This window comes from Streptomyces sp. LN549, from assembly GCF_043203805.1.
Classification (GTDB): Bacteria; Actinomycetota; Actinomycetes; order Streptomycetales; family Streptomycetaceae; genus Streptomyces.
Map to the genome: position 1 here is coordinate 8,929,882 of NZ_JAZHRI010000002.1, position 57,671 is coordinate 8,987,552.

48 protein-coding genes and 8 pseudogenes (2 of these 56 only partly in view) are annotated in these 57,671 nt (G+C 68.2%); 31 read left to right on the plus strand and 25 right to left on the minus strand.

Annotation, left to right across the window (positions count from 1 at the left end; genetic code table 11):
* The 4 genes from SH922_RS39465 to SH922_RS39480 all read right to left on the minus strand — a co-directional run.
* On the minus strand, positions 1-1,260 hold the 5' portion of the coding sequence (locus SH922_RS39465; RefSeq protein ID WP_393063308.1) for an ABC transporter substrate-binding protein. Its footprint begins 72 nt before the window's first position; only the first 1,260 of its 1,332 coding nucleotides appear in the window; it begins with the start codon at positions 1,258-1,260; the stop codon falls past the left edge of the window.
* Between the two features lie 71 nt (positions 1,261-1,331).
* On the minus strand, positions 1,332-2,321 hold the full coding sequence (locus SH922_RS39470; protein ID WP_393063309.1) for a carbohydrate ABC transporter permease: 990 nt from the start codon (positions 2,319-2,321) through the stop codon (positions 1,332-1,334).
* 3 nt (positions 2,322-2,324) lie between these two features.
* Positions 2,325-3,251, minus strand: coding sequence for a carbohydrate ABC transporter permease (locus SH922_RS39475; protein ID WP_393063310.1), 927 nt, complete (start codon positions 3,249-3,251; stop codon positions 2,325-2,327).
* Positions 3,252-3,666: 415 nt separating this feature from the next.
* Positions 3,667-4,650: a LacI family DNA-binding transcriptional regulator gene (locus SH922_RS39480; RefSeq protein ID WP_393063311.1), complete on the minus strand. Its 984-nt coding sequence runs from the start codon at positions 4,648-4,650 to the stop codon at positions 3,667-3,669.
* A gap of 389 nt (positions 4,651-5,039) precedes the next feature.
* Between SH922_RS39480 and SH922_RS39485 the strand changes: the two genes are divergently transcribed.
* Both SH922_RS39485 and SH922_RS39490 read left to right on the plus strand, forming a co-directional pair.
* Positions 5,040-6,485, plus strand: a complete 1,446-nt coding sequence (locus SH922_RS39485; RefSeq protein ID WP_393063312.1) for an RICIN domain-containing protein — start codon at positions 5,040-5,042, stop codon at positions 6,483-6,485.
* 212 nt (positions 6,486-6,697) lie between these two features.
* Positions 6,698-9,145, plus strand: coding sequence for an RICIN domain-containing protein (locus SH922_RS39490; protein ID WP_393063313.1), 2,448 nt, complete (start codon positions 6,698-6,700; stop codon positions 9,143-9,145).
* 65 nt (positions 9,146-9,210) lie between these two features.
* On the opposite strand, the gene SH922_RS39495 is transcribed toward SH922_RS39490, so the two are convergent.
* The gene (locus SH922_RS39495; RefSeq protein ID WP_393063314.1) at positions 9,211-10,959 is read right to left on the minus strand and encodes a beta-galactosidase; all 1,749 of its coding nucleotides are present in this window, start codon (positions 10,957-10,959) and stop codon (positions 9,211-9,213) included.
* Positions 10,960-11,534: 575 nt separating this feature from the next.
* Here SH922_RS39495 and SH922_RS39500 point away from each other — a divergent pair.
* The 12 genes and pseudogenes from SH922_RS39500 (at position 11,535) to SH922_RS39555 (ending at position 23,872) form a co-directional block, all read left to right on the plus strand.
* On the plus strand, positions 11,535-12,377 hold the full coding sequence (locus tag SH922_RS39500; RefSeq protein ID WP_393063315.1) for a heparin lyase I family protein: 843 nt from the start codon (positions 11,535-11,537) through the stop codon (positions 12,375-12,377).
* Positions 12,378-12,421: 44 nt separating this feature from the next.
* Complete coding sequence (locus SH922_RS39505; protein WP_393063316.1) at positions 12,422-12,985, plus strand: hypothetical protein; 564 nt, start codon at positions 12,422-12,424, stop codon at positions 12,983-12,985.
* Positions 12,982-14,445, plus strand: coding sequence for a PQQ-binding-like beta-propeller repeat protein (locus SH922_RS39510; RefSeq protein WP_393063317.1), 1,464 nt, complete (start codon positions 12,982-12,984; stop codon positions 14,443-14,445). The genes SH922_RS39505 and SH922_RS39510 overlap by 4 nt, the downstream gene beginning before the upstream one ends.
* Positions 14,446-14,555: 110 nt before the next feature.
* Positions 14,556-15,650, plus strand: coding sequence for a LacI family DNA-binding transcriptional regulator (locus SH922_RS39515; protein WP_393063318.1), 1,095 nt, complete (start codon positions 14,556-14,558; stop codon positions 15,648-15,650).
* A gap of 113 nt (positions 15,651-15,763) precedes the next feature.
* A pseudogene (locus SH922_RS39520) lies at positions 15,764-16,105 on the plus strand (ABC transporter substrate-binding protein); the annotation flags it as partial.
* A gap of 90 nt (positions 16,106-16,195) precedes the next feature.
* Positions 16,196-17,127 (plus strand): annotated as a pseudogene (locus SH922_RS39525) (IS5 family transposase).
* A gap of 11 nt (positions 17,128-17,138) precedes the next feature.
* Complete coding sequence (locus SH922_RS39530; RefSeq protein ID WP_393063319.1) at positions 17,139-18,074, plus strand: ABC transporter substrate-binding protein; 936 nt, start codon at positions 17,139-17,141, stop codon at positions 18,072-18,074.
* Positions 18,075-18,170: 96 nt separating this feature from the next.
* Positions 18,171-19,067: a carbohydrate ABC transporter permease gene (locus SH922_RS39535; RefSeq protein ID WP_393063320.1), complete on the plus strand. Its 897-nt coding sequence runs from the start codon at positions 18,171-18,173 to the stop codon at positions 19,065-19,067.
* Between the two features lie 8 nt (positions 19,068-19,075).
* Positions 19,076-20,023, plus strand: a complete 948-nt coding sequence (locus tag SH922_RS39540; protein WP_393063819.1) for a carbohydrate ABC transporter permease — start codon at positions 19,076-19,078, stop codon at positions 20,021-20,023.
* 60 nt (positions 20,024-20,083) lie between these two features.
* Positions 20,084-21,055, plus strand: a complete 972-nt coding sequence (locus tag SH922_RS39545) for a hydroxyacid dehydrogenase (RefSeq protein WP_393063820.1) — start codon at positions 20,084-20,086, stop codon at positions 21,053-21,055.
* A gap of 86 nt (positions 21,056-21,141) precedes the next feature.
* Positions 21,142-21,813 (plus strand): ThuA domain-containing protein, encoded by a 672-nt coding sequence (locus SH922_RS39550; protein ID WP_393063321.1) that lies wholly within the window; start codon positions 21,142-21,144, stop codon positions 21,811-21,813.
* 70 nt (positions 21,814-21,883) lie between these two features.
* On the plus strand, positions 21,884-23,872 hold the full coding sequence (locus tag SH922_RS39555; RefSeq protein WP_393063322.1) for a hypothetical protein: 1,989 nt from the start codon (positions 21,884-21,886) through the stop codon (positions 23,870-23,872).
* Positions 23,873-24,283: 411 nt separating this feature from the next.
* Here the strand turns inward: SH922_RS39555 and SH922_RS39560 are convergent, their stop codons facing one another.
* Positions 24,284-24,955 (minus strand): IclR family transcriptional regulator, encoded by a 672-nt coding sequence (locus SH922_RS39560; protein ID WP_393063323.1) that lies wholly within the window; start codon positions 24,953-24,955, stop codon positions 24,284-24,286.
* A 97-nt stretch (positions 24,956-25,052) separates the two neighbouring features.
* Here SH922_RS39560 and SH922_RS39565 point away from each other — a divergent pair, with 97 nt between their 5' ends.
* Positions 25,053-25,703: a nitroreductase family protein gene (locus SH922_RS39565; RefSeq protein ID WP_393063324.1), complete on the plus strand. Its 651-nt coding sequence runs from the start codon at positions 25,053-25,055 to the stop codon at positions 25,701-25,703.
* A 200-nt stretch (positions 25,704-25,903) separates the two neighbouring features.
* Here the strand turns inward: SH922_RS39565 and SH922_RS39570 are convergent, their stop codons facing one another.
* Complete coding sequence (locus SH922_RS39570; RefSeq protein WP_393063325.1) at positions 25,904-27,223, minus strand: PP2C family protein-serine/threonine phosphatase; 1,320 nt, start codon at positions 27,221-27,223, stop codon at positions 25,904-25,906.
* Positions 27,224-27,715: 492 nt separating this feature from the next.
* Between SH922_RS39570 and SH922_RS39575 the strand changes: the two genes are divergently transcribed.
* Positions 27,716-28,276 carry an AAA family ATPase gene (locus SH922_RS39575; RefSeq protein ID WP_393063821.1) on the plus strand — a complete coding sequence of 187 codons (561 nt, stop codon included), beginning with the start codon at positions 27,716-27,718 and terminating at the stop codon, positions 28,274-28,276.
* A gap of 134 nt (positions 28,277-28,410) precedes the next feature.
* On the opposite strand, the gene SH922_RS39580 is transcribed toward SH922_RS39575, so the two are convergent.
* Entirely contained in the window at positions 28,411-28,866 is a 456-nt protein-coding gene (locus SH922_RS39580; RefSeq protein WP_393063326.1) for a hypothetical protein, read from the minus strand.
* Between the two features lie 456 nt (positions 28,867-29,322).
* On the opposite strand from SH922_RS39580, the gene SH922_RS39585 reads away from it, so the two are divergent.
* A complete protein-coding gene (locus SH922_RS39585; protein WP_393063327.1) occupies positions 29,323-30,063 on the plus strand; it encodes a class I SAM-dependent DNA methyltransferase in 741 nt (246 codons plus the stop codon).
* A 96-nt stretch (positions 30,064-30,159) separates the two neighbouring features.
* Here SH922_RS39585 and SH922_RS39590 read toward each other — a convergent pair.
* The 5 genes from SH922_RS39590 to SH922_RS39610 form a co-directional block, all read right to left on the minus strand.
* Positions 30,160-31,040, minus strand: a protein-coding gene (locus SH922_RS39590; RefSeq protein ID WP_393063328.1) for an IS5 family transposase whose coding sequence is annotated in 2 segments (ribosomal slippage) — positions 30,160-30,680 and positions 30,680-31,040 — 882 coding nt in all. Because the reading frame shifts where the segments join, the coding sequence is not laid out codon by codon here.
* Between the two features lie 359 nt (positions 31,041-31,399).
* Positions 31,400-31,576 (minus strand): transposase, encoded by a 177-nt coding sequence (locus tag SH922_RS39595; RefSeq protein ID WP_393063329.1) that lies wholly within the window; start codon positions 31,574-31,576, stop codon positions 31,400-31,402.
* 186 nt (positions 31,577-31,762) lie between these two features.
* A complete protein-coding gene (locus tag SH922_RS39600; RefSeq protein ID WP_326783535.1) occupies positions 31,763-32,263 on the minus strand; it encodes a hypothetical protein in 501 nt (166 codons plus the stop codon).
* Positions 32,260-33,513 (minus strand): IS256 family transposase, encoded by a 1,254-nt coding sequence (locus SH922_RS39605; RefSeq protein WP_393063330.1) that lies wholly within the window; start codon positions 33,511-33,513, stop codon positions 32,260-32,262. Before SH922_RS39605 ends, SH922_RS39600 begins: the two co-directional genes overlap by 4 nt.
* Before the next feature lie 260 nt (positions 33,514-33,773).
* The gene (locus tag SH922_RS39610) at positions 33,774-34,277 is read right to left on the minus strand and encodes an N-acetyltransferase (protein WP_393063331.1); all 504 of its coding nucleotides are present in this window, start codon (positions 34,275-34,277) and stop codon (positions 33,774-33,776) included.
* 282 nt (positions 34,278-34,559) lie between these two features.
* Here SH922_RS39610 and SH922_RS39615 point away from each other — a divergent pair, with 282 nt between their 5' ends.
* The 4 genes and pseudogenes from SH922_RS39615 to SH922_RS39630 form a co-directional block, all read left to right on the plus strand.
* Entirely contained in the window at positions 34,560-36,002 is a 1,443-nt protein-coding gene (locus SH922_RS39615; protein WP_393063332.1) for an NF041680 family putative transposase, read from the plus strand.
* Positions 36,003-36,052: 50 nt separating this feature from the next.
* Positions 36,053-36,870, plus strand: a protein-coding gene (locus SH922_RS39620; protein WP_393063333.1) for an IS5 family transposase whose coding sequence is annotated in 2 segments (ribosomal slippage) — positions 36,053-36,395 and positions 36,395-36,870 — 819 coding nt in all. Because the reading frame shifts where the segments join, the coding sequence is not laid out codon by codon here.
* Positions 36,871-37,211: 341 nt separating this feature from the next.
* Positions 37,212-37,691 (plus strand): hypothetical protein, encoded by a 480-nt coding sequence (locus SH922_RS39625; RefSeq protein WP_393063334.1) that lies wholly within the window; start codon positions 37,212-37,214, stop codon positions 37,689-37,691.
* Between the two features lie 110 nt (positions 37,692-37,801).
* Positions 37,802-38,414 (plus strand): annotated as a pseudogene (locus SH922_RS39630) (transposase family protein); the annotation flags it as partial.
* A 32-nt stretch (positions 38,415-38,446) separates the two neighbouring features.
* On the opposite strand, the gene SH922_RS39635 reads toward SH922_RS39630, so the two are convergent.
* Positions 38,447-41,587 (minus strand): tetratricopeptide repeat protein, encoded by a 3,141-nt coding sequence (locus SH922_RS39635; protein WP_393063335.1) that lies wholly within the window; start codon positions 41,585-41,587, stop codon positions 38,447-38,449.
* A 95-nt stretch (positions 41,588-41,682) separates the two neighbouring features.
* On the opposite strand from SH922_RS39635, the gene SH922_RS39640 reads away from it, so the two are divergent.
* Positions 41,683-42,588, plus strand: a complete 906-nt coding sequence (locus tag SH922_RS39640; RefSeq protein ID WP_393063336.1) for a hypothetical protein — start codon at positions 41,683-41,685, stop codon at positions 42,586-42,588.
* Between the two features lie 230 nt (positions 42,589-42,818).
* Positions 42,819-43,013, plus strand: a complete 195-nt coding sequence (locus tag SH922_RS39645) for a hypothetical protein (protein WP_393063337.1) — start codon at positions 42,819-42,821, stop codon at positions 43,011-43,013.
* Between the two features lie 535 nt (positions 43,014-43,548).
* Here SH922_RS39645 and SH922_RS39650 read toward each other — a convergent pair.
* From SH922_RS39650 to SH922_RS39660, 3 genes and pseudogenes are all read right to left on the minus strand, one after another.
* Positions 43,549-43,682, minus strand: a pseudogene (locus tag SH922_RS39650) (IS5/IS1182 family transposase); the annotation flags it as partial.
* Between the two features lie 52 nt (positions 43,683-43,734).
* Positions 43,735-44,205, minus strand: a complete 471-nt coding sequence (locus SH922_RS39655) for a hypothetical protein (RefSeq protein WP_393063338.1) — start codon at positions 44,203-44,205, stop codon at positions 43,735-43,737.
* A 203-nt stretch (positions 44,206-44,408) separates the two neighbouring features.
* Positions 44,409-44,632, minus strand: a pseudogene (locus SH922_RS39660) (VOC family protein); the annotation flags it as partial.
* Between the two features lie 138 nt (positions 44,633-44,770).
* On the opposite strand from SH922_RS39660, the gene SH922_RS39665 reads away from it, so the two are divergent.
* From SH922_RS39665 to SH922_RS39685, 5 genes and pseudogenes are all read left to right on the plus strand, one after another.
* A complete protein-coding gene (locus tag SH922_RS39665; protein WP_393063339.1) occupies positions 44,771-46,819 on the plus strand; it encodes a WD40 repeat domain-containing serine/threonine protein kinase in 2,049 nt (682 codons plus the stop codon).
* 101 nt (positions 46,820-46,920) lie between these two features.
* A pseudogene (locus tag SH922_RS39670) lies at positions 46,921-47,750 on the plus strand (IS5 family transposase).
* A gap of 271 nt (positions 47,751-48,021) precedes the next feature.
* Positions 48,022-48,168, plus strand: a complete 147-nt coding sequence (locus SH922_RS39675; protein ID WP_393063340.1) for a hypothetical protein — start codon at positions 48,022-48,024, stop codon at positions 48,166-48,168.
* A 243-nt stretch (positions 48,169-48,411) separates the two neighbouring features.
* Entirely contained in the window at positions 48,412-49,242 is an 831-nt protein-coding gene (locus tag SH922_RS39680) for an IS5 family transposase (RefSeq protein WP_393063341.1), read from the plus strand.
* A gap of 7 nt (positions 49,243-49,249) precedes the next feature.
* On the plus strand, positions 49,250-49,618 hold the full coding sequence (locus tag SH922_RS39685; RefSeq protein WP_393063342.1) for a hypothetical protein: 369 nt from the start codon (positions 49,250-49,252) through the stop codon (positions 49,616-49,618).
* A gap of 126 nt (positions 49,619-49,744) precedes the next feature.
* On the opposite strand, the gene SH922_RS39690 is transcribed toward SH922_RS39685, so the two are convergent.
* Both SH922_RS39690 and SH922_RS39695 read right to left on the minus strand, forming a co-directional pair.
* On the minus strand, positions 49,745-50,764 hold the full coding sequence (locus tag SH922_RS39690; RefSeq protein ID WP_393063343.1) for a protein kinase family protein: 1,020 nt from the start codon (positions 50,762-50,764) through the stop codon (positions 49,745-49,747).
* Between the two features lie 624 nt (positions 50,765-51,388).
* Positions 51,389-52,006, minus strand: a complete 618-nt coding sequence (locus SH922_RS39695; protein WP_393063344.1) for a hypothetical protein — start codon at positions 52,004-52,006, stop codon at positions 51,389-51,391.
* Positions 52,007-52,281: 275 nt separating this feature from the next.
* Here SH922_RS39695 and SH922_RS39700 point away from each other — a divergent pair.
* The 3 genes and pseudogenes from SH922_RS39700 to SH922_RS39710 all read left to right on the plus strand — a co-directional run.
* Positions 52,282-52,449 (plus strand): annotated as a pseudogene (locus SH922_RS39700) (LysR family transcriptional regulator); the annotation flags it as partial.
* 14 nt (positions 52,450-52,463) lie between these two features.
* Positions 52,464-52,682 carry a hypothetical protein gene (locus tag SH922_RS39705; RefSeq protein WP_393063345.1) on the plus strand — a complete coding sequence of 73 codons (219 nt, stop codon included), beginning with the start codon at positions 52,464-52,466 and terminating at the stop codon, positions 52,680-52,682.
* 62 nt (positions 52,683-52,744) lie between these two features.
* Entirely contained in the window at positions 52,745-54,043 is a 1,299-nt protein-coding gene (locus SH922_RS39710; protein ID WP_393063346.1) for a DUF4241 domain-containing protein, read from the plus strand.
* A 437-nt stretch (positions 54,044-54,480) separates the two neighbouring features.
* On the opposite strand, the gene SH922_RS39715 is transcribed toward SH922_RS39710, so the two are convergent.
* From SH922_RS39715 to SH922_RS39740, 6 genes and pseudogenes are all read right to left on the minus strand, one after another.
* Complete coding sequence (locus tag SH922_RS39715; protein WP_393063347.1) at positions 54,481-55,347, minus strand: GNAT family N-acetyltransferase; 867 nt, start codon at positions 55,345-55,347, stop codon at positions 54,481-54,483.
* 40 nt (positions 55,348-55,387) lie between these two features.
* A complete protein-coding gene (locus SH922_RS39720; RefSeq protein WP_393063348.1) occupies positions 55,388-55,612 on the minus strand; it encodes a hypothetical protein in 225 nt (74 codons plus the stop codon).
* 287 nt (positions 55,613-55,899) lie between these two features.
* The gene (locus tag SH922_RS39725; protein ID WP_393063349.1) at positions 55,900-56,259 is read right to left on the minus strand and encodes a DUF2716 domain-containing protein; all 360 of its coding nucleotides are present in this window, start codon (positions 56,257-56,259) and stop codon (positions 55,900-55,902) included.
* Positions 56,260-56,299: 40 nt separating this feature from the next.
* Positions 56,300-56,434 (minus strand): annotated as a pseudogene (locus tag SH922_RS39730) (hypothetical protein); the annotation flags it as partial.
* Positions 56,435-56,611: 177 nt separating this feature from the next.
* Positions 56,612-56,992 carry an FKBP-type peptidyl-prolyl cis-trans isomerase gene (locus SH922_RS39735; RefSeq protein ID WP_393063350.1) on the minus strand — a complete coding sequence of 127 codons (381 nt, stop codon included), beginning with the start codon at positions 56,990-56,992 and terminating at the stop codon, positions 56,612-56,614.
* 218 nt (positions 56,993-57,210) lie between these two features.
* Positions 57,211-57,671, minus strand: the 3' end of a protein-coding gene (locus SH922_RS39740; protein ID WP_393063351.1) for an MFS transporter. The gene runs 766 nt beyond the window's last position; the window shows 461 of its 1,227 coding nt (coding positions 767-1,227); the start codon falls outside the window, past its right edge; the stop codon is at positions 57,211-57,213.

The following is a 57,671-nucleotide window of genomic DNA, read 5'->3' on the forward strand; positions in this document are numbered from 1 at the left end:
GAGCGTGGTGGAGGAGACGTATGCCTTGCCCGCGGTGTCGTTGAAGATCGAGTTCGCGTAGACCTGGTAGGGCAGGTACGACCAGTCGGCGCCGACGTTACGGGCCGACTCGGCGAACACCTGGTTGGCCTTCTGGCCGCCGAAGTAGGGGAACGGGGCGTCGAGGAACGCCTTCGACTCCAGGTCGGCGCGGGTGGCCGGGAAGGCGCCTTCGGCGACACGGGTGCTCGCCCCGGCTCCCGTTGTCGCGAACTCCGTGAATGCGTAGGCGAGTTCCTTGTTCTTGGCGGCCTTCGGTACGGCCAGCGAGCTGCCGCCGTTCTCCGCGCTCGTCTTGTCGCCCTTCGTCCACTGCGGCAACGGTGCGACCCGCCAGTCGCCGGAGGCTGCCGGGACCCCGGAGGTGAGGTTGGCCGGCATCCAGGCGCCGATGGAGAGGGTGGCCAGGGACCCGTCCGCCAGGCCCTTGTACCAGGCGTCGCTCCACGAGCTGATGGGCGCGACCAGTTCCTCGTCGAGGAGCTTCTGCCAGGTCGCGGTGTACTTCTTGGTGCCCGCGTCGTCGAAGGCGACGCTCACGTTCGTGCCGTCGGCCTTGTAGGGGCGGCCGCCGGCCTGCCAGATGAGACTGGTGGTGGCCCCGGCGTCCCCGGTGTCGTTGGTGATGAAGATCTTCGGATCCGCCTTGTGGAGGGTGCGGGCCGCGTCCACGTACTCGTCCCAGGTGGTCGGCACCTTGATGCCGTGCTTGTCGAAGACCTTCTTGTTGTAGAAGAAGGCCATGGGACCGGAGTCCATGGGCAGTGCGTAGACCGCCTTGTCCTGCGTGACCGCGTTCCACGGTCCGGGGGTGAAGGTCTTGCCGTACTTCTGCGCGCCGTAGGGGGACAGGTCCTCGACGGACTTGCCGATGGCGAACTGGCTGAGGGCGTAGTACTCGACCTGTGCGACATCGGGGGCACCCGAACCGGCGGCGATCGCGTTCTGCAGTGCCGTGTACTGCTTGTCGCCGGTGCCCGCGTTGACCAGATCGACGTCGACGTTGGGGTACTTCTTCTCGAAGTCCGCCGCCACCTTCTTGAGTGTGGGCTCCCAGGCCCACACGGTCACCTTCCCACCCTTCTCGAGCGCTGTCTTGACGTCCTTGGGGGAGCTGTCGCCGGCGTCGGAGTCCGAGTCGCCGCAGGCCGTGGCCGTCAGCGCGAGGGCGGAGGCGACGGCGAGGGCGCCGAGGAGTCTGCGGGCGGAGTGCGTTCTCATGGGATGTGCTCCTGGTCGATGATGCGGCAGGGAGGAGGGGGAGGGTGAGGGAACAGGGAGGGGAGGCGGCGTCATTCCTTGACGCTGCCCGCGGCCAGGCCGGACTGCCAGTACCGCTGGAGCAGCAGGAAGGCCGCCACGATCGGCACGATCGTCAGCAGGGAGCCGGTGATGATGAGGTCGAAGACGGCTTCGCCGCCCGCTGTCTGGGCCTGGGCGTTCCAGGCGTTGAGGCCGAGGGTCAGCGGGTACCAGTCGGGGTCCTTGATCATGATCAGCGGCAGGAAGTAGTTGTTCCACGTCGCGACCATCGAGAACAGAAGGACGGTGACGGTCCCCGGCATCAGCAGGGGCAGCGCGATCGTGAAGAAGGTGCGCAACTCGCTGGACCCGTCGATCCGCGCGGCCTCCAGGAGCCCGGCGGGGACGGCCTCGGAGGCGAAGACCCACATGAGGTAGAGCCCGAAGGGCGAGATCAGGGACGGGATGATCACCGCCCAGGGCGTGTTCGTCAGCCCCATGTTGCTGAACATCAGGAAGGTGGGGACGGCGAGAGCGGTGCCGGGGACGGCGACCGCTCCGATGACCACGGCGAACACGGCGCGCCGGCCGGGGAATTCGTACTTCGCCAGGGCGTAGCCGCCGAGAACGGCCAGGACGGTGGCGCCCCCGGCCCCGAGCGTGACGTACAGCAGTGTGTTGAGGAACCAGCGGACGAACACGCCGTCGTCGTAGGTGAGGGTGCGGGTGACGTTGTCCCAGAGGTTGAAGTCGTCGGCGAACCACAGGCCGAAGGAGTCGAAGAGTCCCCTCTGGCTCTTCGTGGCGTTGACGACGAGCCACAGCAGCGGGGCGAGTGTGTAGAGGACGACGACGCCGGTGACAAGGGTCAGCGGGATGCTGGGGCGGGGGTTGAGCGGCGTGTGCGGAGGCCGCCGGGACTTCCGTGCCGAGACACCGGGGCGGCGGCGGGCGCTGGCTGACGGCGATGTACGGGAGGAGCTGGGCCCGGGTGAGGAAGGGGAGGACCCGGTTGCGCCGGTGGTGAAGGAGGTGGTCATGGGTCAGCCCTTCCGCATGCCGCGCAGCTGGACCGCGTAGGCGATGATCGCGGTGATCACGCCCATCACGATGGCCACGGTCGCGGCGTAGTTGTGCTGCTGTCCGGCGAAGGACAGCGAGTACGTGTAGAGGTTCGGGGTGAAGTCGTTGGTGATCGCGTTGGGCGCGAGCTTCTGCAGGATGCTGGGCTCGTTGAACAGTTGGAAGCTGCCGATGATGGAGAAGATCGTGGCGATGACCAGGGCGCTGCGGATCGCGGGGAGCTTGATCGAGGAGATGATCCGCCATTCGCCGGCTCCGTCGATGGCCGCTGCCTCGTAGAGCGAGCGAGGCACTACCTTGAGGGCCGAGTAGAAGATCAGCATGTTGTAGCCGACGAACTCCCAGGTCACGATGTTGCCGATCGAGGCCAGTACGAGCGAGGGGGAGAGTGGGTCGGGCAGTGACAGGCCGAAGGTGTCGTTGATGTTGCCAACCAGCCCGAACTGCGTGCCGTAGATGAAACCCCACATGAGGCTGGCGACGACGGCCGGAACTGCGTAGGGCAGGAAGACGGCCACGCGGAAGAACGACCTTCCGTACAGCCTGCCGCTGTCTATCGCCAGGGCGACCAGCAGGGCGATGCCCAGCATGATCGGCACCTGAACGGCCAGGAAGAGACCGACGCGCTCCAGCCCTTCCCAGAACTGGGGGTCGGTCAGCGCCTGTTGGTAGTTGTCCATGCCCACGAACGACCTGCCGCCGATCATCCGGTCCCGGAAGAGGCTCAGATAGGCGGCGTATCCGATCGGCGCGAGGAAGACGAGTCCGAAGACCGCGACGAACGGGCCGGCGAATCCCCAGCCGGTCAGGCCGTACCGCCCAAGAGGGCGGCGCCGCCCCGACCGGGGTGGTCGGACTGCCTGGGCGGACGTCGACAGGAGCGTCATGGTGGTTCCTTGCGTCGTTGAGCGACCGGTCGGGAACGGAGCGGGGGAGGGGAGACCTCAGGGCCGACGGGCCGGGAGAAGGCTGGGCCGATGAGTCATGTTTACGTAATCATCGATAGCTGATGGTGGCACCACCCCGAGACGGGCGTCAAGCACGGTGCGGTAGCGAACGATGGGGATCTGGGCGACGACCCAGGGTGTGGCGGTGTCGTGGAGCGTGCCGTGCGGTGGTCGAACGCCCGGGATGCCGGCCCTCGACGAGGGGGTGCAACGCCGCATGTGAGGGGGGTATCGCGCCGCGGGTCCCGCGGCCGCTCACGGCGGCGCCGTGAGCCGGGTCAGGGCTCGCAGGCGCGACGGGGTGCGGCCCCGCCCACGGATGCGCGGGCGGGGCCGTGGCGTGACCGTACGTCGGTCAGGCGGGCGGAGGCGCGGTGCTGGCCCGGACCACGAGAGTGGGTTCGACGGCGAGGCGGTGCGGGCTGTTGGCGCGGCGCTCGATCTGTTCCAGGAGCAGGGTCACGCAATGCCGCCCCACCACGTCGAAGTCCTGGTGGACCGTGGTCAGTGGCGGCTGGAAGAACCGGGCCTCGGGGATGTCGTCGAAGCCGGCCACGCTGACCTCGTCGGGTACCTTGCGCCCGGCCTCGTGCATGGCGCGCAGCACCCCGAGCGCCATCTGGTCGTTGGCCGCGAAAACGGCCGTGACGTCGGGGATCTTCGCCAGCGTCCGGCCGGCCAGGTAACCGGACTCGGCACTCCAGTCCCCGTGCAGGGCCGGGTGCAGGGGAGCTCCGGCCGCGACGACGGTGCGCTCCCAGGTCTCGGCGCGCCGCCGGGCGGCGAAGGAGTCCCGCGGGCCGCTGACGTGGTGCACCGTGCGATGCCCCATCTCCAGCAGGTGGGCGACCACGCTCTGCGTGCCGCGGGCCTGGTCGAAGTCGACGTTGGGATAGCGGTGCCCGGTGTCGCCGTCCGCGACGACGATCGGCATGGTCGGCGGAAGGCGCAGCGACGGTGTGTCGAGCATCTGCGACTCGATCAGCACGATGCCGTCGACGGACTGGAGCATGAGGTGCCGGAAGGCCTGCTGTACGGCGGCTTCGGTCTGCGCGCGGATGCCCATGAAATTGACGGAGAAGCCGGCCTCGCGTGCCGCGTCCGCGATGGCGGCGAGCGTCCGTGCGTTGCCGTGCGCGCCGACATCGAAGCTGACCACGCCCAGCGCCCCGAACTTGCCCGTGACCAGCGCACGGGCCGCCGCGTTGGGGCGGTATCCGAGCGCCTGCATGGCGTCCAGCACCTTGGTGCGCGTCGTGGCGTCCACGTTGTCGTGGTTGTTGGCCACACGCGAGACGGTCTGGGAGGACACACCCGCCTTCGCCGCGACCTCGGCCATGGAGGGCCACTTCCGGGGTGTGCGTGAGCGGGGTGCTCTCGTCGCCTTCTCCGCCACAGCAGACCGCCTTCTCTCGAGGCCCATCGCGAGTGCGCACGTGGTGTGCTCCCGCTCCGCAATGTTGACGCAAACACGCCGCCGGGTCAAAAACCTGGTCCGTCTCTGCCTGACTCCTTGACAGTGTCCCGCAGCCCTCACACACTTCCGGACACATCGTGTTTACGAAAACATTGCGTAGACCCGGTGATCGTTACGGTCCAGATCGGCCGGCCACATCTCCCCATCGGCCGGTCCTTCAGATGCCCCCACGCTCCGGACCCCACGCGGTCCGTGGTCCTGACTGCCCGCGCGGAGCGCCCGGTCCGACGAACACCACGAGGTATCGCGACATGCGACTCAAGATCTACGGAAGGGCGGCTCTGTTCTCCGCCCTCTCCGCCCTTCTCCTCTCCTTGCTCACCTCCGTGGGCACGGCCCACGCCGCCGCGGTGACCATCACCAACGGGACGCAGTTCACAGGATCCGACAACAGTCCCGTGCACGCCCACGGCGGTGGCGTGCTCAAGGTCGGCGCGTACTACTACTGGTTCGGCGAGAACCGCAATGCCGACAACACCTTCCGGTACGTCTCCGCCTACCGCTCCACCGACCTGAAGACCTGGGAGTTCCGCAACAACGTCCTGACCGAGGCGTCGGACCCGGAACTGGACTGGGCCAACATCGAGCGCCCCAAAGTCGTCTACAACAGCTCCACCCGCCAGTTCGTGATGTGGATGCACAAGGAGAACGGCTCCGACTACGGCGAGGCGCGAGCCGCGGTCGCCGTGTCCTCCACGGTGGACGGTGACTACACCTGGCGCGGCAGCTTCCGGCCGCTGGGCCACATGTCCCGGGACATCACGACCTTCGTCGACACCGACGGCACCGGCTACATGATCTCGGCAGCCAACGAGAACGCGGACCTGCACGTGTACCGGCTGACCGCGGACTACACGGCGGTCGACTCCCAGGTCCAGAAGCTCTGGTCGGGACAGTCGCGTGAGGCCCCCGCCATGTTCAAGCGCGACGGCGTCTACTTCCTCCTCACCTCCGGCGCCACCGGCTGGTCCCCGAACCAGCAGAAGTACGCCACCGCCACCAGCATCACCGGCTCGTGGAGCGACCTGAAGGACGTGGGCGACTCCACGGCCTTCCGGAGCCAGACCGCGTACGTCCTGCCCGTCCAGGGCACCAAGGGCACCGGGTACCTCTACATGGGGGACCGCTGGGGCAACTCCATGGGCGGCACGGTCTCCGACTCCCAGTACGTCTGGCTGCCGCTGACGTTCCCCAGCAGCACCAGCATGACCATGGACTACTCCCCGCAGGTCACCGTCGACACCGCCGCCGGGACCGTGGCCGGTATGAACGTCGCCTGGGAGACACTGACCGCCCACCAGAGCGGCAAGTGCGCCGACGTGTCGAACTACGACTCGGCGGACGGCGCCCAGCTGATTCAGTGGGGGTGCGGCGCAGGCGTCAACCAGGACTTCTGGATCAAGAACCTGGGAACCGGCTACGTCCAGATCATGGCCCGGCACAGCGGAAAGTGTCTCGACATCGCTGGTGCGTCGACCGCGGACGGGGCGTGGGCGGTGCAGAACACCTGCAACGGTTCCGCCTCCCAGCAGTGGAAGGCGCGGACGACGGACGTGGCAGGCTCCATCGAACTCGTCGCCCGGCACAGTGGAAAGTGCCTGGACGTCATGAACCAGTCCAGGTCCGACGGCACCGCGCTTGACCAGTGGACCTGCAACTCGGGCGACAACCAGAAGTGGGAGCGCGCGGCGGCCTGACCGCCCGTGCCCGCAGCGCCGCCGGCCGCAGCGCCGTCCGCCTGTGGGACCGGCGGTGAACGGCCACCGCACCGGACCGCCCGTGCCACACCCGGGCCTCCTGGCCACCGGCCGCCCGGAAGGTCCGGGAGGCCCGGGTGACACGCGCCGGGTCCCGGCGGCCCTGCCCCTTCCCCCCACCGCTCAGCCATCGAGCCCTCAAGGAGCACTTCGTGTTTCCCACCCGCACCCGGCCGGAGGCCTCAAGGCCTCGGTTCGGTTCCTCCCGCACGCCCGGAAGGGCTACCGCCGCTCTGGGCGCCGCCACGGCCCTCGCGGTGACCGCGCTCACGGCCGTCGGGCCCGTCCCCGCCCCGGCGATCGCAGCGGAGCCTCCGGCCGCGGCGCTCACGATCCGCCTCGACCCCAGCTACCAGCACCCGTCCTTCCAGGGCTGGGGCACCGCGCTGGCCTGGTTCGCCCATGTCACCGGCGGATGGCCCGACGCCCAGCGCAACCGCCTGGCGGACGATCTCTACGGCGCGGACGGTCTCGGCTTCACCATCGCCCGCTACAACATCGGTGGTGGCGACGGCCCCGAGACCACCCCCTACATGAGGCCCGGCGCAGACGTCCCCGGCTACTGGAACCGGCCCGGACCGGAGGCCCCCGACTGGTGGGACCCGGCCCGGCCCGACCACTGGAACGCCTCCGCCGACGCGAACCAGCAGTGGTGGCTCTCGGCCGCCAAAGCGCGCGGCGCCACCACCTTCGAGGCGTTCTCCAACTCCGCCCCGTACTTCATGACCAACAGCGGACTGACCTCGGGCGCGGCCAACGGCTTGGAGGACAACCTCCGCTCGGACCAGTACGACCGCTTCGCCGGCTACCTGACCGGCTCGCTCCAGCGGGCCCAGTCCGCCACCGGCGTCACCTTCGACTCCATCTCACCGGTCAACGAGCCCGACACCGACTACTGGCACGCCGGCGGCCGCCAGGAGGGTTCGCACTGGGACCCGGCCTCCCAGGCCCGCATGATCACCACCCTGCGCGCCGCGCTCGACGCCAAGGGAGTCACGACTCCGATCGCCTCCATGGACGAGACGAACCCGGAGAAGTTCCGGTCGGACTGGGAGGCGTACGCCCCCGCCGTCCGCGACACGGTGGACCGCCTCAACACGCACACGTACGGGACGAACGGCCGCACCGGGGCGCGGGACATCGCCAAAGGTGAGGCCACACCGCTGTGGATGTCCGAGGTGGACGTCGGCGGCAGTGTCCCGCAGAGCTTCACGTCCATGAGTCCCGCACTCGACCTCGCCCAGCGCATCAACGACGACGTGCGTGAGCTGGAGCCGCGCGCCTGGGTCCTGTGGCAGGCGGTCGAGGACTACGAGAACATGACGCCCGCCCACGAGAACTCCAACTGGGGACTGATCCAGACGGACTTCACCCCCGACGACGCGGCGACCGAGCCGCTGCGCAAGAACAAGAAGTACTGGGCCATGGCGAACTACAGCCGCTTCGTCCGCCCCGGCGCACGCATCATGAACACCGACGACCCGCAGACCCTGGCCGCCGTCCGGCCGGACGGCGGCGTGGTCGTCGTCCACACCAACAACACCGGCGAGGAGCGCGAAGTCACCCTCGACCTGGACGGCTTCAGGACCGCCGCCGACGGATCCGTCGAGCGCTGGACGACCGACGCCACGAAGAACCTGCAGCGCGACGCGGATGCGGCCGTGGCCGGCCGCACGCTCAAGGCCGTCGTCGGCCCCGGCTCCGTCACCACGTTCGTCCTCCCGACAGTCAGCGGCGTGAACACGGCGGCTACCACCGCCCCCACCGGCGCGCCGCGCCGGCTGCTCAACGACAACAGCGGCAAGGCCCTCGCCACCGTGGGCGGCGCGAGCACCGTCGTCCAGCGCACCTCCGCCCCGGCCGACAGCGCACAGCAGTGGACCTTCACCAAGCTGTCCGCCACCGACTGGGGCAACACCGCCGCCTACCGCCTCACCAACGTCGGGACGGGCAAGGCGCTCTCCGTGTCAGGTGGTGCCCTGACCGTCGCGTCGCCCGGCTCGTCCCCGGCGCAGCAATGGATCCGTTCCACCACGGGCGATGGCCACAGCACCCTGATCAACAGCGCCACCGGACAACTGCTGGACGTCACGAACGCCTCGACCACCGACGGGGCGCCCGTCGGCGTCCATCAGCCCACGACCGGCAGCAACCAGTCCTGGTCCCTGACCGGCGCGGCGCCGGACGTCTGGGGCCCGCTCTCCTTCCGGCACAGTTCCCAGTGTCTCGATGTGAGCGGCGCGGCGGCCGGCGACGGCGCGGCCGTCGTCCAGTACGGCTGCAACACCGGCACGAACCAGCAGTGGTCGCTGCGTTCCACCGGAGGCGGCTATGTGAACGTCGTCGTCCGCCACAGCGGCAAGTGCCTCGACGTGAGCGACCAGTCCACATCCGACGGCGCGGCCGTCGTCCAGTACGCCTGCAACGGCGGCCGGAACCAGGAGTGGGCGGTTCGCACGACGGGTGACGGGGACCTCACGCTCACGGCCAGGCACAGTGCCAAGTGCCTGGGCGTGAACGGAAGTTCAACGGCAGCCGGAGCTTCGGTCGTTCAGTGGACCTGCGACGGCGGAGCGAGCCAGCGGCTACGGCAGGGCTGACACGAGAGAGCCGGGCTCCGACCGAAGGGTCGGAGCCCGGCTCAGATCCGGTCCGATGCCGGTGGCTACTCATCGGTGGGGCCGAGGTCGGCGTTCTCCCGGAGTTCGACGGTCCGGGCGCGGTGGCAGGCGTGCAGTTCCAGCACGACGATCTCGTTGGTGCCGGCACGCAGGACCGGCGCCGGGACGTAGAGGGAGTTCTGCGGGCCGCGCGACCAGAAGCGCCCCAGGGCGAATCCGTTGACCCACACACTGCCCTTCGTCCAGCCGCCGAGGTGGAGGAAGGTGTCCGCGGGTGCGTCGACCTCGAAGGCGCCCCGGTGGAACGTGGGGCCGGCCGGCACCGACCCTGCCGTGAAAGGCAGTGCGGTCAGATCGGTCAGGGGCAGCGGTCGACTGGTCCACCCGGTGACGTCGTCGCCGTCCAGGAGGACCTTGCCCAGCAGGCCCTTGCGGTCGTGGACGCCCGGCCCGTAGTTGACCCGTCCCTGGTTCTCCACCAGCACGCTGAGGACGCTGCCCGCGCGGGGAGCGGTGACGGTCAGGGCATGCTCGTGGCTCTCACGTTCCAGCACGCCGGCCGGGACCCCGTTCACGAAGAACTGGGCGCGATCCCGGACCCGCTCCACCTCCAGCAGGGCCGGCCCCGCGGACACCAGGGCCGTCTCGTAGAGGACGAATCCGAAGTCCTGTCCCAACTGCTCCATGGTCAGCGGCCGCGGCGCGTCGACGGCTGCGCCGAGCCCCTCCGCGCACTCCAGCAGGCCGGCGCTCTCGGTGAGTGCGACGGTCGTCGGCGCCAGCTTGGGGCCACGCGGAGGGACGGGTCCGGCCGGCACCGGCGCGTACTTGGCGATCACGTCGCGGAAGGCGGTGAACTTCTCGGTCGGGTCGCCGGCCTCGTCGAGCGGGGCGTCGTAGTCGTACGACGTGACGGTGGGCCGGTAGGTGTGCTTGTCGTTGGCGCCGTTGGTGAAACCGAAGTTCGTGCCGCCGTGGAACATGTAGAAGTTGACGGAAGCGCCGGTGGCCAGCAGTTCGTCCAGTTCCCGGGCCGCGTTGCCGGCGTCCCGGATCACGTGGCGGGTTCCCCAGCGGTCGAACCAGCCGATCCAGAACTCGGTGCACATCAGCGGCCCCGTCGGCCGCTGGGTGCGCAACGCGGCCATGCTCTGCGCGGAGCGGCTGCCGAAGTTGGCCGTGGCCAGCACGCCGGGCAGGCTGCCACGCGCCAGGTCGTCGGGCTGGTCGCAGGTGAACAGTGGCACGTCCACCCCGCAGCGGCGGAGAGAGCCCGCGAGATGTTCCAGGTAGGCGGTGTCGTCACCGAACGCCCCGTACTCGTTCTCCACCTGGACGGCGAGCACCGGGCCTCCCTGGGTGGCCAGGTAGGGCCTCAACGGGGTCAGGAGCTGGTCGAAGTAGCTGTCGACAGCGGCGAGGAACCGCGGGTCGCGGGTCCGCAGCCGGATACCGGGGTCCGCGAGGAGCCAGGACGGCAGGCCACCCCCCTCCCATTCGGCGCAGATGTACGGGCCGGGCCGGAGCAGTACGTTCAGTCCCTCGGCGGCGGCGAGGTCGAGGAACCGGGCTATGTCCAGTCCGCCCTCCGTCCTGAAATCGCCGGGACGCGGCTGGTGGAGATTCCAGGGCACGTAGGTCTCGACGGTGTTGAGACCCATGAGCCGGGCCTTGCGCAGCCGGTCGGCCCACAGGCCGGGGTGCACGCGGAAGTAGTGCAGTCCGCCGGACAGGAGCCGGAACGGTTCGCCGTCGAGGGTGAAGCCGCCGTCGTCGATCTGAAGAAGGGGCATGTACGAGTGCTCCTGTGCTGAGGTGAGGTGCGCTGTCGCGTGGCCGGGGCGACCCCGTCGACAGATATGTTTACGTGAACACTCGCAGATGGCAAGCTTCCGGGGCTCGAATGACCGACGGGCCGGCGAGCAAGGGCGGGGATGGGCGTTCCCCGGCGTCGCGGGCTTCGTCACCGGTGCGACTGGGCCGTCGACGGATGCTGCCCGCCCGGTTCGCCTGAGGTGCGGAAGCGCCCAGTCACCCATCACATTTGCGCTACTCGACATCGATGTTCATCGAAGGTGAACGTCCCGCGGCAAGCGCAACCATCGGATCGATGACCAGTAAGCCACATCTACCTGCAAACACGCGGCCGGAACCTCCCCTCTCCTTGGCTTGAATCAAGTTTCGCCGCCGGTCTTTCGGTTTCATTCGAAACCATGTCAACATGCAGGCGGCTCGAAGCGCGCCAATGTCCGTCAAGCGATGTCACTTCATCGTTCAAGTTTTGACCACACGAAGTGACGGTGCTGGATGGGCAACGCCTGGCAGCCTTCGACCGGTTCTCGCAGCCCCACGATGTCGAGGAGTGAAAATGATCAAGGTTCTCAAGGTGTCGACCGCCCTGTGTGCAGGAGTACTGCTGGTCCCCGTTCTGGTGTCGTATTCGTCAGGAGCCGAACCGGATGGCGCCCCGCTCGCCGGCTCCGCGCCGGCGCAGTCCACCACGGAGAAGCTGAAGGTGGACTACGAGAACGGAGCACTGAACTCCGGAGTGGACGGCCTGACCACGACGCACGCGACGGCGTCGGATGCTTCCGGCGTCGTGCAGCCCGGACACGGTGGCTCGTACGCGGTTCAGCACAAGGTGACGCTCGGCGACGCGGGATACGAGTCCAACGGCGCGCCGCGGAGCGAGAGCGCGACGGATCTGCTTCCGTCCGGGCAATTCGACGTCGGTGACGTGCAGCGCTACGAGTTCAGCGTGCTGCTCAAGGACTGGAAGACCTACACGCCGGGTGACAGCGACTCGGGCGACATCGTCTTCCAGGGCAAGTACGCGGGCGGCAACGTCCCGGCGTTCTACCTCATGGCGAAGCGCAACGAGATCGCGTTCCGGTCCCCACATCTGAACCAGCAGACGGCGGTGGTGGCGGACCTCCGTCCGTACGTGAACCAGTGGATGAGCTTCCGCGTCGACGCACGCTGGACCACCGACGAGACGGGCTACTTCAAGGTCTCCGTGCGCCTTCCGGGAGAGTCCGGCTACAAGCCCGCCGCCTCGTACGAGAACGTGCGCACCTACCAGCCGGACAACCCGGCCGAGCACGGCTACATCAAGTGGGGGCTCTACCGGCCCTCGGAGTCGATCGAGAACGGTGACGTACCCACGCGGATCGCCCAGCACGACGACATCCGCATTCTCGACCTGTCCTGATGTGGACCCGTGGATCAGCAGACTCAACACCCCTTGGAGCAGAGATGACCCACTCTCGTTCCCTGAGCAGGCGCCGGCTGATCCGGACCGGTGGCGCGCTCGGGCTGACTACCGCCGCCGGAACGCTTCTCGCCCCGCAAGCCGGCGCGGCACCCGAGGCGGCGGCCACGACCAAAGTGACGGATCTGGGGCCGGGGCTGGTCCAGTTCTCGCTGATGAGCGGGTTGGTGGTCGGCGACACCGTCTACATCGGCTCGCGCAACCTGACCCCCTCCAGCGTCGTCGGCTTCCATCTGCCGAGCCGGAAGGTGGTGTCGTCCACCGACCTCGACGCGGGGCCTGAGCCTTCCATCCAGGCGCTGGCGGCGGATCCCACCGGCCGCTACCTCTACATCGGCGTCCTGGTCAAGTCCGACCAGGGCAAGCCGAATCTCTACCGGTGGGACCTGAGGACGCCCGACAAGCCCGCCGTGCCCATCGGCAGGACCGAGGATCGCGACATCCGTGATCTGGCCGTCGCCCCCGACGGCACGGTCTTCGCCGTGGGCGGCGTCCCGGACAAGCCGCCCGTCCTGTGGCAGTACGACCCCCCTCCACTGGTGCCGTGACCAGTCTGGGTGCCCCTGATCCGAAGGCGACGCTGGCCAGGGCGGTCGCGGCCACGGACACCACCGTCTTCTTCGGCGCGGGCAGCGTCCTTGCCGGCGGCGGCGGTGCGAGCAAGGCGTCCCTGTTCGCCTTCGACCGGAAGAGCCGCGAGTTCACCTCGATCGTGCCCAAGGAGATGGAAAAGGACCCCAGCCTGCGTGAACTCGCCGTCCATGACGGGAAGCTGATCGTCGGCACGTCGGGTGGGGTCGATCCCGCGAAGCTCGCCGTGATCGACCTGGCGGACTTCTCCTCCTGCACCGTGGTGAAGACCGAGGGCGCTGTCATCAAGACGTTCGCCTCCGACGCCGAGCGGATCTACTTCGCCTCCGAGTCGGGAGTGAACGCCTACTCGAAGGCCGACAGGACGATCTCCCACGTGGAGTTCACCGGGCCGGATCTCGGCGAGATCTGGGGGCTGGACCACGCCGAGGGAAGGCTCGCTGTCGTCTCGGGCTACGGTTTCGTCGCCGAGATCGATGTGTCGGCCAAGACCTCGGTGGTCACCGACCTGCACGAGGCGGGAGCCGAGGCCGGACCACAGGCAGGCATGGGGATCGCCGCCGGCAACGGGTACGTCTACCTCGGCGGCAACGGCGCCATCTCACGGCGCAACCTCAAGACCGGCGAGGTCGTCAACCTACAGGCACCGGGTGAGGCGAAGGACGCAGAAGTGATCGAAGGCGCCCTGTACACCGGCCAGTACAACGCGCAGGGCATCTGGCGGTACGACTCCTCCCGGCGGCGGCAGCCGCAGCAGGCGGCGAAGTTCCCCAGCGAGCAGAACCGTCCGCTGGACCTCTCGTGGGACTCGGACAACAAGCTGCTGCTCGTCGGTGTGCAGTCCGACACCGAGGGCGGCGGCGCCCTGTGGACGTACTCTCCCGGCACCGGGAAGTCGGCGGCCTACGTCAATCCGATCGACGACGTCCAACTTGTGAGGGCGGTGGCCAATCGGGACGGCGTCGCTTACCTGGGCGGTGACAATGCCGGCAAGGAGGGACCGCGCGCCACCGTCGTCGCCGTCGATCCGGCGATCGGCAAGGAGCTGTGGCGCGTCGACACGAAGCAGTCGGCGGGTGTGGCGGCTCTGGCGGTGCAGGGCCGGAACCTCTACGGCCTCACCACCAAGGGAGGCCTCTTCGTCATCGACGTCCGGGCCAGGAAGGTGGTGCACACCGCGGACGTCAGCAGTGTCAGCAAGGGCTTCGCCGCCATGGTCACCAACCGGGGCGCGGTCTACGGCGTCTCGGACACCACACTCTTCCGCCTCCATCCGAAGACGTTCGCCGTCACCACGATCGTCGCCGGCGTCAACGGGGCCTGGTACAGCGGCCCGCATGTCAACGCCCACGAGGGCCTCCTCTACACGCTCCGCGGTTGCAACCTCGTCGCTGTCGACGACAGGCCGTCGCACTGACCCCGCTACCGGATCCGCCGCTCCAGGCCATCGTTGACCTTTGATTGATATCTTTTCGATTGTCGAGTGAAGATCGATGACTCACTCGTTGTGTCGAGAGGGGACTGAAGGTGTTGGCTGACGAGCGGCGGGAAGCGATCCTGCGCGCGGTGGAGCGCCAGGGTTCGATCACCGTGAAGGCGCTGGCGGAGGAGATGGGCGTCTCCGCCGTGACCCTGCGCCAGGACGTACGGGAGCTGGCAGGCCAGGGACTGCTGAACCGTGTGCACGGCGGTGCCAGGGCCCTGGCCTCGGGCGCTCCCGCCCCCGTCGAGGCCCCGGCCCCCGGCCCGGCCCCCACCGGAGAGAAGTACGCCGTCGGGCTGGTCGTGCCGCCGGGCGGCTACTACTACGCCGAGGTGATCCGGGGTGTCCAGAACGCGGCCCGCGCGCGTGGCGTCCGCGTCGTGCTGGCCGTCTCCGGGGAGTCACTGTCGGAGAACCAGGAGCAGGTCCGCCAGCTCGTGGCCGGCGGGATCGACAGCTTGCTCCTGATGCTGCACCCGGGCCTGCGCCCTCTGGACGAGGCCGAGCAGTGGCTGAGCACCCTCGAGGTGCCGGCCGTGCTGGTGGAGCGCCGGGCCGGGATTCGGGCCGGCCGGCTGGAGCAGGTGGCCTCCGACCACGCCTACGGCGCGGCCCTCGCGGTGCGCCATCTCGCCGGGCTCGGGCATGACAAGGTGGCCCTCGTCGCCAGGATCGAGAGCCCCAACACGGCTCTTCTCAGCGTCGGTCATGCCGACGCAGTGAAGGCCATGGGGCTGACGCCCGGGCCGGAGTTCCTCATCAGCACCACCGGTGACGCGGCTCCGGCCGACGCGCGCTTCGAAGAAGTGGTCCGAGCCGTGGAATCCGGCGAGGTCCGGGCGGCACTGGTGCACAACGACATCGATGCCATCGCCCTCGTCGGCATCCTGCGTGCACGCGGTACGCGCGTGCCGGAGGATCTGGCACTGGTCACCTACGACGACGAGGTCGCCGAGCTGAGCGACGTCCCCCTCACCGCCGTCGCACCCCCCAAACAGGCGGTGGGGGCGTGGGCGCTCGACCTGGCGGTACGCCGACTGTCCGACCCGGCAACCCCCCTGGCCGAGATCCTGCTCCGCCCGGAACTGCGAGTCCGTGCATCCTGTGGCGCCAACCGCCGGGCCCGGACCGACGCGTAATCATGTGATGCCATATGGTTTCGTTATCAAAAAACGAAACCATATGCATTGACTCGCTGTCGTACGTAACGAATGATTGCGGTGACACCCAAGCAAACGATCGGTGGCACATCATGTTTCGTAGACGACTGACTGCGCTGGTCTGCTCCGTCGCGGCAATCGGCCTTCTCTCCACGGGATGCGGAGAATCGGACAGCGGGACTTCCACGGCGGAGAAGGGCACCGGAAAGGTCACCTTCTGGTCCTTCGTCAAGGGATCCGACGAAGTGGCGAAGGCCTTCAACCGGACCCACCCGGACATCAAGGTGACCTTCGAGGCGGTGCCCTCGGGCCAGGAGTACTACTCCAAACTCACGAACGCCGTGAGGGCCGGCACCGTTCCGGATGCCGCGGTCGTCGAGTACCCGCAGCTGCCGGAGTTCGCCACTCAGGGCAAGCTGGAGACGCTGAGCGATTCGCTCGGGCCTCTGGTGAAGGACCATTTCCCTAGGCACTGTTTCTCGGATCTCCTGACGTGCGTGGGGTGTTGGGGTCAGGCTGTTTGTATGGGCCGTGGTGATCTGACGAATGCGGAGTGGGACAGGCTGGAGTCGTTCTTGCCTCCTGGTGGGGCCCGCGGGGGCCGGTGGAGTGACCACCGTCGGGTGATCAACGGGGTGCTCTACCGGGTCCGGACGGGCGTGCAGTGGAGGGATCTACCGGAGCGGTTCGGGCCGTGGGAGACCGTCTACAAACGCCATCGCCGCTGGTCAGCGGATGGAACTTGGACGATGCTGCTGTCGCGGATCCAGGCGGCCGAGGACGCTGCGGGCCAGATCGACTGGGACGTCTCGGTGGACTCGACAGCTGTGCGGGCCCACCAGCACGCCGCGGGCGCGCGCAAGGCGACGGCGGTCGCGGCCCCTCAAAAGGGGATCGCTGGGGGGACGAACCAGGTCGATCCGGTGTTGAGGAAACTGACGGTCCGGCTGGAGGAAGTGGTCAGATCGGCGAGTGTCTGGGACGTTCCCGCGGCGGATTCACCACCAAGATCCACCTTGCCGCCGACGGGCGATGCCGGCCCCTCGCCCTCGTCCTGACACCCGGACACTACGGTGACGGCCCCCAGTTCGAGCGAGTGCTGGAGCAGGTCTCCGTGCCCCGCATCGGAGTCGGCCGACCCCGGACCCGGCCCGACCATGTCCTGGCGGACAAGGCCTACACCTCTCGGAAGAACCGTCATTACCTGCGGCGACGCGGCATCCGGCACACGATCCCCGAACGCCTCGACCAGCAGAGACACCGCAAGAATCGCGGTTCCCGAGGCGGCCGTCCCACCGGTTTCGACAGCGAGCGATACAAGAAGCGCAACACCGTCGAACGCGCAATCAACCGCCTGAAAGGCTTCCGCGCCGTCGCCACCCGCTACGAGAAACGCGCCTACATCTACCTCGGCACTGTCACCCTCGCAGCCCTCGTCATCTGGCTCAGAACATGATCCGAGAAACAGTGCCTAAGTCCGTAAGGCAGTTGGTCGAGCTGGGGGGCCAGACGTGGGGTGTTCCCCGCGACGCGGCCCCGCTGATGCTGTACTACCGCAACGACTTCTTCAAGAGCCACAAGATCAGCGTCCCCAAGACGTGGGACGCGTACCGGAACATGACCGCTCAGGTGAAGAAGGCGGACCCGAAGGCCCGCGGCGGGGTTCTCTACACAGACAACCCGGGACTGCTGACCGCCCTCGCCTGGCAGGCCGGTTCGCAGTGGTTCGGCACGGAGGAGGACTCCTGGAAAGTGTCGCTGGACGACGCTCCTTCCCGAAAGGTCGCGGACTACTGGGGTGACCTCGCCCGGAAGGACCTCGTCACCTCGGTGAGCTCGCTCGACCCGTTCTGGACGAGCATCCAGCAGAACCGGACCGTCGCCTACGTCTGCGCGAGCTGGTGCGCGGGGGCCCAGCAGGCGACCGTCGCCGACCAGAAGGGCAAGTGGTCGGTGGCCCCGGTGCCCACCTGGGACGGCAAGCCGGCCTCGGCCATGTACGGCGGATCCTCGTTCGTCATACCGAAGGGCGCCAAGAACAGCGGTGCCGCCGAGGAGTTCATCAAGTGGATCACCACCGACCCGGCGGGCATGAAGGCGTGGGTCTCCTCCGGGACCAGCAGCATGTTCCCCGCCGACCCCGAACTCGTGCCGGTCACCAAGGCCGCCTTCCCCACCGACTACTTCGGCGGCCAGGACGTGTACGCCGTTGGCAGCAGGTCCTACACAGCGGTCCGGCCCGGCTGGACGTGGGGCCCCGTCATGGGGACCACGAACACGGCCATCGTCGATCAGCTTCCGAAGGTCGCCCAGGGCAAGGTGAAGCTCTTCGACGTCCTCACCGGCTCCCAGCAGGCGACCGTGAAGGACATGGAGCGGCGCGGGATGAAGGTCGCCCCGTAGTACGCGAACCCATGTGAGCCGATGCCCGCACCGCAGGCCGAGGCAGGCATCGGCTCCCGCCCCGACGCTTCCCGCTCCCATCGAGAAAGGCCCGGTATGACAACTCCGTCAGCCCGCGCCCAGCGCCGCACCGCCACGCTGCTCCTGGCACCCTTCTTCATCCTTTTCGCCGCCGTCACCCTCGCCCCGCTGGTCTACGCGGGCTGGATGAGCCTGTTCACCACCCACACCTCCGGCCTCGGCTTCGGCGGTACGGAAGAGGTCTTCGCCGGACTGGACAACTACGTACACGCGTTGTCGGACCCGGCGTTCCGCGGCGGATTCCTCACCATCGCCGCTTACGTCGCGATCTACATCCCGGTGATGATCGGCGGCGCGCTGGTCCTCGCCCTGCTGCTGGACTCGGCACTGACCAAGGCGCGGACCTTCTTCCAACTGGCCCTGTTCCTCCCGCACGCGGTGCCCGGTCTGATCGCGGCGCTCATCTGGGTCTACCTGTACACGCCGGGGCTGAGCCCGGTGATCGACTTCCTCAGCGCCGGCGGCCTCGACATCGATTTCCTGTCGGCTGACAACGCGGTCTTCTCCGCGGCGAACATCGCCGTCTGGGAGTGGATCGGGTACAACATGGTCATCTTCTACGCAGCCCTCCAGGCGGTGCCGACCGAGGCCCTTGACGCCGCGAAGATCGACGGTGCAGGCCAGATCCGTACCGCCCTGTCGATCAAGGTGCCGATGATCCGCCCGGCCATCGCCCTTGCCGTGCTGTTCACCGTGATCGGCTCGGTCCAGCTCTTCACCGAACCGAAGGTCATCTACAGCGCCTCCAGCTCGATCGGCAGCAGCTGGACGCCCAACATGTTCGTCCAGACCGCCGCCTTCACCCACAACGACTTCGGACTGGCAGCAGCGGCCTCTCTGCTCATCGCACTGTTCGCCGCCCTGCTGTCATTCCTCGTCACCCGCTTTTCGCGCAGCAGGAGCAAGCCGTGACCAAGACCATGACACGCGTTGCCCCCGCCGACTCCTCTCCGGCTCCGCAGCGCACGGACAGGAGCCGGACGGACAAGAGCCGGACGGGCCGGCGAGGCCCCGGGAACCGTCCATCGGCCCTGCTGTCCAAAGCCGGTGTGACCGCGATGCTGGGTCTCGCCGCCCTCTACACACTTCTGCCGATGCTCTGGCTGGTCCTCTCGTCCACCAAGAGCCGCCAGGACCTCTTCGCCACCAACGGCTTCGCCCCGGGCAAGGACTTCGCGCTCGTGGACAACCTCACGTACCTGTTCGAGGCCGACAACGGGATCTTCCTGCGCTGGCTGCTCAACACGGTCCTGTACGCCGGTGTCGGCTCGCTGCTGGCGACCGTGTTCAGCGTGGCCGCCGGGTACACATTCGACAAACTGAACTTCCCCGGCAAGGAGAAACTCTTCTCCTTCGTCCTGCTGGGCGTGATGGTGCCCGGAACGGCGATGGCGATCCCGCTCTACCTGATCGCTGCCAAAGCCGGTCTGGTGAACACCTTCTGGGGCGTGTTCATCCCCGGCCTCGTGTTCCCGTTCGGGGTGTACCTGGCCCGCGTCTTCAGCGCCTCGTACATCCCCGACGAGGTCCTCGAGGCCGCCCGTGTGGACGGGGCAGGCGAGTTCAGGACCTTCTGCAGGATCGCTCTGCCCATGATCGCGCCGGGCTTCGTGACGATCTTCCTCTTCCAGTTCACCCAGATCTGGAACAGCTTCTTCCTGCCCCTGGTGATGCTGTCCGACAAGGACCTCTTCCCGGTCAACCTCGGGCTGTACGTCTGGTACTCCTCCGCCCTCTCCCAGGGGCACCCGCAGGACTACCTCCTGGCCATCGTCGGATCGCTGGTGTCCGTGGTCCCGCTGGTCGTCCTCTTCCTGATGCTCCAGCGGTTCTGGAAGTCCGGCATGACAGCCGGCGCCGTCAAGTAGGCCATCGTCCCGAGGATCCCCATGCCATCCACTCCGCCCCGCCCGCGTGCCCTGTTCGCGATGGGCCGCCCGCACCGGGACGCCCTCTTCCCGCGCGCCGCGATCGACCGCCTGAACCGCCTCGTCGATATCGAACCGCACTTCGTCGCCGAGGACTTCGACAGCGTGCCTCGCCTGGCCGCTGTCGAGATCCTGATCACATCCTGGGGATGCCGCCCGCTGGACGAGGCCGTGCTGGCCCGCATGCCGGCCCTGAAGGCAGTCGTGCACGCAGCGGGAAGTGTCAAACACCATGTGACGGACGCCTGCTGGGACCGCGGGCTCCTCGTCTCCACGGCGGCCGCCGCCAACGCCGTACCCGTCGCCGAATACACCCTCGCCGCCATCCTCTTCGCCAACAAGCGCGTCCTCGAGATCGGCGGGCTCTACCGCGAGCACCGAACTGCCCTGGACTGGGCGGCCCACTTCCCCGGCTTCGGCAACCACCGCAGGACGATCGGCCTGGTGGGCGCGTCCCTCGTGGGACGCAGGGTGCTGGAGCTGCTCCGGCCCCACGACTTCGACATCCTGCTGGCCGATCCGCACCTCGATCCCGACGCGGCCCGGTCGATGGGCGCCCGGCTCGTCGAGCTCGACGAACTGCTGGCCGTCTCCGACGTCGTCTCACTGCACGCCCCCGCGCTGCCCGAGACGTACCACCTGCTGGATGCCCGCAGACTGTCGCTCCTGCGGGACGGCGCCACCCTCGTCAACACGGGGCGTGGCTCCCTCATCGACACCGAGGCCCTCACCGCCGAGGCGTTGTCGGGACGCATCCACGCCGTCCTCGACGTCACCGAGCCCGAGGTGCTGCCGGCGACCTCACCGCTGTACTCACTGCCGAATGTGCTGCTGACCCCGCACATCGCCGGCTCACTCGGCGGTGAGCTCCTGCGCATCACCGCCAGTGCCCTTGACGAGGTCGAACGCTACTGCGCCGGGCGGGAGTTCGCGCACCCCGTGACCCGAGCGGCCCTTTCCACCTCGGCCTGAGCACCCGGGCGGCTGCCGCGCCGCCCCGCCACACGAGAGTGCCGATCACCGCGACCACCCAGCGCGCCAGAACCCCGGAGTGCAGCATGTCCCAGACCGACCGCCTGTCGGACGTACTCGTCTTCACCCGCACCACGGCCTACCGCCACGACTCGATCCCCGCCGGGCAGGCGGCTCTGCGAGAGCTGGGGGAGGAGCACGGCTTCACCGTGGAGACCTCCGAGGACCCCTCGGTCTTCACCGACGCTTCCCTGGCGGGGCGCAGTGCGGTGGTCTTCCTGTCGACCAGCGGTGAGGTGCTCACCCCGGACGGGCAGCTGGCGCTCCGGCGCTGGACCTCGGACGGCGGCGGCTTCATGGGCATCCATTCCGCCGCGTGCACCGAGTACGACTGGCCGTACTACGGGGAACTGCTCGGCGCACGCTTCGCCGGCCACCCGGAGTTCCAGTCAGGCACCGTGCTGGTCGAGGACCGGAGCCATCCGTCGATGCGCCATCTGCCGCCGCGGTGGGACTGGTACGACGAGTGGTACGACTTCCGGAGCAATCCGCGGCGCCCCGGCGTACAGGTCCTCGCCACCATCGACGAATCCGGCTACGAGGGAGGCCGCATGGGTGCCGATCACCCCCTGGTGTGGTGCAAGGAGTCCGGCGCCGGCCGCTCGTTCTACACGTCGCTGGGCCACGCGGATGACGCCTACACCGACCCGGCCTTCCGCGGCCACCTCCTGGGCGGCCTGCGCTGGACTGCGGGCTGATCCCTCCGGCCACAGACAAGGCCACGAATTCCCCGCCGCATCCTCAGAACCGACGAAGGAGCACACAGCCATGCAGAACGGACCGATCACGCGACGCCAGATGATGCAGTGGGGGGCCGCCGGTGCGGGTGCCCTGGCCGTCGCCGGCCTGCCCGCGACCGACGCCCTGGCGACGCCGAGGTCAGGGGTGCGCGTCACGGACCTCGGTCCGGGGGTGAACAACTTCTCTCTCGCCGCTGCCATTCCGGTGGGAAACAAGGCGTACATCGCCTCGCGCAACATCGATCCCATGCGGATCATCGGCTTCGACTTCGACACCGAGAAGGTCACCAGTGTCACCGAGGGGCCCGGGATCAGCACGCAGCTGCTCGCCGTCGACCCGGACGGGCGGTATCTGTACTCGGCGATCCGGGAGTACGACTCCGCCCCGGGCCCGGGCTTCGTCCGGCTCGACCTCACCGTGGCCGACGCGCCCAAGGAGGACCTCCACTCGATTCCCGGCCTCGATCCGTACGCGATCAGTGCCTCCCCGGACAACAAGGTCTTCTTCGGCGGCCGAGAGCCCCAGCCCAAGCTGCGCCAGTACGACCCGGCCACCGGAGAGCTCACCGAGATCGCAATCCCTGATCCGAACGTACCGATGATCCGCTGCCTGCTGGCCACGCAGGACAAGATCTACATCGGCACCGGCGCGTCGCTCGGCGCCACTCCGACCAGCACCAAGGCCGGACTCTTCGTCATGGACCGCGCCACGAAGAGGATCACCTCGATCCTGCCGAAGGAGTTCTCGGGGCAGGTAGAGGTCCGTGACGTCGGCCTCCACGACGGCACGCTGTACGTGTGCTCGACCACCGACGCGGGCGCAGCGGTCGCCGTCATGGACGCCGACGACCCGACCCAGTACACCCTTGTGCAGAGTGAGCAGCACTTCCTGCGACTGCCACGCAAGCTCGGCGACCGGATGTACTTCAACGGTGCCGCGCTGATCGAGCTGACGTTGAGCACCGGTACGTTCCGCGAGATCAAGCCCAAGGAAGGGGACTTCGGCGAGATCTGGGGCCTGTGGACCCGAGACGACAAGGTAATCGTCGTCTCGGCCTTCGGCCTGATCTTCGAGGTCGATCCGAGCACGGGCTCGGACACCTCATGGGACCTGATCGCAGCAGGCGCCCCGATCGGGCCCCAGCTGGCGATGTCGATAGCCGCCGACACGCACAACGTGTACGTCGGCGGGACGAACTCGGTGGCACGGCACGATCTGCGCACCGGGAAGCAGAGCAGGGTGCTGGCGACGAGCGAAGCCAAGGACATCCTGCTGCACCGGGGCACTGCTCACTTCGCCCAGTACAACGCGGTCGGCCTCCTTGCGTACAACCCGCACATCGACGACGAGTGGGCCCGCAAGCTGGCCGATCTGCCGCCGGAGCAGAACCGCCCGCACCAGATCGTCTGGGATGACAGGCACCGACTGATGGTGATGGGGCTGCAGTCCGACTACGAGTCGGGCGGATCGCTGATGACGTTCGACCCGAAGAACGGCGCCACCACGGTCGCCGTCAACCCGATCGATGACGAACAGATGATCCGTGCGGTCGTCGCGCACGACGGCGTGGCCTATCTCGGCGGCCAGAACGTCGCCGCCACCGCCGGCACCCTGGTCGCGTGGGACCCGATCCGGAGGCGAGAGCTGTGGCGGATGACGCCGCAGTCCAAGCCAACCGGGATCACCGGTCTCACCGTGCTCGGCCAGAACCTGTACGTCATGTGCTTCAGGGGCGACTTCTTCGTGATCGACCTGCGCACCCGAAGGGTGATCCACTCCGCCAATCACGCCCCGGTGGTGCCGAACTACGGGACGCTGCTGGCCGATCGGGGGTATGTGTACGGGGCGTCGAGCTCAGATTTCGTCCGCTACGACCGGAAGACATTCGCGCGTACCGACCTGGTCGCGCTCGACGCGGACTGGTACGGCATCCCGCGAGCCGCGGTGGACGAGCGTGGCAGGTTCTACGCCATCCGCGAGCGCAATCTGATCCGGATCGACGTCAGCCGCTGCTGAGCGACTCGTGACGACGTACCGGGGGTGCCCGGGTATGCGCCAGGACGCCGAGGAGATCGTCACCGGCGGCAGTCTTGACTCTGCTGGGAGCCGACGAGGGCGGACGCCGGAGCGCCTTCTCAGGGGACGGTCGTCTCAGACCTCTGTGGGACATCGGCAACCGCACCGCAGACGGACAACAGGATCTGAACATCGCGCGCTCCGGGTGGAGTTCGCGCTGCAGCTCGGCCCTGGGGAGACAGCCGACGTGCGTCTGGCTCCCCTGCAGCCCGAGCAGTGGCAGCATCTGAAACCCGGTGACGTCGTCACCATGCACGATGCCCAACCTGCCGTCGGCATCGCCGAGGTCATCGAGGTCCTCCCACCTCTCGTCCGACGCCACTGGGGCATGATCAAGTGGCTTGGCCGCCGTCACGGCGAGGGTGACGCCTCGGGAGGGCGTACCCGCGCAGCCGCTGCGCGCACCGCCGCCACTACCCGGTCCAGGGGTACGGCGATGGAGACGGTTACGCCCAGTGCGGCGACCGTTCCCACCGGGCCCCGTACCGGAGCGGCCACCGACACCTCGCCCAGCCGGAACTCCTCGGCGCAGACCGCGAGACCCGCCACCCGGATCCGGGCGAGCTGGCCGGCGAGGACGCCGGGGGAGACCACGGTGTGCCGGGTGTGCCGGGGCAACTCCGCCGGCGGGTTGGCGAGCAGTACCTTCCCGTACGCCGTTGCGTGCGGTGGCGGCCGCTCCCCACTCACCAGGCACAGCACACCGTCGGCCGACGGGGCGGAGATCACCGCCAGATCCGCGTGACCGCCGGTCCGTGCTCCCAGCGCCCGCAGCGCCGGGAGCGCCGCGTCGAGGAGCCCGCGCGGGCAGGGCGCCGCCGCGCCGAGCACCCGCAGCCGGAGCCCCAGCCGGTACCTGCCGTCAGCGCCACGCTCCAGACCGCCCCACGCCACGAGCTCCCGCACCAGGCGCAGCGCCGTCGGCGCCGGGAGCCCCGTGCGGGCCGCGATGTCGGTGAGTCGCAACGCCGCCTCGCCGCCGCTCTCGAAGGCGTCCAGCACCGAGAAGAGCCGTCCTGCCACGCTTTCGCCCAACTCCCTGCCCCTGTCTCTTCGCCGGGCTTCCACTCAGTGGAAGCCCGGGCTTCCCGCCCCGTCGGTGCCGTACGAGGCTCAACGTATGAACCTCGGTCTTGCTTCCGACACCCTGCTCTCCACCACCCGGGCCGTCCGCCACCGGCTCGACCTCAACCGGCCGGTGCCCCGAGCACTCCTGGAGGAGTGCGTCGACCTCGCCGTCCAGGCGCCCACCGGCCGCAACCGGCAGCGCTGGCACTTCGTCATCGTTACCGACCCGGCCCGCCGGGCCGTTCTCGCTGACCTGTGGCGAGCGAGCCTGGGCGTCCCGGAGGCCCACCAGCCGCTTCCCGTCCGGGACGTGCGCCGGGCCGACGTTGCGCCCGGCGTGATGGAGCGGGTGTACACGGGTGTCGGGCATCTGTACCGGCATCTGCACGAGGTACCTGCCTACGTCATTCCCTGCGTCGAGGGGCGTACAGAGGGCCTTTCCGTCACCCACCAGGCCGGCACCTGGGGGTCGATCCTGCCCGCCGCGTGGAGCTTCATGCTGGCCGCCCGCGAGCGCGGCCTCGGCACCGTGTGGACGACCGGGAACCTGCCGCTGGAGCAAGAGTTCGCGCAGGCGCTCGGTATCCCGTACACGGAGGTTATGCAGGCTGCCTTCATCCCGGTCGCTTACACCGTCGGTACCGACTTCCGCCCCGCCCGGCGGATCCCACGCGAGCAGGTCCTGCACTGGGACCGCTGGTGATCAGTGGCAGATGGAGGCGGAGACACTCGATGCGCCCACCCGGCGGCGTGTCGAAAGGATCAAGGCAGAGGTGCTGCGGGTGGGTGCGGCCACCACTCTCGGCCGCGTGATTCCCGGCATCACCTCCGTGACAGCTCCTGTGTTCACCGCGGGTGAGTCCTTCCCACTCGTCCTCACCCTGGCGATGCCGGCGCGGGGCGTCACGTCGGATTGGGACGTGTCGCGCCTCTCGGCGGCGCCGCGGTGTCCGACCCGGGCCGTGCCGGAGTTCCTGGGCCACTCCGTGGAGAGAGACGGAGGATGACGAGGGCGGTGTCGTCGGTGATGCCGGCAGGCGGGATCAGGTCGGTCAGGAGCGCGTCGGCGAGGGTGTCGGGATCAGCGGTGCGGTGGCGGGTGAGGGAGTCGGCGAGTCGTTGGAGACCCGTGTCGATGTCCTCGTGGCGACGCTCGATGAGGCCGTCGGTGTAGAGGACGAGAGTGGAGCCGTCGGTGAAGCCGGTCCGGCTCTGAGGGCGTGCCTCGTGATCGGGGCGGGCGCCCAGCGGGGGGTCGGTCGCCTCGTCGAGAAACGACACGGTGCCGTCCGGGTGGCAGAGGACCGGCGGTGGGTGACCGGCGCTGCTGTAGGTGAGGGTGCGGCCGGTCCAGTCGATGAAGACCGACACGGCGGTGGTGGACTCCGCCCCGTCGACGAAGCGGGCATACAGGCCAAGCGCCTCAAGAGCCTGCGCGGGGCCGTCCGCTACCCTGGAGGCGGCGGACAGAGCACTGCGGAGCTGGCCCATGACGCCGGCGGCGTGCAGCCCGTGGCCAACGACGTCACCGACCGCGACCGCCGTGCAGTCGCGGTCGGGCATGTCGATCAGGTCGTACCAGTCACCGCACACATTCAGGGACCCGGTGGCGGGCCGGTAGCGCACCGCCGCGCGGTGGTGATCGGGGAGGTCCGGCGCGGGCAGCATGGCCTGCTGGAGGTGGAGGGCGACTTCGCGTTCGCGGGCGTGTGCCTCGCGCAGTCGCTGGTTGAGCTCCTGGAGTTCCCGTGCGCGCGTGTACAGCTCGGCTTCCAGAACCCGCGTATTGTCACCGCTGCCCCGGGTTCCCCGGGCGCGGATGAGCTCGGTGACCTCTTCCACCCGGTGCAGCACCAGCGCCACGGCACCGTCCGGACCGGGCACCGGGACATTGACCGGGCTCCAGTACCGCTCCTCCCATCGCCCCGGCCGGTCAGGATCCTCCACGTCGTAACGCTGCAGCGCCATGGTGTCTCTTTCCCCGCTGGACGCGACCCTGAGCAGGGAAGCGTGCAGGTTACGCATGCCGGTCGCGGCCTGGTCGCCAGGGTTGTCGGGAAAGACGTCGAACAAATAGTGGCCTATCAGCTGTTCACGGGTGCGGCCCGACAGCGAAAGGTACGCTTCGTTGGCTTCGGCGAACACGAGGTCCGTACGCAGCAGGGCGACTGCACCCGGCAACGCGTGAAAGACCGTCTCGAAGTCGATGTCAGTAGTGCTCACATTCCACCTGCCCGCGCGGGACCCCTTCGTCCTTCTGCTTCTCTCACCGTAAGCAGGAATAGGTGATCCGGCCCGGGCACGGCCCTGAGCGATGACTCAGCGTTGCTGGATGGAACCGTCCCCGGGTGCCGGAGACGCCGATACTCCGCCTGGACAGCGCCCTCACCGAGGGACCGGGAGAACGGCCCGGTTCAACGCTGTCCGGTGACCGATTCATGACCGCTTGCCGCTGAAGTTCTACGACTACGGAGTTCGCACGGCGGTCAGGGTTGTCCGATATTCTGGAAGCGCAAGGTGGCGCGGTGTCCTTGGGGGATGTGTGGACTTGCTGTCCTTGGTTTCGGCGATCGTCTTCTTTGTGGTGCGGCAGCCGCCGCGCTCCTCAGCTGTGTACAGCAGCGCCGTCTGCGGACATGGGAACATCGCACCTGCAAGGACCGGTACGAGGGTTCCCCGGATGTATCAGTGGTCGCCGCTGGCGTGGTGCGGATGATGGTAGGCACCCCGGAGACCCGGCTCGTTCTCCTGCGTGGGAACAGCGCCTCGGGCAAGTCGTCGGTAGCGGCAGAGATCCGGGAGCGATTCGGCCGCGGCCTGGCACTGGTTGGCCAGGACAACCTCCGCCGGGTGGTCCTGCGCGAGCACGACCGCCCCGGCGGCGCGAACATCGGCCTCATCGACACCGTCGCCCGCTACAGCCTCGACGCCGGGTATCACGTCGTCCTCGAAGGAATCCTGTACGCCGACCGCTACGGGCAGATGCTCCAGCAGCTGCGCGCCGACCATCGCGGGCACACCCACTGCTACTACCTGGACGTGCCCTTCCCGGAGACACTGGCCAGGCACGCGACGAAAACGATCGCGAGCGAGGTCGGCGAGAGCCAGTTGCGCGAGTGGTACCGGCCGCTCGATCTCCTGCCCGGCAGCATCGAGACCGTCATCGACGCCGACAGTGTTTTGGCGGACACCGTCGACCGCATCATGCACGACACCGACCTCGTCCGGCTCCCCGCACTGGACCACTGGCCAGAGCCGAGTGACCCGTCGCAGTGAAGCTGAGCATTTTTGCCGACCGTGAGCGGCTCCGATACCGCTGTTACTGATTGGAACCGGCCAGCTGGCCTTCCCCTGCGTCCGGGGCTGGCTCGCCGTCGCTTCTGAGGCCGGGCGAGCGGTCGCAGGGGTGGTTACTCAATCGGTTCCAGAGCGAATTTGACCTTGTCGCCGGCCTGGATCGCCGTATGGCAGCCGCCGTTGGTGACCTGGACGTCGTTGACGTAGATCTTCCACTCGTGCGTGCTGTCCGCCTCGTCGACGTCGATGGCGGTTACCGTGAAATCTTTCATGGCCTCATCGAATTGGGCTTGCACGTTGAACTCGAACTTGTCGGAGGCGTCGACCAGGGCGGTGATCGGCGTCCCGCTGTTGCTGCCGGCGTCGCAGAGCGTGCCGTCGAAGACGGGACGCGGGCCGGTCGAGATGGGGATGGTGCCCGAGAAGTCCTTCCCGTTGATGTCGAGAGTTACCTGGATCATTTCTGCCCCTGTGGCCGCCGGTGCAGTTCCGAGGGTGAGGCCGAAGGCGAGTGCGGCAGTGGCCCCCAGTGTGAGTTTGCGGAGCGCCGTGAGCGTGATCTTCTTCATGGCGGGTCAACGATCAAGGTTCCAGGAGGATGCGGCGGCTGCGAACGCTGGCCCGGGGCCCGGGGCCCGGGGCCCTGGGCGAGGGCGGGTTACCCGTTGCCGGACCGGCGGCCGTGGCCTGCCTCCACCCGCAGGGGGCCGGTCTGCGGTGACTTCCGCGGCCATCGCCTCGCACCTCCGAGCGCGCGGTTCGCCGGCTTCGAGGCCGTGCAGGTGGCCGCCGCCGGAAGCCATTGCGGTCCGGGCCCGCTCGGACAGGGGGGCGGCCCACCTGCGGCCACGTCGATCCGGCCAGCCATCCTCAGCCCTAGGCACGGTCCGGTGGATCATTGGCGGAACCTGAGCCGGATCGCTGCTGCGGTACGGACTCGTGGAAGACGTGGGCCCGCTTGGTAACGACACGGGATCAGCGAAATGCGCGTGCGGTAGCACCGCTCCCGCAGTACGGTCCCGGCCATGGATGATCGCGACGGTTACTTCGGCGAGCGTGTTGCGACGGTCTACGACCAGTCAACAAGCGAAGAGTTCGATCCAGACGTCATCGCCCGAACGGTCGACTTCTTGGAATCACTGGCCGACGGCGGCCGCGCTCTTGAGCTGGGCATCGGGACAGGGCGCATCGCCTTGCCGTTCGCGCAGCGGGGAGTCCCGGTCCACGGCATCGACCTGTCCCAAGCGATGGTCGACCAGTTGCGTGCGAAGCCGGGCAGCGAGGCGATCGGCGTCACGGTCGGCGACTTCGCGACGACGAAGGTGAGCGGAACGTTCTCCGTCGCCTATCTGGTCTACAACACGATCATGAATCTGACCACGCAGGCGGAGCAGGTGGCCTGCTTCCGTAACGCGGCGGAGCATCTGGAACCGGGAGGCTGCTTCGTCATCGAGGTACTGATCCCTGAACTGCGAAGGCTTCCAGCCGGGCAGCAGGTGGTGCCCTACCGCGTCAGCTCGACCGGATGGGCCTTCGACATCTACGACGTCGCTACCCAGGCGACGACGTCGAACTACATCAGCGTCGTCGACGGCCGTGGCGAGTACAGATCAATCCCCTTCCGATATGTATGGCCATCGGAACTCGATCTGATGGCCCAGATCGCCGGCCTGCGGTTGCGGGAGCGGTGGGACGGGTGGACCCGGGAGCCCTTCACCAGTGAGAGCCGTCAGCACGTCTCCGTATGGGAGAAACCTGCCGACTGACCTCCGGAATGAGGCCAGTCCTTCAGTCTTCCGCCATGTATGGCCGCCTGGTGAGCTTGTGCGTGAGGCGGTGGCATGAAGGTCTTGTCCGGCGGGCTACTGGTGGAGCCAAAGCCGGATTGCTGCGGCCGTGACGGTTCCATGGAAGACGTAGGCCCGCTTGTCGTAACGGGTCGCGACCGCACGGGAGTTCTTGAGCCGGTTGATGGTCCGCTCGACCTCGTTGCGACGCCGGTAGCGGTCCCGGTCGAAGCCGGCGGGTCTACCACCTTCTCTTCCCCTGCGTCGACGGTTGGCTCGCTGGTCCTTCGGTTCTGGGATCGTGTGCTGGATGTGGCGTCTTCGCAGGTAGCGGCGGTTTCGGCGGGAGCTGTATGCCTTGTCGCCGCTGACGTGACCGGGCCGGGTTCGGGGTCGTCCGCCCAGTGACCGGGGGACCCGGATCCGGTCCAAGACCTCGATCATCTGCGGGGCGTCGCCCCACTGGCCCGGCGTGAGCAGAAGGGCCATGGGGCGGCAGCCACCTTCGCCGGCGAGGTGGATCTTGCAGGTCAGGCCGCCCCGAGACCGTCCGAGACCCTCGTCGGGGCGGTGGTGCCGGGGCGTCGTCCTTTTTTCGGGATCCGTGGCCGTGCCTTGCGGGCCCCCGCTGCGTGCTGGTGGGCCCGGCAGGACGTCGAGTCGACACCGACCATCGACCAGTCGATCCTTCCAGCGAGGTCGGCGTCGGACTGGACCGACTGCAGGATTCGGTCCCAGGTGCCGTCCGCCGACCAGCGGCGATGCCGTTCGTAGACGGTTTTCCACGAGCCGTAGCGTTCCGGCAGGTCGCGCCACGGGGCACCGGTCCGGATCCGGAAGAGGATTCCGTTGATCACGGTTCGGTGGTCGTTCCACCGGCCGCCTCGGCCACCCGGCGGAGGCAGATGCGGCTCCAGTAACGACCACTCGTGATTCGTCAGATCCCCCCGACCCATGACCGAACCAACGAGCGACCGGTCAGAAGTCGCATGATCCGCCGGACAGAACCTAGCGAAGCGTGTGGCCACGGTCCGGAGGTTCTTCAACGCGTTGATGGTCCGCTCCACTTCGTTCCTGCGCTTGTAGATCGTCTGGCCGAAGCCGGCTGGCCGTTCGCCTCTGCTGCCGCGTCTTTTGCGGTGGGCCCGCTGATCTCGGGGCTCGGGAATGGTGTGCTTGATCTGGCGGCGTCGCAGGTAGCGGCGGTTGCGCCGGGAGGCTGGGAGTCGATGATGCCTGCGGTCGGCTCCGGGTCCCGGCCGGCCGCGGCACGGGTCTTCCCACGCAGCCGGTCGTGGAACTCTTTGACAAGGCCCTAGTCCCGCCAGCGGCGGAAGAACACGTAGACCCTGTGCCAGGCGGGAAAGCCTACTGGCATCGCCCGCCACTTGATTCCGTTGTCCATGAGGAAGCGGATCGCGTCGATCATCTGCCGGTGGCAATAGCTTTCCGGCTGCCCGCCACGGCCCTCCAGCCAGTCGGGCACCGGCATCGCGGCATGGACCTGAGTTCACTCCCGGTCCGTCATGTCCGAGGGGTAATGACGCCTTCGCACACCGTGGTCGGCCGCGTTCCCGTACACATGGGCGAGACAGACACACGACGGGATATCAGGGCTGGACTCCACGGACACCGGCACGGAAGACTGAGGCACAGGGCCTCCTGACGCGAGGAATCGTCAAGACTTGTGGATCGAGTCAGGTCGGTGTTGATCTGAATGTTGCAGTCGGCGGCTCGCTGCGTTCCGAACGCGACGGGTTCGTCCCCGTTCGGCGAGCAGGCTGAGGGCCTCAGGTGAGGCGACAACGAGTACGACCGAGGCCGTGCGCTGGAACCAGTCAGATGCAGTGGTGAGGTCCTCGGCGGTCCATGACTCATCCAGCGCGATTGCCCTGAGCAGGGTCCACTCGCGCAGCCGACGGGCGAGGAAGGGACGGTCTCCGATTACTGTGGCCAAGGTCTGGGCCCAAGCGGGGAACGCTGGGTCGGTCAGCAGGCGGGCTGCCTGACGCTCAAGGTGGCGGTTGACCGCGGCTTCCGCCATCGACACGTTCGGATCTTCCAGGACGGTGGCCACCAGGGCGGCCTCGTCCGCCTCCGAGACATCTTCCAGATCCCCCAGGTACCTGCGGTAGCGGAGGTGCTCGGGGGGTTCCTCGTCAAAGGGTTGGTCGGTCATGCGGCGAGCCCTTCCGGTCGCTCCACCAGTTGGCCACGTTCGAAGCATGCTCCGGCGCGGACCAGGGCGACCAAGTGGGATGCGTTCACGGCCCGCCAGCGGGCCTGGGCGGACTCGATGAGCTTGAAGACCATGGCCAGTCCTGCGGCGCGGGAGCCGGCGCCCTTGGTGACCTTGGTCCGGAGCCGGACGGTGGCGAAGGTGGACTCGATCGGGTTGGTGGTGCGCAGATGGATCCAGTGCTCAGCGGGGAAGTCGAAGAACGCCAGCATCTCGTCCTCATCGTCCGTGATCCGTTTGACGACCTTGGGGTATTTCGCCCCGTAGGCCCGTGCGAAGTCGCGGACCGCCTTGACCGCGTGGTCCTTGTCCTCGGCGTTGTAGATCTCCTGGACGGCGCGTTTGGCCGCTGGCTGGGCGGACTTCGGGAGCGCGTCGAGCACGTTGGCCGTTCTGTGAACCCAGCACCTCTGATGACGGGTGTTGGGAAACACCTCGCTCAGCGCATTCCAGAAGCCGAACGCGCCGTCGCCGACGGCCAGGACCGGAGCCCGCATGCCCCGGCGAGCGCAGTCCCGCAGCAGGCCCGCCCAGGCCTCGGACGACTCGCGGTAGCCGTCCGTCATCGCGATCAGTTCTTTCGTGCCATCCGCGCGCACACCCATCAGCACCAGCACCGCGGCCTTCGCCTCCTCCAGGCGTATCCGCAGGTGAACGCCGTCCGCCCAGACATACACGTAGTCCGTGGCGGACAGGTCACGGTCCTGGAACGCGGTGTGGTCGGCCTGCCACTGCGTGGTCAGCCGGGTCACGGTGGCGGGCGAGAGGCCGGCCGAGGAGCCGAGGAACTGCTCCAGCGCGGGCACGAAGTCCCCCGACGACAGGCCGTGCAGGTAGAGCAGCGGTAGCACCTCGCTGATCTTCGGGGACTTCCGGCACCACGAGGCCAGAATCTTCGAGGAAAACCGCTTACGTTCGCCGGTCGCCTCGTCCACCCGGCGGTCGTTCACCCGGGGCGCGGCGACCTCGACCGGCCCGGCCGCAGTGACCACAGTCCGCGCCAGGTGACGGCCATTGCGCACCGCCATCCGGTGCCCGCGCTCGTCCCGCTCGGCTGCCAACTCGGCTATGTACTGGTTGACTTCCACCTCCAGCGCCGCGGCCAGCATACGGCGGGCGCCCTCGCGCACAATCTCGTCGATCAGGGAGCCGTCTCGCATGGCGGCGTCGTCATTCACTACGGTGAGCACGGGCGTAACTTCCCGACCGGCACTCGCAATGCCGGCCTACTCGGTGACCATCACAGGATCATTCGGGAAGGTACGCCCTTCGCGTGCCCTCCGGAACTGATCCACAACTCCTGAGCATTGCTCTCCTGACGCTCGAATGGACTTCAACACCCATGAGCTGTGCGGGAGGCCCTGCCTTCATTCATTGGCCACGAGCCGATCACCCAACCGAGCACCCAAGTTCGACCCGCAACCGAACCTCTCGGTACGACAAAAGCTACTTACGCGTCGGAGTGCTCCGGCAGGGCGAGCCAGTCCGACCAGGAGATCTCTCGGCCGAGGAAGCGCGGCTGCTCGAACGGCCAGTCGGCGGCGATCCACTGCGGCACCAGCTCATCGAGGGCCTGCTCGATCTTACTGTCCACCAGCTCGTCCACCACCCACCAGGAGATCTCGCCGTCCGCGCCGGCCCTCTCCGGTGGGTCGATGTAGACGCAGCCGAGCAGAGCTGTCTCCGCCGCGTCGAACAGCGCGTAGTTGAAAGACTGGTGTGCGGCGATCTCCTTCTCGTGCCGCAACAGGTCGGCCTGGTCGGCCTCGTAGGTCATGGTGGCCGCAGGCCAGCCCCAGGCTGGGCCGAAGATGGTCCACAGCCGCTCGCGCGAACCCATCACAGCCGGATAGTCGAGCGGGGTGTCCGCCTCCCGAATCGGCCGCAGGTGATGACCACTGCCCGGCAGCGGTACCAGGACGGGATGGACGAAGTTATCGGGGAGCCAGCTCATAGCGCCCGACCGTAGCAGCGCGCGGCCCTCCGGTCCTTTGGATTTTGCCCGTATACCGCCAGGGCCGGCTCTCATGCCGGGCAGTGCCCGCGATCACCCGATCGAGACTCCCGTTCGATCGACAGACTCCATGATCGGTATGGCAACGGCCTCTTAGCTTGTTGTTTAACCTCGGCTGTCACCCGACCTGCTGATCTGCGGTTCTTCCTGGGACAGTCGAGGCGGCCGTTCTCCACGCTTCGAGATGTCGAGTAACGAAGTGCGAGAGAACGGCCGCTGTGTATGAGTCTCCCTGTCTCCGAGTCTGCCGGTGATGCGTTGGACGTGTTGTCCCGCTTTCGGGTCGAGTTCTACGAGTGTCTGTACGCCCGTGCGGACGCGCTCTTCGAGCTCACCGATGCGATCCTGTGCAAAGACGGCCCAGTGCAGACCTTGGTCGACCTCAGCCTGGAGGCCGAGCACCGGCGTGGACACGGCGCTCTCTACCAGGCGCTGAACACCGGCTGGGCCGAGCCGGCCCGGCTGCGGAGCCTGCTGGCCTCGCTGCCTGTGCCGCGTGCCGTCGACGGCCGGATCGTGCTGGCCGTGGACGTCTCCACCTGGCTGCGGCCGGACGCCGAGACCAGTCCCGACCGGCTGTTCTGCCACGTCTACGGGCGCGGCCGCAGCAAGGATCAGTTCATCCCCGGCTGGCCCTACTCCTTCGTCGCTGTGCTCGAGTCCGGCCCTACCTCCTGGTGCCGCCTGCTGGACGCAGCCAGGCTCGGCCCCGCCGACGACGCGGCAGCCGTCACCGCCGCCCAACTCCGTAACGTCATGCAGGGGTTGATCGCGGCCGGTCACTGGAGCAAGGGCACCCCCGAGCTGCTGATCGTGGCCGCCGCCGGCTACGACCTGGCCCGCCTGGCCCATCTGCTCGGCGACCTGCCCGTGGAGGTATGCGGCAGGCTTCGCTCGGACCGGGTACTGGCGCGGGACCCCGCCCCGCACAACGCCCACCCGCGGCCGGGCCGACCGCGCATGCACGGTGCCCCGTTCGCCCTGGCCAGGCCCGCTACCTGGGGTGATCCACAGACCGAGACCCGGACCGACACCACCCGCTACGGCGCCGCGACCGCCCAGGCATGGGACCGGCTCCACCCCCGGCTCACCCGCCGCTCGGCCTGGATCACCGACCAGAACGCCGAACTCCCCGTCCTACACGGCCTGGTGGTCCGCCTGACTGTCGAGCGTCTGCCCGGCGGACGGGATCCCGACGCGGTGTGGCTGTGGTCCTCACGCCCCGGGGTCGACCGCAGTCACGTCGACCAGCTATGGCGCTCCTACCTGCGCAGATTCGACCTGGAACACACCTTCCGCCTGCTGAAGCAGACCCTCGGCTGGACCGTGCCCAAGCTCCGGGACCCGGCCGCCGCAGACCTGTGGACGACGCCGATCATCGCCGTGCACACGCAGCTGTGGCTTGCCCGACCGGCCGCGCAAGACCTGCGCCGCCCGTGGGAACGCCCTCTCCCTGCAGATAAGTTGACCCCCGCCCGGGTGCGTCGGGGGTTTCGCAACATCCGCGCGAAGGCGGCCCGTCCAGCGGCTGCACCGAAACCCTCCCGCCCCGGCCCAGGACGCCCTCGCGGATCGATCAACCGTACGAAAGCACCCCGCCACACGCCGGGAAAGACCGTCAAGCGCGCCGAGACACTCGACCAGCATTACGGCCGCACAGGTTAATGATCAAGCTTAGACCGTGTCCTATGTGGGCTCGGCTCGTTGAGTCGTTCATGGGGCGGGGTACGTGGAGTTGGATTGTTCCGGACGGGCTGTGGGAGATCGCGGAGCCGCTGATCCCGCCGTCGAAGGTGCGGCCGCAGGGCGGCGGGACGCAGGACACGCCTGATGAGACGCTGTTTGCCGCGATCATCTACGTGCTGGTCAGTGGATGCGCCTGGCGGGCCCTGCCACCGTGCTTCGGGATATCGAAGTCGACGGCCCACCGCAGGTTCCTGATCTGGTCAAGAGCCGGTGTCTGGGGACGGCTCCACGAGGAGATCCTGCACCGCCTGGACGACGCCGGCCTGCTCGACCTCTCCCGGGCCGTGCTCGACTCCGCTCACGTGCGGGCTAAAAAGGGGGCGAACTCACAGGTCCGAGCCCCGTGGACCGAGGCAAGCCGGGCTCCAAGATGCACGTCCTGTCGGACGCGAACGGACTGCCCCTCCTCGTCGGCCTCTCCGCGGCGAACACCCACGACAGCCTCGCACTGAAGCCCATGATCGAGGGCCACCAAACGAGACACGCCCCCCACCGCGGCCGCTACTTCAAGCCCCAGCGTCTACACGCGGACAAAGCATACGACGTCCCTCACCTGCGGAAATGGCTATGGGGCAAGCGCATCGGGGTGCGTATCGCCCGCAAGGGAGTCGAGTCCAGCGAACGGTTAGGCCGCCGCAGATGGGTCATCGAACGCACCATGTCCTGGCTGACCGGCTACCGCAGACTCAACCACCGATACGAACGCCACCCCCGCAACTACCTGGCCTTCCTCGGCCTCGCCGCCGCCCTCTGCTGCTACAAACGACTCGCTCGACTCACCACATAGGACACGGTCTAATCTCCGGCGGCAGTTGAGGCACGAGGGTGCGCGCCTCCCACGGAATCTCTCAGTTGGACCACTGCGCGCTCCCCCCGAACCGTTGCACGATCATGGTCAGGAAGCCGCAGCGCGAGACCGGCCGACTCAGCCAGCTGGTCACGTCGCCATCGAACGGTCCTCTTCGGTCGGCTGTGTCCTCACCTTGCCGAGCAGGGCCTCTGCTCAGAGCACTGAAGGCGTCTTGATGGCTTCCTCGTCAGATTGTTGGCACTGCTTCGCCAAGGCTGGTGCTGCCTCCGCAGCGAGACCCCTGGTCCTGGCGGACTGGTTCAGACAAGCTGCTGCACATGAACTGGATGCCTCTGCTCTCCACGCTGGCTGGTGCCGTCATCGGCATCTCGGCCACTCTGATCGCGGATCGTAATCGCTGGCAGCGGGAGGGGGCCAGGCACGCGCTGGAGCTACGGCGCGAGGTGTACAGCGAGTTCGTTTCCGCCCTTAAGACCGCAGGTGAAGAGATACGTGCTGTCGCTTTGGGCGATCACATGTCCGACTCGGCGCGTGATGCCGCCGTGCGGGAAACCTTCCGTGGCACCGGCATCTACACAGCAAGTGAGCGCCTCTGGCTCGTGGGTCCGCCCCAGGTCGTGGCGGCAGGGAATGAGGCGTTTCACCGCTGGCGCACGATACGTGACGCCTACGCCCGAGGGATGGCTGTCGGATCTGCCGAAGAAGCACCCCTCATCGCGCAACGGCGCACAGCCATGGCTCAGATGCGTCGTCTCATGCGTGAGGATCTAGGCATCGGGTCCCTCGCGATTGAGTGAGCATCCGCCGCTGGCGGGGCTATCAAGATGCCTGGACGCCGTGATCACACCGCGCCCATGGTGAGTTCCTCGCTTCGAGGGTCGGAGCCAAGGGGCGAGACGATCTTGGCATGGCTGGTGGGATCGCGGCGTCGGAGGCTTCTGGACAGGCCCGTGCACCAGGCTGAGCCCGCGCTGCTTTGGAGGCTGGTAGTCGCATTACGCCGCGGACGCGCGGGCACGGTCCTCCAACAGCCGTGGGCGGGGCGCCCGTTGGAGGATCGCGTGCTCCTTGTGGTGGAGTATTGGCGGACGAACCTGACACTGAGCCAGCAGGCTCCGCTGTTCGGGGTCTGGAAATCCGCGGCCGACCGTATCATCGGCCACCTCGGGCCGCACCTTGCGCTCCAGCCACGCAAGCGGTTCCGGAAGGACACGGTGCTCATTGTGGATGGCACGCCGGTCCCGCCCCGGAATCATGCGGTCGCCAAGCGGTCCGGGAACTACCGGTACTCCACCAACCACCAGGTCCTCATCGACGCCGACATCCGCCTGGTCGTCATGGCCCGACGGGGGCTGCCAGAAAAGCGCAACGACTGCCAGGCATGGGACAAGTCCGGCACCAAAGCCGTCGTCGGCAACACGATCATTTGTCCTCTCACGCCACCACGAGTGCGGCCAGACCGAACTCCCGGCCTGGAAAGAAGAAACCACCGCTCCCACAAGCAGGTCCGAGCCCGCGTCGGGACACCTTTAACCTGGTCGGTTCCGCCCGGTCAGCTGCCCAGCAGCCCGCCCAGTTCCTCCCGCGCCTCGCGCGTGTCCTGGTGCTCCTCGCCCAGGACACGCGCACGGTCGGCGACGACCTCGCGGAGCAGGGCCACCGCCGGTTCGACCTCCCCCAGCAGCGCCAAGGCCCGGGCCCGACCGAACCTTGTCGTGATGACCTCCGGGTGCTCGGGGTTGGCGTAGCGCGCCAGCCGCTGCTCCAGCAGGACCTCCAGTTCGGCGAGCGCCGTGACCGGGTTGCCGAGCTCGGCCTTCAGCATGGCGATGTTGTAGCGGGTGATCATGGCGGCCGGGTGGGTGTCGCCGAGCACCTCCCGCTGGTCGCGGAGCACCTCCTCGTGCAGCGGCAGTGCACCTGCGGCGTCGCCCAGCTTCCACGTGAACCGCGCCGTGTTCAGCCGGACCAGGAAGGTGTTCGGGTGGTACGCGCCGCGGACCCGGGTGATGAGCGGCAGCAGCTCGCCGTAGCCGTCAAGTGCCTCCTGGAGGCGCCCCGACTCGCCCAGGAACTTGCAGATGTTCATACGGCTGAACACCGCCTGCTCGTGCTCCTCACCGAACGCCGCGATCCGGTCCCGCAGGAGCTCGGCCTGCAGCTCCAGGGCCTGGTCGTAGCGGCCCAGCATGCCGTGCCAGTACGCGATGTAGTGCCGCTCCTCCAGGACGGCCACGTCCGTCGGGCTCAGCGCGCGTTCCAGGTCGGGCAACAGCTCCTCGTGCTGCCGCAGTCCCTCCTCCCGGGCGCCGCCGCGACCCGTCCAGTACGCGATGTGGTGCCGGCTGTCCAGGGTGCGCGGGTCGTCCGGGCCGAGGAGGCGCTCCTGGTCGGCGAGCACCTCCCGGTGCAGGGCCACGGCCTCGGCGAAGTCACCTGTCTCGCCGGTCGCGTACGCGATGCGGGAGCGGGTCTCAAGCAGCTCGGGATCGTCCGCGTCGAGCACCCGCAGTTGCTCCGGCAGCAGCTCCTGGTACAGCTCGCGGGCCCGCCCGTACGCTCCGGACTTGCTCGTCCAGTACGCCGTGCGGGCCCGGGCGCGCAGGGTCGCCGGCGCGTCCGCGCCGAGGTGCTCCCCGAGGCGCTCGGCCCAGCTCGCCCAGCGGGCCCGGTTCACCGTCGCCTCCGGTGCGGCGCGCAGCTCCAGGCTCGCCAGGAGCCGCTCGTACAGCGCCGTGGCGGCGTTCTCGTCGGGCGCGGCAAGAGCCACCTGCCACAGGTGCTCGGGCTCGGCCTGCTCGGCGTAGTGGTGCAAAGGATCGTCGGGCGTGTGCTGTTCCATGGGAGCCATGATCTCCAACGCGTCGCAGAGCGCGCGATGCCCCTCCACCAGGTCCTGTTCCTCCGCCACGTACTCGACGAGGGACGGGTGGTACACGCCGAGCAGTTCGGTGCCCGACGGGTCGGGCGAGCGGACCATGAGGCCGTCGAGGAGACGCAGCACCAGGCCGACCGCCTCCTCGTCGGCCGGACCGCCCAGCACCCCGGCCGCCCGGGCGAGCAGGGGCCTGGGCAAGGTCATCCCGGGGCCGGAGGCGGCGACGACGAGCAGGACCGGGTCGAGCCAGGCGGAGGCGCCGTGCGAGGAGGCCTGGTTCCGCAGCGGGACCAGCGCCTTGTCGTAGGCGTCCGCCAGTCCCTCACCGACCTCGGACGCCTCGGACGGGCCGAAATTGGCCAGGACCTTCGTGAGCTGCCAGTTCCCGTCCCGCCGGGCGAGAATCACCTGCTGGGCGTCCTCCGGTACCCGCCGGGCCCGCAGATAGGCGCGCACGTTCCGGTCGTCGGGCACCGGGACCGGCATCTGATGCCAGTCCACGGGCAGTGCCACCCACTCCTGGACCGTGGCCACCACGCCGAACCACTCCGGTGCTGCGTCCCGCAGCGCTGCGAGCTCCGTGAACAGTGCGGCGCGGCTCGTCAGGTCCTTCACCTGGTCGAGGCCGTCCAGGACCACGCGCACCGGTTCGCGCGCCTCCATCAGGCCTAGCGGTCCTGCCACCTCTCCGATGGTGCTCGGCAGCAGCGTGCGCTGCGCCTGGGGGACCCGTGCCCGGTACGCCGTACGCGCGGAGTCGAAACCCGGCAGATACCTGCGGAGCTGACGGGCCATCTGCTGGACGGCCGTCCCGGACGTCCACGCGGCGTCGCTGAGCCGCACGACGGCGCACACCGTTGCGGCGGTGTCCGCCTCGTCCTCGGGCAGCAGCTCGGGACGGGCGAGCGCGGTGGCGATCGTCGTCTTGCCCGTGCCCATGGCGCCGACCACGGCCACGAGCCGGTTCAGGCGGACGAGCCGGGCCATCCGGGTCAGTTCCGCGGGCGGCTGGAAGTGGCGCAGCGCGGGCACCAGGACCTGTTGGTCGGGAGAACCGGCCAGCACGCTCAGCTTGTGGTCGTGTGCCACGTTGCGGGCGATCCACGCCTCGGACGGGGCGTGGCGCGAGCCCTTGCCCCCGTCGAACGAGGCCGTCTGCGGAATCTGACGCCGGAGAAGCGTCTGAACCCTCAGGCGCACCGCCTTCGTCTCCAGGAACGGTTCGAGCCGGATGTCCCCGTGGCGGACGAGCCGGGTGAGAATCCGCGAGAACTGCAGGTCGTAGGAGACCCGGTCGTTGGAGGAGGTCAGCACCTCGACCGTGCGGCCGGCCTGCATGGCGGACCTGAACCAGCCCTCGGCCGCGGCCAGGAGGGCATGACCGGAGAAGCACCCGTCGACCACGAGGGTCAGCTCCGGCACGCCCCCGTACCGCTTGGCCATCCGGCCGACCTCGCCGGGCAGGTCGAAGGCCGTCTCCGGGCCGGGCGCGGCCGGTGTGGAGCTGATCGGGAAGAGGAAATCGCCCCCCTTGAGGGGAAACCCGTGGCCGATGAACCCGAGCAGCAGGGAGGCACGCGCCGCCTGTGCCCCCTGGAACGCCTCTTCCAAGGCATCGGTCACCTCGGACACCGTCCGGGGGTTCAGCAGCAGCCCGTCACCGTGCGCGGGTGCGTATGAACCGCGCTTCGGGTCCAGTAACAGCTCCGTCAACTCTTGTGCGTACAACTCCAGTCGGACCAGCCGGTCCTCCTCCTTCTTCTCGCGGACGTCCCAGTGGGACGCGATCACCAGCGTTCTGCGCTCAGCTTTCATGCGCGCATTATGGCTGTGCCGGGGATGGGGAACCGCCCGCCCGGCCCCACGCGTTGGCGTGGCGAACGACGACAGCGCGGGCGACAGGGAGACGCATGGCAGAGCTGGTCATGGTGCACGGCATCGGACCCGAAAACGAGACCGAGCAACGGCTGCGGGAGGACTGGACGCGGACCCTCGCGCGCACGCTACGGGACAACGGCCGCGTCGAGGCGGCTGACCGCATCGAGGGCGGGGCGGTGACGGTCGGCATGACCTACTACCGCCACCTGTACCAGGATTACGTGCCCCACGATGACTTCGACGTAGGGCTGCCCGCCCCGATCGCGGCCACCGGCGAGGAGGTCGCCCGGGACATCATCGACAACATCCGCCGACACGCCTCCGATCCCGACGACCGCGACGAGGCCGCCGACGCCCTGGAGGAGCTGACCGTCGATGTCGGCCCCGAACAGGGGCCGTTGTGGCCGCTGCGCATGCTCATTTCGATGATGGGACACCTCGGCCCCATCGCCCGCTCCGGATTCGCCGCGCTCAGCAGCACCGGCGCGTTCCATCTCGGGCAGGTAGCCGCCTACCTGGACGACGAGCGGGTCCGGGAAGGTGCGATCGAAGCCGTGCTGTCCCGAGTGACCCCCGATACCAAGGCCGTCCTGGCCCACTCGCTCGGCACCGTCGTCGCCTACGAGGCGCTGCATCGGCTCGACCAGCCCCTACCGCTGCTCGTCACCTTCGGATCGCCGCTCGGGCTGCACTCGATCGTCCGCGGGCGGCTGCGCCCTCAGCCGCTGCGCTCGCCGGCCCACCTCAAGCGCTGGGTGAACGTCGCCGATCGCGACGACTTCATCGTAGCCACGCTGAAGCTGCGGAAGCTCTTCCCCGAGGACGACGCCGTGCTCGAACGCACCCGGCGGGTCAGCAACCGCGACTTCGCTCCGCACGCGGCGACGGAGTACCTGAGCCACTGGGAGACGGTGGAGCCGCTCGCCGAGCTGCTCTGAGCTGTCGGGCGCCGGTCCGACGGGGCCGGCGTCTCGGGCCTGATCCAGAGAAACGGCACCGGCCCCCACACACGGGCGGCCTCGAGCCGACGGTGCACAGGACGGAGTCGTCAGCAGTTCCTCGTCGCTGACCGGTCAGTAAAGCCGCGCCACAACCGCGGGCGCGACATGGAGGCGGTAGTGAGGCAGCGCAACACCGTGATCAATCACGAGCCAAGGGTACGCACCCGGTGATCGGCTGGCTCAATCCGGATCAGTTCGAGGACCTCGACTACACCGTGCACGTGCTTTTCGACGACTTCTGCGATGCGGATAATCCTCTGCCCTGGCTGGGGCAGTGCCTTCGCAGCGAGGAAGAGGTCGCGCTGGTGGCGAGTCTTGGTGCTGCCTACGGTGCGGTACAGGACTTGGTGGGCGCCGCATGACGCCGGCCATCGCTGACCGCTCGGCACCGAGCCGGTTACGTCAGGAACAGGAACCAGCACGTCGATTCATGACCGCAACCAGATGAGCAGGGCCGCGCGAGTGGCCCAAGCCCTCGCCTCCCGCACCACCTGCACCAGTTGGACAGCGAGGCCCTGTCTCGGAGTGTCGCCCTGGTGTTCCAGCGCCCCCATTTGACACCGAGAGGGCCGGCGCGGGTCGATGCGGGCGCAGGCCGCGTGCTGGTGGCGCGCACGGTGGTGGAGTCCACTGAGAGAGGACTATCGCCAGGCTCAGATGCGCCTTGCAAGCAGTGCTGGCAGGAACCGTTCGCGTAATCACGGAAAACTGCCATGTCGACGACTGCACTTGCTGTGCGGACGAATGTAGGTCCGCGGTCTGTCCGCATCGGCTTCGGCATGGACGTCGGGCGAGCCTCGAATGACCATGGCAGGGGTCCTTCTGGGGCTGACGCGGCCTTGCCCGCCAAGTGCCGGCGGATCGTCAGGACGGGCTTCAGGCTGGGGGACAGCGCAGCCCGCCCGTCCTGAACCGCCAGATCACGCCCTCGAACTGGTGTCGCAGCCGTTCAGGGGCGGGCCGTACCCACTGACCGGCAGGTACGGCTCGATGAGCTCCCACTCAGGATCGGCCAGTTGTACTCGGGTCACACACCACGATCTATCGGATCAGGCCACGACCGTGAGAGCGAAACCCGCAAACTCATCGCACCCGGTACGCGTCCTGGTCATACGGGTTGAGTGCCCAGAAGCGGACGGTTTCGCTGCGACGGTCGAACCATAGATTTGTGGAGTAGCCGCTCCCGTCGCGATCGAGCTCGTGCGACCGAATCCAGTGCGGGTTCCCCGGCTCCTCGCCCTTGAGCGGCTTTTCGAACCACGAGGAGAAGTCATCAGCTGGCCCCTCGGAGACGAAGGTGTGGGCCGCCGTCAACTCGGCAAGTCTCCCCGGTGCCATCCGGACGAAGCCTGAGATCACCAGCTCCGGCGACGGTATACCCCGGTCGTTGTCCCGGCTGCTCACCCACTTGGCATCAGCGAGCGGGCCCAGCAGCGGGAACGCCCGCTCCAGCGGTGCGGTGTCAGTGTGCCACTCCCCGTTGGCCCCGTTCGCCACCTGACGCAGGGCCCACCAGGCGGGAAGGACCGCCAGCCCCGCCCCGATCCCGATCACTTTTCGTCGCTCCAATGCGATCCCCCTCATGCCCGACTTCAGAGTGCGGTACTTGAACTGATGTCCGTTTGATGCTTCGAGTACGGCTTGCGATCACTCATCCCGCATCCCAAGCGAATCCCGAACGCCTGACCGGCGATGATGCCCCAGCGTCACCCCATTGAGTGATCCCAATACAGGATAGAAGGTCACGTTCCGCACTCTGAGGTCTCCGGACGCAGGCACAGGTGGATCCGGTTCTTGACCGTCTTGGCCTCGGGCGCCTGGCTGACGTACAGCACCGGCCCCTCCGCCAGCAGCACCTGAGTCTCATGGGCACCCGGCCGGTCCTCCGGATGCATCGGGCGACCGGTCACACTGCTCCAGAACCGTGCCAGCTCGTAGGCATCCGCAAGTTGATCGCCACGTTCTGCAATACCGAGACTATGAGCGCGAGCCTTCCTGATCCTTGCCCGGAACGCCAGCGCGTTGTGCCCGTTCCTCCGGGGAAGTCCTGAGGGGCGCAAGGCCGATCGTGCACAATGGCCCGTGCCGTCGGGCTGGTTGACGAAAGCGGAGGAGGACCGTGCGGGCAGGAGACCGATTCGCGGGCAGGTACCGGCTGGACTCGCCGTTGGGGCAGGGCGGCATGGGCGAGGTCTGGAAGGCCTATGACGTCGAGCTCGGCCGTGCTGTCGCGCTGAAGACGATGCTCGCCGCCGACGCCACCGACGGACCGGTCCGGCGGTTCAGACGCGAGGCGGCGATCGGCGCGAGGCTCCAGCATCCGGGGATCACCGTGGTCCACGACGTCGGAGTCCACGAGAACCGGCTGTTCATCGTGATGGAACTGCTCGAGGGCGAGGACCTGGCGCATGTCCTGGCCCGTTCGCCGGACGGACTCACGGTGGCGGAAGCGGTCGGTCTCGTGTTGCAGGCCGCCGAGGCGCTGGAGGCGGCGCACGCTCGGGAGGTGGTGCACCGCGACCTCAAACCGGCCAACCTCTTCCTCCAGACCGGCGGGCGGCTGAAGATCTGCGACTTCGGCATCGCTCGTACCGCGGAGGCCACCGCCGGGCTGACGGCCACCGGCCAGCCGTTCGGCACCCCGCCCTACATGGCGCCCGAACAGTGGCGCGGCGAGCGGGCCGGGACGGAGTGTGACCTGTACGCGCTGGGGTGCGTGCTGTACGCACTCGTGACCGGAGCCCCGCCGTTTCCCGCCGCTGAGCAGGTCTGGGCGCTGATGCGCCGGCACCTCGACGAGGTGCCGGCGGGGCTGCGGTCCGCGCGGGCGGATGTGCCGTACGAACTGCAGGAGTTGACCGCGTCGCTACTGGCCAAGTCCCCGGCCGCCCGCCCGGACGCGGCAGCCGTGGCCGAACGGCTGCGGGCGATACAGCGCGCCCCGTACGAAGCCACGCACGAGGCCACGCGTGACGGCCGACGCGATGCCGCGAGTGGGGCGACACGCGACGCCAGGGATGAGGCGACACGCGACGCCACGCGGGACGCCGCGCCGGAACCGGGAACAAGACCGTCACCGGACGCGGGCACACCGGCCGGGCCGGAGGTGCGGAGCAGGCCGGGGCGCCGCGCCGTCCTGTTGGGTGGCCTCGCCGCCCTCACCGCGTCCGGGGCATCCGTCCTGGGGTGGCGACTCGGCGAGGGAGGCGACGAGGGGGAGAGCGATGGCGACGCCGACAAGAATCCCGGCCCGAGCCGGCACGCGCGGCTGCTGTCGTCCTTCGGCAGCTATCCGACCGGGCCGGCCGCGATGGCTTTCGGACCCGGCGGTTCCACCCTCATCGTCGACGGCGACGGCACCTCGGACATCGAGTTGTGGGACGTCGCATCCAAGGCCAGAGCCGCCACCCTCACCCGGAGCGGTTCCGTCATGGGGGCGAGTGCCGACGGCGCGACGCTAGCCGCCCGGGAGCACTACGACAGCGTCCGGCCGTGGAACGACACCGACGTCATCCAAATCTGGGACGTCGCCGAGCGTCGCCGCACCGCCTCACTGACCAGCCGCATGCAGGGCGTACGCTCCCTGGCGCTGGACCCCGACGGCAAGACCCTCGCCGTCGGGGGCACGGACGCGGTGGAACTGTGGGACCTCCGCTCGAAGGCCGTCCTCACCACCTTCACGGCCTACGGCGGCCTGTGGTCGATGGCGTTCAGCCCGGACGGCAAGTCCCTCGCCGCTTGCAGTGGAGCCGACAGCGGCCCGGCGTCCCGCAGGCTTTGGATGTGGGGCGTGGAGGGACGCTCCGGCAGCGACCCCTTCACCGGCGACACGGGCAATCCGCGCGCGGTGGCGTTCAGCCCGGACGGCAAGATCCTGGCCAGCGGAGGGGACGACGACATCCGCCTCTGGGACGTCGCCACCCGGACCACCGTCGCCACCCTCGAGAACAGCAGCCCGACGAAGGTGGACGCGGTCGCCTTCAGCCCGGACGGAAAGCTACTGGCGTCGGGCAGCACCGATGGCGTCGGACTGTGGGACGTCGCCTCCCGTACGTTCACCGGGCAGCTCGCGGGAACCGTGGAGCCGTTGTCCTTCAGCCAGGACGGTATGACCCTCGCCGGTACAGGCGGTTCGGGCAAGGGCGTCAGGCTTTGGAAACTCCTCTGAGAGTGCGGAACGTGACCTTCTACCCTGATTGGGATCACTCAAGGGGGTGAGGCTTGGGCATCATCGCCGGTCAGGCGTTCGGGATTCGCTTGGGTGGCGGGATGAGTGATCGCAAGCCGTACTCGAGTGATGTCTCCGACGAGCAGTGGGCCCTGGTCGAGCCTGTGGTCACGGCGTGGAAGGCCGCGCATCCGTCGGTCAGTGGCCACCAGGGCAGATATGTGATGCGGGAGATCGTGAACGCGATCCTGTACCAGAACCGCAGCGGCTGCCAGTGGGACCTGCTACCCCACGATCTGGCGCCCGCTGGTGCCGTGAAGTACTACTTCTACAAGTGGCGCGACGATGGCACCGATCAGACCGTTCATGATCTGCTGCGGTGGCAACTGCGGGAGAAGAAGCGGCGATTAGCCGACCCGAGCCTCATCGTCATGGACACGCAGAGCGTCCGTGCCGCCGTCGGCGTCCCAACCGCCACGACCGGCAAGGACGCGGCGAAACGGGTTCCGGGGCGCAAGAGATGCCTGGCCGTGGATGTATTGGGTCTCGTCGTCGAGGCTGTCGTCCTGCCGGCGTCCGCGCACGACAACGCCGCGGTATCGCGCTGCTGGACGGCGTGGCCGCCCAGATGGACGCCGTGAGGAAGGCCCTGGCCGACCAGGGGTTCAAGAAGGCCGTCGTCGACCACGGCAAGCAGTACGGCATCGACGTCGAGATCGTTGAGCGCAACCCGGCCGACAAGGGTTTCGTCCCGCAGGCCAAGCGGTGGATCGTGGAGCAGACGAACGGGATCCTGATGTTCTCTCGCCGCCTGGTCCGTGACTACGAGCACCGGCCCGCCACCTCGCGCTCTCGCGTCTTCTGGGCGATGACCTCTGTCATGGCCCGCCGGCTGACCGGCGCCACCCTGCCCTCCTGGAGGGCCGCATGATCGACAACCCGCAGATCAGAGCCATCCTTGCCTACATCGAGACCGGGAGACCGAACTCGGCGAGCAGGCCGGGCAGCTCCGCGCGTCCATCGAGGACCTCACCGCCCGCCTCGGCGAACTCGACGCGGAGACCGAGAACCTACGCATCACCCGCAAGACCCTCCTCAACATCCCAGCACCGGAGTCCGCCGACGATCCGCCGCGACCCGAGGCCCCGGACCACCCCGCCTACCAGCAGATTCTCGCGGCCTTCACCGACACAGGCCATCCGATGCGGGCCCGAGACCTGTGGGAGGCACTCGACCTGCCGATCCTCCCGAAGAACACCGAAGGCATCCGGTCCAAGCTGAAACGCCTGGTCACGCGGGGCATTCTCACCGAACCCGAGCCCGGCCTGTTCGCTCAGCCCCGCACCTGAGTACCAGTCCGCCCCGCCGACCAGGACTCCTCACCCAACCTCAAGCATCAAACGGACATGAAGTCACGTACCGCACTCTCAGAGGGCGGGGAGCGAGTTTTTGCCCGGTTTGCCGCTGGGTGTGGGTCAGGCCCGATGATCAACGTCGATCCACTCTGTTTGTCCTGGTCTGTCGTCGCGCGTTTCAGTGACGCCTGTACGAACCGGCGGCAGGGCGCAAGTAGGTGGTGCCAGGCTGGCGCGGTGAGCGAGCGCCGCGGTTACTACACGGACACGACCGACGAACAGTGGGCGCTGATCGAGCCGGTGATCGCGGCTTGGAAGGCGCAGCACTCATCGGTCAGCGGGCACACCGGGCGCTATGCGATGCGCGGGATCGTCGACGCGCTGATCTACCAGAACCGCACCGGCTGCCAGTGGTCGCTGCTGCCGGGCGACTTCCCGCCGGCCTCGGCGGTGAAGTACTACTTCTACCGGTGGCGCGACGACGGCCTGGATCAGGTGATCTGTGAGCTCCTGCGCTGCCAGGTGCGCGAGCGCGCCGGGCGCGCGGAGGACCCGTCGCTGGTGGTGCTCGACGCGCAGTCGGTGCACGCGGCGGTCAATCTCCATGCGTCCACCACGGGCAAGGACGCCGGTAAGAAGGTGCCGGGCCGCAAACACGGGATCGCGGTCGATGTCATAGGGCTGATCATCGCGGTCGTGGTGATGGCCGCGAGCGTGCACGACAACGCTATCGGCACCGCACTGCTGGACAAGCTCGCCACCACCACAAGCACGGTGAGCAAGGGGCTGGTGGACCAGGGGTTCAAGAACACCGTGGTCGAACATGGCCGGGAGATCGGTATCGACGTCGAGATCGTCGAGCGCAACCCGGCCGATACCGGCTTCGTGCCGCAGCCGATCCGGTGGAAGGTGGAGCAGACCCTCGGCACGTTGATGCTGCATCGGCGGCTGACCCGTGATTACGAGGGCAACCCGCGCTCGAGCGAGTCCCGGATCTACTGGGTCATAAGCTCGATCATGATCCGTCGGCTGACCGCCACGAGCGCCCCGACCTGGCGCGGACTATAGAAGGACGATGACGGTGACCTCGCTGTTGGATAAACTCGCCGACCGCGAGCAAGCCGTACGCACCCACGCCGACTACCTACGAGTGCAGCTCGCCCAGCTCACCGCCCAGATCAGCAAACTGGAAGCGGAACTCGCCGACCTGGCCACGACCCGCAAGGTCATGCTCACCCTCGGGATCGACGAGCACGACCCGCAGCCGCGGTCCCGCGGTCCCTGCCCGACAATCCCGTCTACCAGCACATCCTCACCGCCCTCGCCGACGCGGACAGGCCCGTGCGCGCGAAAGACCTGTGCCAGGTACTCGACCTCGGCCTTGAGTCGAAGAACATCGAAGGAATGCGCTGCAAGCTCAAGCGGCTGGTTGCCCGCGGTTTGATCGCCGAGAACGAGCCCGGTCTTTTTGCACTCTGTAGCCGATGATCACGTCCGCTCCACGCCCCGTCGTGGCGGGGGTTTGATCCGGGCTCGGTGACACACCAGGCCGAACCCGCTCCCCACCCCCTCAAAGCTCTATCGGGTACGGCGCCTGCCTGCTCTCGTGCTGGAGTCTGCGGAAGAAGTCCGTCATCACGACGGCGGCTGGCGCGTCGCGGGCGAGGATCGCCGCGGCCGTCGCGGGGGCCCCGGTAGGGACCTCGCCCCGGGCGTACGCGCGCAGCCGGGCCTCGCGATCTTCCCGCCCGGACCCGAAAAGTGTGGTGACCAGCCATTGAGACGTGTACATGGCCGTATAGCAGCGGTCGTAGTTCTGGTGCTGTTCGAAGAAGGCGGATTCGTCCTTCGACAGCTCGAACCGGGAGGAGATGGCCAGCCCGTAGTCCGCGAAATACAGGCGCTCACCATCCGTGAGGATGTTCTGGAAATGGGCGTCAAAGTGCAGCAGGCCGCGGGCGTTCATGAACGAGATCCCTGCCTCTAGGTTCCGCTCCACCATCGCGCACGCCCGATCGGCGACCTCTCCACGGGCGTTTATCTGCTCGCCGAGCCACTGATGCACGTTCTGCGGGATGTACTCCAGGAACAGCGCGATGCTCGCCGAGGAGTCCCGCAGCTCCTCGATGCGCCGGCGCACCTGCGATCCGCCGCCCCAAAAGGCGACCGTGCTCTCGATGTCGGACAGCTCCTCGGGCAGCGGCATCGAATCCGGCACCACCCGCCAGTGGTACATCAGCGGGAAACCCTCGTAGTCGCCCGCGAGCACCCAGCTTGTGGTCATGGCGTGCGCAGCCAGTTCCCGCCACGCTCCAAAGCCCGGCCCGCCGATGCCGTAGTGGCAGAACAACGGCAGCTCGAACAGGTTCGCCGTGGACCGGACGTTCTCCGGCCACCGTTCCAGGTCGGTCAGCGGCACTCGCTTGACGAACACGGGCATCCCGGCGACCTCCAACAGCGCCGACTTCCCGCCGATCCCGGATCCGATCGGCGCGGCCGCATCCAGGACTTTCGCCAGCGCGTGATCGCTGAGCAGAGCCAGGGAAGTGGAGACGGCGCTGTACGCGGTCAGCCGCGTGGCGAAGGACATGGGGCCTTACCCTACGGGGAGTTCGACGACTGCGCCGGGAGCCCGACTCTCGCATCGGGTGGCTGACGACGAGCCTGCCTGCTGGCCGACACCTTGAGTCCGGCAGCCCGCAACCCTCAACAAATGCGCTCTGACCTGCACACCTGCCCCACGCCCAAGGACCAAGCAGACAGAAGCTCGCTTTCCGCCCTCTCAGGGCACCTTATCTAGCTCAAGCCCCACCTATTGATCACAACCAAGTACGCGCCCTAGTTGTATTGACCCGCAGCGTTGTTGACTCGGTTGATCGGGGGCTGGCCTCCGAGTGCGGTGTGGCAGCGATGGTAGTTGTAGCTGTGGAGGAAGTCGTCGAGGGCTGCTCCCGACCTGCGGGCTCTCCGCTCCCCGCCCTCGCCACCTGCCGTGGCCGACAACGTGTCCGAAAGCCCCCGGGCCGCACAGGCGGTCATTGAACAGCGGCTCCATGTCGCCCTTGAAGGCGGCCCCGGCGTGCATCCCAGACCTCGCTCTCGGCTGCGATGTCGTGTCGTGCGGGCGCAGAGTTCCTACGTCCCCTCATGCACCGTCGCCGCTGCGGCGGTCCGCACATGGCTCCGGCTGTGATCCGCCGGGCAGAGCCCAGGGTTACCTGGCTTCCCACGGGTCCGGAGACGGCTTCAGGCCGAAAGTGCGGTGGAGTCGCGCCTGGGCAGCCTTGAGGTTCTTGATTCCTTCGTCGAACGTGTGCCACCCCCGCAACGCCTGTCCGCCTTCCGCGGGCGACTGGATCAGACTGTCCTCCGGCGCCGAATCGAGGACCTCGCGTGCGCCCTCGTCGAGGTACTCGATGGCGGCCGACCAGGCCGTCCGGGTCTTGGGGTCGGGGAGGGAAATGAACAGCCGGGCCGCGTTAAGAGCCTCCATGAGACCGTCGAAGTCCAGTATCACCAGGTCCAGTTCGGCATCGGGGCGGCCTGATTCAGCCTTCACCGCTTCCTTGATCAAGCTGACCATCGCCGTCTCGCCTCCGTACGCGTACCAACTGCTGACGGCCTCAGCGATCTCGGCGGCCGTAGTCGGTGTGGGCGCCGCGGTCGGAGACGGGGGCGGGGGCGTAGACAAGGTCGCCGTCGGGGTCGGTTGGGCGGCCGGCGTGGCGCCGCCCTTGGCCGGGTCGGGGTCGGCTCCCGCGCAGGCGCTGAGCAGCACGGCCGTGACGACCGTGAGCAGCAGCAGTAGGCGGACGCGCGCCGGCCGGTTCATCACCGGGTCCTGGTGGTCAGGGCGGCGAGCAGCAGGGCTCGGGCAGTCATGCTCGCACCCCCACGTACTCGTCGTCTGCCTGAGCTGCTGAGTCCTTCGTAACACGGCACTTCCCCTCGTCCTGCATGGGGCAATCAGGCCCCCCGCGGTGATTGCAGCGGCCCGTTCACGGCTGCCCCATCGACGCTAGGGCGAGGCGATACATTCCACCAGCGACTGGATTGGATGGGAGCGATGCCGCAGAGGAATAGGTGCGCGGGACGGAAGGGTGGCTCGTGTTCGACATCGACGCGCTGCGGCTGCTGGTGACCGTGGCCGGGACGGGGTCTTTCACCAAGGCGGCGGTCAGCCTCAACTACACGCAGTCGGCGGTCTCCCGACGCATCGCGTGGCTGGAGCAGGAAGCGGGGGGCGGCCCGCCCTTCGAGAGGAGCTCGAGCGGCTGCTGGCGGGCAACGTGAGAACACCGGTCTTCGTCATGCACCGGGCGCTTCCGATGCTGAGGGACGGCGGGCGGATCGTCAGCATGGGCTCGGCGGCCACCCGGACCGCCAATTCCGTTCAGATCGGCTACACCGTCAGCAAGGCGGCCTGGCAGCCCTCGCCCCGTCGCTCTTCTGGTTGTCCTGGCTGGGCCGTCGGCGCGGGCGGCGGCGGCTCACGCCCGGCCCGGTAAGGGCGTTGTCACAGGTGGCGGCTATGTTGCAGCTCATTACGTACGCGACTGGGGGAGCGGCAATGGTGGTTGAGGTGGAGTACGCGCAGGCGTGGGATCTGGAGACTCGCGTACCCTGGCGGCCGATATCCGTGGAGGAGGCCCGTAAGCGGGATGCCGCCGGGCTTCCGTACGTGGTCGTGTACCGGCTGGCGGGCCGGGAGGCCCCGCTGGAGGTTCGGCTCGTCTCCTGGCGGGATCACTATGTCGGGGTGTGGGTCTACGACGCGCAGGGCCGCCGTACCTACGACCTGGACATGCGGCTGCTGGACGACCCGGCGCGGCTGCTGTGCCGGTACGCCGTCCGATGGCACTACACCGGCCCGGAGATGGCGGAATTTGACGAAGCGTGCCCGCGCATCACCGAGGAACTCTTCCCGGACGGAAGGGGCCGACGAGTGGAGCAGTCCCAGGGCAAGCGCGGGGGCTCCTACGTCACCGTGCCCAGGGTCGGCGATGACGAGCGCTGGACGGACCGGCCTACCTTCGGAGAATGGCCGCTGTTCTCCGCCCGGTCGCACGGGCTGACGGAGCCGCCGGCCTTCGAGATCACCGGGCCGGCCGCGGCGGCCGCCGACGGCAGCCCGCTCGCACCCACCACCTGCTGGCGTCCACCCCGCCCCGCGCAGCCCGGACCGATCGGTGAGCTGTTCCGGCCCGGGGCGCGCGTGACCGACGGATACCACCCCGAGATGACGATCGTGGAGCCACGCCGCATTGGCACCCTGCGCGTACCCAGCGGGCTGCTCGCCGTCTCCGGCCCGGACATCGACCACAAAGACGGCCCGCACATCACGGTCCCCGTCCCGCCAGGGGAGTACGTACTGGAGGAGGCGCAAGCCAGGCACACCTACCACTGCGAGTGGGAGGGGAGCGAGGTCACGCGCACCGACACCATGGCCGTCTGCCTGCTCGTCAGCGAGGCCCGCGCCGCGTCCTGGGAGATGGCGCTCAGGCCCGACGACGACCTCCGGCTGTTCATCGAGAACCAGATCTCCGGTTTCGACACCGACGGTGCCACCGGCTGCTTCGCTGACGCCGGAGCCTGGGAACCGCTCCTTGCGATCTACGAGAAGGGGCTGATCCAGGAAGACCCGGACCTGGACCCGGACGCCTACGAGGACATCGGCGACTCCATGTACCTCCTGCGTACCCGGGACCAGGCCTCCGGCGGCGAACTGGCGGCCTTCGCGACGACAGGGGACGGCACCTATCCCGTCTGGGTCGGCCGTTCCCAGGCCGGCGAAGTGGTCGCGGTCATAGTGCTGGTAGAGGGGATGCCCGAACTGCTCCCGGAAGGCGGAGCCACCGCCGGTGCCTGACGTGGCCCGCGCGCAGTCCGGGGGCCCGCCGCCGCGTACCCCCAGACGGGACTTCCATGAACAGGTAGAAGAACCCGGGAGCAGCAGCATCCGCGCGACCAGGAGGACCGGGCCGACGGACAGTATCGGGTCCTGGCCGCCGCACGCGCCCCCGTCGAGCACGACTTCGCTCACCTGAGGAACTGGAGGATCCTCACGAAACGCTGCACCGACCCCGCCCGCGCCACCCACCTCCTGCGGCTCTGCTCGCCCTGGCGGACCTTGAAAGCCGCCGCCGGCGAATGAGCTACACCCCAGACTGCCGCCCACGCCAGCATGAGCACCCTGCAGTTGAATCACTCCATCGCGCGTGGCCCGACGTCGGGCGGCCCGAGTCCCGTCCCACATTTTCGGCGATCGCCGGGACCCCGGGCCCGCTTTGCCGAGCAGCCACGGTGTCAGACCGTCCGGATCCGGTCCCGCACCTCCGGCCGCGCCTCGAACCCGGCCGCCTTGTAGGTGGCGATGCCACCGACGTTGGAACTCGGCGTGCAAACGCGCACGCTCGACGAGCCCATCTCCCGCAGCGTGGCCGCCCCGGCCACGGTGATCGCCCGGCCGTAGCCGCGACCACGGTGGTCCTCGTGTACGCCCATCGGCTCGACGAGCCCCGGCTTCCCCGGGCCGGCCGACCACACCGTCACCACCGCCGCCACGGTGCCCTGCTCGTCATAGGCGCCCAGGCAGCGGGCGTCTGCGTAGAACGGTCCCGCCGACATCGCGTGCCAGTACTCGCGCGTAGGCCTCGAGGTGTTGAACGCCGACCGCAGGACGTCGGCGAAATCCTGCGCCTGCTCCGGGCCGATCGCCCTGATCCGCACGCCGGGGTCCTCCACCGGCTCCGCGAGGCCGCGGAAGAGCGGCGTCCACGGCTCGTCGACGCCCCAGCCCTCCTTGGTCAACAGGTCGTGAAGCAGCAGGCCCAGCGGCGCCTCGATCGACACCGCTCCTTCCGGCAGCACGCCGCGCTCAGGCAGCGAGAAGTCTTCGACGAGCCGCCGCGCCAAGCCCTCATCCTGGAAAGCGTCCGGAGCGACCGTCATCCGTACCACCGTCGGAGAGTCCAGCATCCCGACCGCGAGGATCCGTCCGTCCCGGCTCCAGGTCCGGACCACCGCAGCGGTCTCGGCCGTTCCGAACCGGTAGTTCCAGCCAATGTCCCCCGAATGCAATTGCATCGGCGCTCCGTCGTACTGCCATTCCCGCAGCGCGGCCATGGCCTCGCGCACCCCGTCGACCGTCGACGTTCCCAGCACAGTCGTCATAGCGGGGATCAGACACCCCATCCTGAAGGTCTGCAACCGGTTAACCGACGCAGTAGTGCTCCCGCAGCGGCCCGACTGAGACCTTCGCTCCGCGCGGTAGTCCTGCCGGCGAGACATCGCGGCGGATCTGCTCGCTGATCCGCCGCATGGCGCGCATCGCCACCTCGAACTCGTCACGCTCGACCCGCACGTCTACCAGCTGCTTGGCCAGCCACTCCTCGACGACGTCCAGCTCAGCCCGTCGAGCGGCGATCCGGTCCAGCATCACGGGATCCGCCAGATGATCTCGACAGCAGACAGCAGACAGCCACCCGCGACCAGTACGAGTGCCGCACAACCTTGCCACGCCAGCACTTTGACCAGCAACTTCAAGATGGCGACACCTCACTGATCCGGCGTGGCATCGCCGTGGCGCACTTCTCGGGCAATGGATCCGAGAGGCAGAGCGGTCCACAATCGGACGTCTCCGGTCGTTTGGCAGCTTCCTGCGGCAGGACTTCGACGCGGTGACGGCTGGCCTGACCCTGCCCTACAGCTGAACCCAAACCGAGCTCAGGCGGGGCCTACTGCCTTACCGGATCTGCGGATAAGTGAGCCAAGGACCCTGTCGACCTCCGCGGATACGGCGTCGAGGAGTTCCTCACCGAACAGGCAGAGGGACTCTTCCCAAGGGTGGCCAGAACTGCCGTAGCTGAAGTCTTCCGAGAGGTAGATGCAGTAATCCCCGTCGGGGTACGGGCTCAGAGGCCAAGACGGCTGCCCAGGACCACCGGCGTCGTGCGGAGCGAAGCGATACGACGTGTGCTGCCAGTCGAGCGCGAGCAGCGTGCCCTGCGGGCCAACGCAGGAGGCCAGCCCCTGCTCGACCACCTCGACCAGGGTCCAGGCGCGCCGAACCCGGATCGTCGTCAAGCGCAGAAAGGCTCCAGGCGATCGACGCGACGGGCTCCTTGATGGCTGGCCACTTTAACGAACTCATACTCGACCGGCAGCTGAAGTCCTCGTAGAAGCGGTCCCAGACGCGTCGGTACTCAGCCTCTGGAAGCGCGGCCACGCGATCCTCCATCATGCCGCGACTATGCAGCATCGAAGGGCGCCGTCAACCGCATCAAGAAGATGAAGAGACAGCTCTACGGTCGAGCCGGATTCGAACTGCTCCGCAATATGATCCTGCTGCAGTAGCTCCCCGCGACAGTGTTGGTCTGCCGTTGGTCGGTGTTTCCCGGCCTTGGTTCCGGGCGGAGAGGCCAGGTAGCGGAAGGCCTCAGACTGCGACGGAGAGCAGGTCCACCACGAAGACGAGTGTCGAGCCCGCCGGGATCAACGGCGAGGGTGACAGGTTGCCGTAGCCGAGGCGCGGAGGAACGATGATCTCGCGCCGGCCGCCGACCTTCATCCCTCTGACCCCGCGGTCCCAGCCCTTGATGACCTTGCCACCGCCCACGGCGAACTTGAACGTCTGGCCCCGGTCCCAGGAGGTGTCGAATTCCTTTCCGGACTCGAAGGTGATCCCGACGTAGTGAACCCGGACAACTCTGCCCGGCTTCGCCTCAAGCCCGTCCCCGACGACGAGATCGCGGGTTGTCAGCTCGGTGGGAGCGTCACCCTCCGGAAGGTCGATCTCGGGCTTCGTCAGTTCACTCATTGCACCCTCATTCGTTCGCCGCCGGAAGCCCTCATACAGACCAGCCAGGCGCATGGTCACTCTAGGCAGTAGATCATCATGCTGCCGTAAACGTTGATCTCCTGGAGTGCACCAAGCCCAACGGAGCACGGGTCAGCTCACCCTCGCGCTTGCCAACACATGGGAGCGTCATCCAACCGCCATGACCGCCAACCCCGTGAACCTATGCGGTTACGGCGCTAGACACCTCCGATGCGGCTCTGAGCCGCTGGCACCACCTTGCCGATCGTAGTGGCGAGCGTGGCTCCGAGGACGCTGACGCCGACCAGGGTCAGCCAGATCGCGGCTGCCCCGATGGACAGCAACCCGGAGAGCGCGGCCGGAGCGACCGCTCCTGCGACAGTCACAGCGAGCTGGTTGAGGGCCAAGTACCGGCCGCGGAGAGCGTCTGGGGCGCTCTCCGCGGCGACCGTCGACGTGATGGGGCCGCCGAGGATCTCACCGAAGGTGTAGCTGCCTGCGCCGAGCAACATGACGCTGACCGCGAGGGCGAGCGCAGCCACGCGGTCGGCGGCCAGGAACAGGAGGTAGCTGGCCGCAAAGCAGGCGTGTCCGGCGACGAGGACGCGGCTGCGGATCCTCCCGCTGAGCCACCCGACGACGATGCCTTGGCCGAAGCCGACCATCAGGGCGTTGAGCG

Bases quoted from the DNA above. Each gene is read 5' to 3' on its own strand.
- SH922_RS39470 (WP_393063309.1), bottom strand. From the start codon at position 2,321: ATGACCACCTCCTTCACCACCGGCGCAACCGGGTCCTCCCCTTCCTCA.
- SH922_RS39475 (WP_393063310.1), bottom strand. From the start codon at position 3,251: ATGACGCTCCTGTCGACGTCCGCCCAGGCAGTCCGACCACCCCGGTCG.
- SH922_RS39480 (WP_393063311.1), bottom strand. From the start codon at position 4,650: ATGGCCGAGGTCGCGGCGAAGGCGGGTGTGTCCTCCCAGACCGTCTCG.
- SH922_RS39485 (WP_393063312.1), top strand. From the start codon at position 5,040: ATGCGACTCAAGATCTACGGAAGGGCGGCTCTGTTCTCCGCCCTCTCC.
- SH922_RS39495 (WP_393063314.1), bottom strand. From the start codon at position 10,959: ATGCCCCTTCTTCAGATCGACGACGGCGGCTTCACCCTCGACGGCGAA.
- SH922_RS39500 (WP_393063315.1), top strand. From the start codon at position 11,535: ATGATCAAGGTTCTCAAGGTGTCGACCGCCCTGTGTGCAGGAGTACTG.
- SH922_RS39505 (WP_393063316.1), top strand. From the start codon at position 12,422: ATGACCCACTCTCGTTCCCTGAGCAGGCGCCGGCTGATCCGGACCGGT.
- SH922_RS39535 (WP_393063320.1), top strand. From the start codon at position 18,171: ATGACAACTCCGTCAGCCCGCGCCCAGCGCCGCACCGCCACGCTGCTC.
- SH922_RS39540 (WP_393063819.1), top strand. From the start codon at position 19,076: ATGACACGCGTTGCCCCCGCCGACTCCTCTCCGGCTCCGCAGCGCACG.
- SH922_RS39545 (WP_393063820.1), top strand. From the start codon at position 20,084: ATGGGCCGCCCGCACCGGGACGCCCTCTTCCCGCGCGCCGCGATCGAC.
- SH922_RS39550 (WP_393063321.1), top strand. From the start codon at position 21,142: ATGTCCCAGACCGACCGCCTGTCGGACGTACTCGTCTTCACCCGCACC.
- SH922_RS39555 (WP_393063322.1), top strand. From the start codon at position 21,884: ATGCAGAACGGACCGATCACGCGACGCCAGATGATGCAGTGGGGGGCC.
- SH922_RS39565 (WP_393063324.1), top strand. From the start codon at position 25,053: ATGAACCTCGGTCTTGCTTCCGACACCCTGCTCTCCACCACCCGGGCC.
- SH922_RS39575 (WP_393063821.1), top strand. From the start codon at position 27,716: ATGGTAGGCACCCCGGAGACCCGGCTCGTTCTCCTGCGTGGGAACAGC.
- SH922_RS39580 (WP_393063326.1), bottom strand. From the start codon at position 28,866: ATGAAGAAGATCACGCTCACGGCGCTCCGCAAACTCACACTGGGGGCC.
- SH922_RS39585 (WP_393063327.1), top strand. From the start codon at position 29,323: ATGGATGATCGCGACGGTTACTTCGGCGAGCGTGTTGCGACGGTCTAC.
- SH922_RS39595 (WP_393063329.1), bottom strand. From the start codon at position 31,576: ATGCCGGTGCCCGACTGGCTGGAGGGCCGTGGCGGGCAGCCGGAAAGC.
- SH922_RS39600 (WP_326783535.1), bottom strand. From the start codon at position 32,263: ATGACCGACCAACCCTTTGACGAGGAACCCCCCGAGCACCTCCGCTAC.
- SH922_RS39610 (WP_393063331.1), bottom strand. From the start codon at position 34,277: ATGAGCTGGCTCCCCGATAACTTCGTCCATCCCGTCCTGGTACCGCTG.
- SH922_RS39615 (WP_393063332.1), top strand. From the start codon at position 34,560: ATGAGTCTCCCTGTCTCCGAGTCTGCCGGTGATGCGTTGGACGTGTTG.
- SH922_RS39625 (WP_393063334.1), top strand. From the start codon at position 37,212: ATGAACTGGATGCCTCTGCTCTCCACGCTGGCTGGTGCCGTCATCGGC.
- SH922_RS39635 (WP_393063335.1), bottom strand. From the start codon at position 41,587: ATGAAAGCTGAGCGCAGAACGCTGGTGATCGCGTCCCACTGGGACGTC.
- SH922_RS39640 (WP_393063336.1), top strand. From the start codon at position 41,683: ATGGCAGAGCTGGTCATGGTGCACGGCATCGGACCCGAAAACGAGACC.
- SH922_RS39675 (WP_393063340.1), top strand. From the start codon at position 48,022: ATGCGGGCCCGAGACCTGTGGGAGGCACTCGACCTGCCGATCCTCCCG.
- SH922_RS39685 (WP_393063342.1), top strand. From the start codon at position 49,250: ATGACGGTGACCTCGCTGTTGGATAAACTCGCCGACCGCGAGCAAGCC.
- SH922_RS39690 (WP_393063343.1), bottom strand. From the start codon at position 50,764: ATGTCCTTCGCCACGCGGCTGACCGCGTACAGCGCCGTCTCCACTTCC.
- SH922_RS39695 (WP_393063344.1), bottom strand. From the start codon at position 52,006: ATGAACCGGCCGGCGCGCGTCCGCCTACTGCTGCTGCTCACGGTCGTC.
- SH922_RS39710 (WP_393063346.1), top strand. From the start codon at position 52,745: ATGGTGGTTGAGGTGGAGTACGCGCAGGCGTGGGATCTGGAGACTCGC.
- SH922_RS39715 (WP_393063347.1), bottom strand. From the start codon at position 55,347: ATGACGACTGTGCTGGGAACGTCGACGGTCGACGGGGTGCGCGAGGCC.
- SH922_RS39720 (WP_393063348.1), bottom strand. From the start codon at position 55,612: ATGCTGGACCGGATCGCCGCTCGACGGGCTGAGCTGGACGTCGTCGAG.
- SH922_RS39735 (WP_393063350.1), bottom strand. From the start codon at position 56,992: ATGAGTGAACTGACGAAGCCCGAGATCGACCTTCCGGAGGGTGACGCT.